Raw genomic sequence first — 57,671 nt, forward strand, 5'->3', positions numbered from 1 at the left:
GCACCCGCAAAGCATCGTGCATTCGCTGGTCGAATATGCCGACGGCTCCCAGATCGCGCAGCTCGGCTCGCCCGACATGCGCACGCCGATCGCGAACGCGCTGGCCTGGCCGGCACGCATCGACGCCGGCGTCACCCGGCTCGATCTTGCCGCGGCCGCCTCGCTCGAATTCGAAGCCCCGGACCTCGTCGCCTTTCCCTGCCTGGCGCAGGCTTTCGGCGCGTTGCGCGCCGGCGGTGCCGCCCCGATCGTGCTGAATGCGGCCAACGAGGTGGCGGTGGCCGCCTTTCTTGCCGGTCGCATCGGTTTCCTCGACATCGAGCGCGTGATCGACTCTGGACTGCAGCGATCTGTTAACGCATCGGTCGATACACTGGAGGCCATTGTCGCCATCGACCGCGACGCCCGCCGCGAAGCGGAGCGCGCCTTGCAAGGATGTTCTGCATGACCGGATTTATCGGGCCGCTGTTCTGGTACGTGATCACCATCGGCCTGCTGGTGACCTTCCACGAGTTCGGCCATTTCTGGGTAGCGAGACGCTGCGGCGTCAAGGTGCACCGCTTCTCGGTCGGATTCGGCAAGCCGCTGTGGACGCGCATCGGCCGCGACGGCACCGAGTACGTGCTCGCGGCGATTCCGCTGGGCGGGTATGTCTCGATGCTCGACGAACGTGCCGAGGACGTGGCCCCGGAACAGGCGCACGCCGCGCTGAACCGCAAGCCGGTGTGGCAGAAAATTGCCGTGGCCGCGGCCGGACCAGTGGCCAACGTCCTGTTCGCGCTGCTGGTCTACTGGGCCATGTTCATCGTCGGCAAGCCCGACTTTCAACCGATCCTTGGCCAGGTCAGCGGCCTCAGTGCCGAAGCCGGGCTGCGCCCCGGCATGCGCGTCACGGCCGTCGACGGCACCCCGGTCGATGCCTGGTCGGAAGTCGGCATGGCGCTGTTCGAAGGCGCCCTGTATCGCCGCGACGTCGTCGTCGCGGTGACCGCGGCCGGCGCGGAAGACAGCCTGCACACGATCCGCCTCAGCAGCATTGACAAGAGTGTGCCGGACGAGCAGTTGGGCAATCGGCTCGGCTTGCAACGCGTTCAGCCTGCGCTGGTGGGCCAGGTGATCGCCGGTGCCGCAGGCGCGGACGCCGGGTTGCGCAGTGGCGATCTCATTCTCAGCGTGGACGGCGAGTCCGTGAGCGATTTCGACGCCCTGCGCGACACCTTGCAGCGCCAGGCACAGGATGGCGAAGTCGTGCTGCTGGTCGAACGCGATGGCGAACGCCTGCGCCTGCTCGCCCGTCCCGATCCGATCGTCGAGGATGGCAAGCCGGCCTTCCGACTCGGCATCGGCGCCGGATTCCGGCATGACCACGTGCGCCGCTTCGGCCCTCTGGCCGCGATGCCGGCGGCCATGAGCGAAGCCTGGACCGTGACGACCAAATCCCTGCAGTTCCTGAAGGACATGCTGCTCGGTGCGCTGTCGACCAAGCACCTCTCGGGCCCGATCACCATCGCCCAGGTCGCCAATCTCAGCGCCAACGAAGGCCTGCCATGGTTTCTCGGCTTCCTGGGCGCGGTATCGCTGGGTCTGGCGATCCTGAACCTGCTGCCCATCCCGATCTTGGACGGGGGTCATATCCTGTATTACCTTATCGAACTGATCAAAGGCAGTCCGATCAGCGATCGAATGCTGGTCGCCGGTCAATACGTGGGATTGGCGATGCTCTCCGGTCTGATCGGACTCGCCTTCTTCAACGATATTTCCGGCCTGTTCCGCTGAACCAAACCTATTCGGCACGGCGCGCACCAAGCATGTGCGCCGGCCTGCGCCCAACCCGCCCGAGCCAAACAAGGCCCGGGCAACGCTGCTGCGCCATTGCGCCGCAGTGGTCATTGACGGAGTGATGATGAAACGTATTGCTGCGCTGGTCCTGGTTGCTTCGCTGTGCGCGCAGAATGCCGCCGCCTTCGATGCCTTCGTGGTGTCGGACATCCGGCTGGAAGGCCTCACCCGCATTCCGGCCGGCACCGTGTTCAGCGCACTGCCCATTGAAAAAGGCGATCGCATCGACAGCAATCGGGCCTCGGCGGCCGTGCGTGCGCTGTTCAAGACCGGATTTTTCAACGATATCGAACTGACGCGACAGGGCGACATCCTGATCGTGAAATTGAGCGAGCGCCCGGCGATCTCGAAGATCGAAATCACCGGCAACAAGGACCTCAAGACCGAAGACCTGATGAAGGGCCTGAAGGAAATCGGCCTGACCGAAGGCGAGACCTTCAATCGTCTCGAACTCGATCGCCTGACCCAGGAACTGACCCGTCAGTACAACAATCGCGGCAAGTACAACGTCAGCATCAAGCCGGAAGTCGAGAATCTCGACCGCAACCGCGTGTCGATCAAGATCACGGTGAGCGAAGGCAAGGCGGCCAAGATCCGCCACCTCAACATCGTCGGCAACCGGGCTTTCAGCGATGACGAAATCGTCGAGGATTTCGAATCCGGTTCGTCCAACTGGCTGAGCTGGTACAAGCGCGACGACCAGTATTCGCGCGAGAAGCTCTCCGGCGACATGGAGAAACTGGCTTCCTACTATCAGGACCGCGGCTACGTCGATTTCGCGGTCGAATCGACCCAGGTCTCGATCAGTCCGGATCGCAAGGAACTGTTCGTCACCGCCAACGTGCGCGAGGGCGAGGTCTACACCCTCACCGACATCAAGCTCGCCGGCGACCTGGTGGTGAAGGAAGACGTGCTGCGCAAGTTCATCTCGGCCAAGCCCGGTGAGACCTATTCGCGCGGCAAGCTCGAACGGGCCGCGGAATCGATGACCCGGGTGCTGTCGAACATCGGTTACGCCTTCGCGGAAGTGACGCCGTCACCCACGGTCGACCGCGAGAAACGCGAGGTCGCGGTCACCCTGTACGTGAACCCGGGCAAGCGCGCCTACGTGCGTCGCATCAATTTCATCGGCAATCAGCGCACCCAGGATGAAGTCCTGCGTCGCGAGATGCGCCAGCTCGAGGGCGCGTGGTTCTCGCAAGCGGCCATCGATCGCTCCAAGGGTCGTCTGCAGCGCCTAGGCTATTTCAAGGAAGTCACGGTCGAGACGCCGAAGGTGCCGGGCAGCGACGACCAGATCGACGTGAACTTCACGGTCGAAGAACAGAGTGCCGGCAGTTTCCAGTTCGGCGTCGGCTACTCGGAGCTCCAGGGCATCATCACCTCGGTGTCGCTGACCCAGCGCAACTTCCTCGGCTCCGGCAACACCGTCGGCACGACGATCCAGAACAACGACTACGTCAAGCGCTTCGACTTCAACTTCTTCGATCCGTATTTCACCGATGATGGCCTCAGCGTCGGCTACAACTTCAGTCTGCGCGAACTCGATCAAGGTCAGGCCAACCTGGCCGCCTATACCTCGGACACCATCGCCGGCGACGTTCTGCTCGGCATTCCGCTGACCGAGGTCGATACCTTGTCGCTGTCGCTCGGTCTCGACAAGAACGACATCACCACGGTTGACGGCTCGACGCCGACATCGCTGATCAACAACCTCGTCGAGGAACTCGGCGACCGCGAGCGCAGCACCTTTGCCTGCAATGGCCCGGATACCGATACCGATGGCACCGGCCCGGACACCGATACCGACACCACCACCGGCATCTGCACCGGTCCGTTCCGGCAATGGACGATCAACACTTGGTCGCTGCAGGCGGGCTGGCAGCGCGACTCGCGCAACAAGTACTTCGCGCCGACCCGCGGCACCTACCAGCGCATCGGTGCAGAGGTCGCCCTGCCCGGCTCGGATCTCGAGTACTACAAGGTCGCCTACGAATTCGGCCGTTATTTCCCTCTGTGGGGCGAATACGCCCTGCTGACCAAGGCCGAACTCGGCTACGGCGACGGCTACGGCAATACCAGCACCCTGCCCTTCTATCAGAACTTCTACGCCGGTGGCGTCCGTTCGGTGCGCGGTTTCGAGGACAACACCCTCGGCCCGACGGAAACCGCAAGCACGGCCAGTAGCTACCGCCAACCGCTCGGCGGCGCGTTCAAGACCGTAGGCGGACTGGAACTGATCATTCCGACGCCGATGACCAAGGGTGACTCGGATACCGCGCAGTTGTCCGCCTTCGTCGACGTCGGTAACGTGTTCCGGAATTTCGACGCCTTCGATTCCGGCGAGTTGCGTGCATCGGCGGGCCTGTCGCTGAAATGGCAGGCGCCGATCGGCCCGATCATCATCAACCTCGTGCGCCCGATCAAGAAGCAGGATGGCGACCGTACCGAGAGCATCCAGTTCTCGTTCGGGCAGCAGTTCTGACGACGGAGCCGGAACGATGGCCGACTGCACCGCGCCAAAGTTCCGCCGCTGCGCCGGCCTGATTCTTGCCGGCGCATTCTTGCTGTTGTCTGCCGCGACCGCGGTCGCGCAATCGGCGCGCATCGGCTATGTCGACATGAAGCGCCTGATCGACAACGCGCCCCAGGTCCTCGACACGCGACGCAAGCTGGAAAGCGAATTCAGCCCGCGCAACAAGGCCCTCGAATCCGAGCAGACGCGACTGGTCGAGCTCGAGGCACGCGATCGTCGCGATTCCGCGATCCTGCCGAAGGCCGCGGCCGATTCGCTGAAACGCGAGATCGATGCCTTGCGCAAGTCGATCGAACGCACACGCAAGCGTCTTGCCGAGGAATTCAAGGCGCGCGGCGACGAAGAATTCAATCGCCAATGGCCGCGCATCGAAGCAGCGGTGATCGCCCATGCACGCGAAAACCAGCTGGATCTGGTGGTGCAGGCGCCGGTGATGTACGCCAGCGCACAAATCGACATCACCGATGCGGTGCTCGCGCGACTGAAACGCGACGCCGCGGCCACGCCCGAGCGTTGATGTACGCGCTCGCCGACATCGCGAACCGGTTCGGTCTCGAACTTCGCGGCGACGCGACGGCCGGCATCGTCGGCGTGAACACGCTCGCCGAAGCCGGCCCGGACCAGATCGGTTTCCTCGCCAATCCGGCCTACCGCGCGCAACTGGCGACCACCCGCGCGGCTGCCGTGGTCCTGTCCGACAAGGACGCGCACGCCGCCACCGGCAGCGTGCTCGTGAGTCGCAATCCCTATGCCGATTTCGCCCGGATTACCGCGCTGTTCGAGCGCCGCGAGCCAGTGACGCCGGGTATCCACCCGAGCGCCGTGGTCGCCGGCGACGCCGTGATCGACCCGAACGCGCAGGTCGCTGCGCATTGCGTCATCGGTGCGCGCAGCCGCATCGCGGCGGGCGCGGTCCTCGGTCCGGCATGCGTGATCGGGGAAGACTGCGTCATCGGGCCGGAGGCCCGGCTGGTGGCGCGCGTGACCCTGGTCGTGCGCGTCCGCATCGGTGCCCGCGTGCTGATCCATCCCGGTGCCGTGCTCGGCGCCGACGGCTTCGGCCTTGCCTTTGATCAAGGCGCCTGGCTCAAGGTGCCACAACTCGGCGGCGTCGTCGTCGGCGACGACTGCGAGATCGGCGCGAACACCACCATCGACCGCGGCGCGCTCGGCGACACCGTGCTCGAGGAGGACGTGCGCCTCGACAACCAGATCCAGATCGGCCACAACGTCCGTATCGGCGCGCACACGGCCATTGCCGGCTGTGCCGCGATCGCAGGCAGCACCCGAGTCGGCCGCCACTGCCTGATCGCCGGCGGTGCCGGTATCATCGGCCATCTGGACATCGCCGACCGCGTGACGGTCGGCGCCATGAGTCTGGTCACGCACGACCTGCGCGAACCCGGCGAATATGTCTCCGGCACACCGATCCAGCCGAAACGCGAATGGCGCAGGAATGCAGCGCGTTTCGGCCAACTCGATCAACTCGCACGCCGCGTGCGCAAACTCCTTGGGGAAGGGAACGATGAATGACCTGTCCGGCGGCGTGAAGCTGCCGATCGAAGTCACCGAGATCATGGCGATGCTGCCGCACCGCTATCCGTTCCTGCTGGTCGACCGCGTGATCGAGTTCGAGCCGAACAAGCGCGTGCTCGCGATCAAGAACGTCACCGTGAACGAACCCTGTTTCACCGGACATTTCCCCGGGCATCCGGTCATGCCCGGCGTCCTCGTGATCGAGGCCATGGCGCAGGCCTCCGGCATCCTGACCCAGCTCTCGAACGGCTTCGAGCGCAGGGAGAACCAGCTCTACTATTTGGTGCGCGTCGACAAGGCACGGTTCACCCGCACCGTGGTGCCGGGCGACCAGTTGAAACTCGAAGTGATGCAGAAGCGCCTGATCCGCCGCATGGGTCTTTATGAATGCCGCGCTCTGGTCGGCGACCAGGAAGTCGCCAGCGCCGAGATCCTGTGCGCGGCACCGGAATCAAGCGCATGATCCACCCCAGCGCCCTCATCGATCCCGGCGCGAGAATCGGCGCGAATGTGTCGATCGGCGCGTTTTCGATCATCGGCGCTGGCGTCGAGATCGGCGATGACTGCGAGATCGGTCCGCATGTCGTGATCGAGGGACCGACCCGCATCGGCCCGCGCAACCGCTTCTTCCAGTTCAGCTCGATCGGCGCGGCGCCGCAGGACAAGAAGTTTCGTGGCGAGCAGGCGTCGCTTGAGATCGGCGCCGACAACATGATCCGCGAGTTCGTCACGCTGAATCGCGGCACTGAAGAGGGAGGTGGCGTCACCCGCATCGGCGACCGCAACTGGATCATGGCGTACGTGCATCTGGCGCACGACTGCATCGTCGGCAACGACTGCATCTTCGCGAATGCGTCCTCGCTGGCCGGCCATGTCCGTGTCGATGATTTCGTGATCCTCGGCGGCTTCTCGCTGGTGCACCAGTTCTGCCAGATCGGCGCACACGCCTTTACCGCGATGGGCTCGGTGATCAACCGCGACGTGCCGCCCTACACGGTGGTCGCGGGCAGTTATGCCGAACCCCGGGGCATCAATTCGGAAGGCCTGAAACGCCGCGGCTTTTCGCCCGAATCGATCATGTCGATCAAGCGCGCCTACCGCACGCTGTATCTCTCGGGCATGCCACTGGCGGACGCACGCGCCGAGATCGCCCAGGCAGCCGAAGCCACCGATGAATTGCGGATCCTGTCCGAGTTCATCGATCGCTCCGAACGTTCGCTGATCCGCTGAAGCCGTGAACCCGCGCCCGTTCCGCATCGCACTGATCGCCGGTGAAACCTCCGGGGACCAGATCGGTGCCGACTTGATGGTCGCGCTCAAGCAGTTGTACCCACGCGCGCAATTCGCGGGCATCGGCGGCCATCGCATGCGCCGCGCCGGCTGCGACACCTGGCACGACGCATCCGAACTCGCGGTCATGGGCCTCGTCGAAGTGCTTCGCCACCTGCCACGTCTGCTCAAGCTGCGCAGCGGCGTGGTGCAGCGCCTGCGCGACTGGAAGCCGGACGTGTTCATCGGCATCGATGCACCGGACTTCAATCTCGGCGTCGAGCGCAAACTGAAGAAGTCCGGCATCCGCACCGTGCACTATGTCAGTCCGTCGATCTGGGCGTGGCGCCCGGGTCGCGCGAAGAAGATCGGCGCGTCGGCCGACCGCGTGCTCTGCCTGTTTCCGATGGAGCCCCCGATCTACGCACGTTATGACGTCGATGCGCGCTTCGTCGGACATCCGCTTGCCGAGCGCTTCGAGAATCGACCTTCGCAGGCCGATGTCCGTGCTGCGCTTGAATTGCCGCTCAAGGGTCGGATATTGGCCATACTGCCGGGCAGCCGCTTCGGCGAAATCGAGCGTCTGGGCGACACCTTCGTGCAGGCAGCCCTGCAATGTGCGAACGCGATCTCGGGTCTCAAGCTGGTTGCACCGATGGCCGACAGCGACTGCGCCAAGGCCTTCGATGCCGTGCTGGGCAGGCATCGCGCGCGCAGCCTGATCCAGGTCGTCGAGGGCCGCGCCCATGAAGTGTTGTGGGCGGCCGATGTCGTGCTCACGGCATCGGGTACCGCCGCGCTCGAAGCCGGCCTCGCGGAGACGCCGATGGTGGTGGCGCATCGCATCCATCCGCTGAGCTACCGGATCGTGCGCCTGTTCGGCCTGCTGAAATCGAAGCACGTGTCGCTGCCGAACATCCTGTTGAATGGCGCAGTCGTCCCGGAGCTGCTGCAGAACGATTGCACGCCGGAAAAGATCACCGACGTCCTGCTCGCGCTGTTCCGCGACGAGTCGCGCATGGAAGCGATGCAGACGCAGCTGTCGACGCTGCTGCCCTTGCTCGCGGGTGGCGGTTCCGAAGCGGCCGCCGAGGCCATCGGCGAACTGATCGAAGCCGCATGAAGCGCATTGCCGGCGTCGACGAGGCCGGACGCGGACCGCTGGCCGGACCGGTCGTGGTCGCCGCCGTGATCCTCGATCCGGCGCGCCCGATCGACGGCTTGAACGACTCGAAGCAGTTGAGCGAAGTGCGTCGGAATGCGCTCGATCGCGAGATCCGCGAACGTGCGCTCGCCTTCCACGTGGTTGAGGTCGACACGGCCCTGATCGACCGCCACAACATCCTGCAGGCCACCCTGATCGGCATGCGTGCCGCGCTGCTCGGCCTGCACATCGCGGCGGACGAGGCCCTGATCGACGGCAACACGTTGCCGTCCGACCTGCCCTGCCGGGCACGCGCGATCGTCGACGGCGATGCCCTGATCGCCGAAATCAGCGCCGCCTCGATCCTCGCGAAAGTGCATCGTGATCGACTGCTGGTCGAACTCGATGCCGTGCACCCGGGCTACGGCTTCGCGATCCACAAGGGCTATCCGACTCCCGAGCATCTCGCTGCACTGAAACGTCTCGGCCCCTGCCCCGCGCACCGGCGCAGTTTCGCGCCGGTGAAGCGACTCATCGCGGTCGACCTGTTCGATTGAGCGGTCTGCCATGTCAAGCCTTGAGCGCTGGTCGGGCCAGGGCTAAGGTGCAGGAATGACTTCAACCTTCGTCCACCTGCACCTGCACACCGAGTATTCGCTGGTCGACTCGACCATCCGCATCGACCGACTGGTGAACGCCTGCGTCGCGGCCGGCATGCCGGCAGTGGCGATGACCGATGATTCGAACCTGTTCGCCCTGGTCAAGTTCTACGCGGCAGTCGAGAAGGCAGGACTGAAGCCGATCATCGGCTGCGACCTCTGGGTCGGCGAAACCGGCAACGATCTGTCGCGTACCACGGTGCTGTGCCAGAACCGCGACGGCTACCTGCGGCTGTCGCGCCTGTTGTCGGCAGCCTATCTCCAGCGCGGCAAGTCGGAGCGTGTCTTCGTGCCGCGATCGCGCCTGCTCGCCGACAACGCCGGCCTCGTCGCCCTGCTCGGGCGTCCCTCGGAATTGATCGCCGCAGCGGATGTCGACAGTGCCGACCGGCTGCTCGAAGACTGGCGTCGCGGCTTCGGCGATCGTGTCTATCTCGAACTCACGCGCTGCGGCCGCGTCGACGAATCGGCGCAACAGACGCGTTTGCTGCATCTGGCCAGTCGCCGTGATGTGCCTGTCGTGGCCAGCAACGACACACGCTTCCTCGCCCGCGAGGACGCCGAGGCGCACGAGGCACGCGTCTGCATCGCCACCGGGCGCGTGCTGAACGACCCGAAACGGCCACGTGACTACACCGACCAGCAATATCTGAAGACGCCGGGCGAAATGCGCGAGGCCTTCGCCGACTGTCCGGAGGCCATCGAGAACGCGGTCGAACTGGCGAAGCGCCTCAACATCGAGATGAGCTTCGGCAAGTACTACCTGCCGGCGTTCCCGGTGCCGACCGAACACACGCTCGACAGCTACATCCGCGCCCAGGCGCAGGCTGGCCTGGAAGAACGCCTTGCGCACTATCGCGGCGCACCGCCGTTCCCACGCGAGCATTATGTCGAGCGGCTCGGCATCGAACTCGACGTGATCGTGAAGATGGGGTTTCCCGGCTACTTCCTGATCGTCGCCGATTTCATCAACTGGTCGAAGGAGAACGGCATTCCGGTTGGTCCTGGGCGCGGTTCCGGCGCCGGCTCGCTGGTCGCGTACGCGCTCAAGATCACCGATCTCGATCCGCTGCCGCAGGACCTGCTGTTCGAACGCTTCCTCAACCCGGAACGCGTGTCGATGCCTGACTTCGACGTCGACTTCTGCATGGAGGGCCGCGACCGCGTCATCGACTACGTCAGTCGCAAGTACGGCGCCGACAAGGTCAGCCAGATCATCACCTACGGCACCATGGCTGCGAAGGCGGTGGTGCGCGACACCGGGCGCGTGCTCGGCATGGGCTACGGCCATGTCGATTCGATCGCCAAACTCATTCCGCTGACGCTCGGCATCACCCTCGACGATGCCATCGCCGAATCCGCCGAACTGCGCGAGCGCATGGCCAACGAGGACGACGTCGCGACCCTGATCGAACTCGCGCGCAAGCTCGAAGACCTGACCCGCAATGCCGGCAAGCATGCCGGCGGCGTGGTCATTGCGCCGACGCCCCTGCCCGACTTCGCGCCGCTGTACTGCGAAGAGGGTGGCGAGAGCGTCGTGACGCAGTTCGACAAGGACGACGTCGAGAAGGCCGGACTGGTGAAGTTCGACTTCCTCGGCCTGCGCACCCTGACCATCATCGACTGGGCGGTGAAAGCGATCAACGCGCGACGCGCGGTCACCGGCGAGTCGCCGCTCGACATAACGCAGCTGCCGATGGACGACGCGCCGACCTATGCGCTGCTCTCGCGCGGCGACACCACGGCGGTGTTCCAGTTCGAATCGCGCGGCATGAAGGACTACATCCGCAAGCTGCAGCCACAGGGCTTCGACGACATCGTCGCATTGGCCGCATTGTTCCGCCCCGGTCCGCTTGGCGCCGGCATGGTCGACAACTTCATCGACCGCCGTCATGGCCGCGCCGAAGTCAGCTATCCGCACCCGAGCCTGGAACCAATCCTGAAGCCGACCTACGGCGTGATCGTCTATCAGGAACAGGTGATGCAGATCGCCCAGGTGCTGGCCGGCTACACGCTCGGTGGCGCCGATCTGCTGCGGCGCGCGATGGGCAAGAAGATCGCGTCCGAGATGGCGCAGCAACGCTCGATCTTCGAGGAAGGCGCGGCGAAGAACGGCGTCGACCCGAATGTCGCGCGCGGCATCTTCGATCTGATGGAAAAATTCGCCGACTACGGCTTCAACAAGTCGCACTCGGCCGCGTATGCGCTCGTCGCGTATCAGACCGCATGGCTCAAGACCCACTACCCGGCCGAGTTCATGGCCGCGACCCTGTCCTCGGACATGGACAACACCGACAAGCTGGTCGGCTTCCTCGACGACGCCAAGGAGGCCTGCGGCCTGAGCATCCTGCCGCCGGAAATCAATTCCTCGACTTACATGTTCGAGGCGCTCGACGCGAAACGCATCCGCTACGGACTCGGCGCGATCAAGGGCGTTGGTCGCGCCGCCTGCGAAGCGATCGCCGACCAGCGCGTCGCGCGCGGACCTTATCAATCGCTCGATGATCTGGCGCAACGCGTCGACAGCAATCGCCTGAACAAGCGCGTGCTCGAAGCGCTGGTGCATTCCGGTGCGCTGGATGGCTTCGGTCACCATCGCGCCACGCTGATGAACCATCTGCCGGAAGCGATGAAGGGTGCCGAACAACAGGCGCGCAACCGGGATGCCGGGCAGATCGACATCTTCGGTCAGGCTGCAGTGTCTGCCGCACCGGAGGTCGTCATGCGCAAGCTGCCGGAATGGCCGCTGCTGCAGCGGCTCCACGGCGAGCGCGAAACACTCGGCCATTACCTGTCCGGGCATCCGGCCGATGCCTACAAGTCCGAACTCAAGCAGCTCACCTCGGGACCGATCGGCAAGGCCGAGGAGCTCTACCGCACCCTGCAGGCCACGGCCGAGAAGCGTCGTGGCCAGATCGAGATCCCGATCGTGTTCGGCGGCATCGTTCCGTCTGGTTTGCGTCGTCGCGGCGACGCGATGGGCTTCGCGGCCATCGAGGACGCCAGCGGCCGCATCGAGGTCGGGCTGTTTCGCGAGGCGCTGACTGAATACGCTGCGGTGTTCGCGAAGGATCAAATGGTCGTGGTCGCGGGCGGACTGGCGATCGACGAATATTCCGGCGGCTACCAGCTCAAGCTGCGTCAGGCCTGGACGCTGACGCAGGCTTGCGAACGCTTCGGGCGCGGCCTGCGCATCCATGTCACGGATGCGTCGCCGAAGTGGCTGGACCGGCTGGCGACGACCCTGAAGCCGGCGCGACCCGGCGCTGCGGCGGTACGCCTGCTGTACCAGAACCGGACGGCACGCACCGAACTGCAGCTCGGCGATCCCTGGCGGGTGCGCATCCTGCCCGAGGTGGTCGAGGAACTGCGCCGGCTGGACGGGGTCAGCGAGGTGCAGCTGTCGCTGGCACGGGCCACCGGCAACTGACGCTATCATTCGCCCTTCACCGGACTGGAACCTTGCGATGAATCCGAACATCCTCGAATTCGAGAAGCCCATTGCCGAGCTCGAAAACAAGCTGCGCGAACTGCGCGCCAGTTCGCAGGGTCAGTCGCTCGATTTCGAATCGGAGATTCGCAAGCTCGACGGCAAGCTGCGCGAGAAAACCGTCGAGATCTTCCAGAACCTGAGCGCCTGGCAGATCGCGCAACTGGCGCGGCATCCGTCACGGCCTTACACGCTCGACTACATCGGTCATATCTGCGAGGAATTCCATGAGCTCGCCGGCGACCGCGCGTTCGCGGACGATGCCGCCATCGTCGGTGGCCTCGGCCGGATCGAGGGCAAGTCGGTCGTGATCATCGGCCACCAGAAGGGCCGCGACACCAAGCAGAAGATTCGCCGCAATTTCGGCATGCCGCGCCCCGAGGGTTACCGCAAGGCACTGCGCCTGATGCAGATGGCCGAACGCTTTCACCTGCCCCTGCTGACCCTGATCGATACACCCGGCGCCTATCCCGGCGTCGGTGCCGAGGAACGCGGCCAGTCCGAAGCCATCGCCCGCAACCTGCTGGAAATGGCCAAGCTGCGCGTGCCGATTGTCTGCACCGTGATCGGCGAAGGCGGCTCCGGCGGCGCGCTCGCGATCGGTGTCGGCGACCGCGTCAACATGCTGCAGTTCAGCACCTACTCGGTGATCACGCCCGAAGGCTGCGCCTCGATCCTGTGGCGCAGCGCCGAACGCGCCAAGGATGCCGCCGAAGCCATGGGCATGACGGCCGCACGCATCCACGAACACGGCCTGATCGACCAGATCATCCCCGAACCGCTCGGCGGCGCGCACCGCGATCCCAAGACCACCGCCGACAATCTCAAAGCGGTCGTGCTCAGTCAGATCGCCGAACTCGAAAAGCTCGACCGCGACGTCCTGCTCACCCGCCGCTACGAAAAACTCCGCGGGATGGGGCAATACCAGGCGGCGTGATTCAACGTCGTTCGGACAAAAAGAAACCCCGCCGAAGCGGGGTTTCTCGTTTCCGGAACTTGCGTTCCGATTACTGCTGCTTGACGAGTTCGGTGCGGCGGTTGCGAGCACGGCCTTCCGAGGTGTCGTTGGTGTCGATCGGCTTGCCTTCGCCGTAGCCATTCGGACCCGAGAGACGATCAGCGGCGATGCCCTTGCCGGTGAGGTAGTCGTACACGGTCTTGGCGCGGCGTTCCGACAGACCCTGGTTGTAGGCGTCGGTACCGACCGAGTCGGTGTGGCCGGCGACTTCGACCTTGAGGGCCGGGTAGCGGTTCAGCACGTCGACGGCCTGGTCGAGGATCGCGGTCGATTCGGCGGTCAGTTCCGCACGGTCGAACGCGAAGTTGACGCCACGCAGGTCGATCACGATGGCCTGGGCGCAACCATCTGCACCCACGGCTTCGCCGGCGGCCGAAGTCGGGCACTTGTCATCGCAGTTGTTCACGCCATCCTTGTCATCATCCAGCGTGCTGCAGTCGGCCGGGGCCGGGGTCGGTGCCGGCGTCGGCGTTTCGGTGGCTGCGTCCGGTGCAGCGGCAGCGGCCGGTGCGGCCATGTTGCCGAGCTTGAACGTGCCGCCGAGGGAGACGATCCAGTCACCGAAATGATCGACGCCCGGGATGGTGCGGTCGTCCATGTCGTAGCGGTAGGTCAGTTCGGTACGCATCGCGACGTTGTCGTTGAACTCGTGACCGAGACCGGCGCCGACATCGAAGATCGGGTTCAGGTCGTCGTTGTTGCCGTAACCGTGCGCCTGATCGGTCGAATGCGCCTGCGACAGGCCCATGCCCACCTTCAGGAACGGACGCCACGACCAATCGGTGAAGTAGTGACGCAGCGACGCGGTCAGCCCGTAGCTGTCGTTGTTGCCGACGTAGTGATACTGGCTGCCGAGGTCACGCGGGGTGTAGTCCAGCGTCAGGTCGAGCGACGTGTTCTCGGCCACGAAGCGACCGAACCCCAGCGAAAGGAATTCCGTGTCGTCGGTATCGACATAACGTTCGTTGTCGTTGTGCGACACGCCGAGAGCCGGCGCGATATACCAGCGGCTGTCGTATTCTTGCGCCGAAACGGCGCCGGCGCCCAGTGCGAGCGCAATGAGGGCACACAAATGCTTACGGTTCATCGGAGTCTCCTTGTAGGTATGGCGTTGCCCCGGGGCCCTAGGACAACAGTCGAGGAGTATAGGCCAAGCATTGGGTCAAAAGGCTAAATTCCAGCCAAATCAATCAGCAAGCGCGGGTCACGGTAATGGCGCGGGTTCAGCGAGGCGCGGATCGTTATGCAGGCGCTCGGTCAGGAATTCCATGAAGGTCTTGATGCGGGCGACGTGGCGCAAGTCGGGATGCGTCAACAGCCACAATTCTCCGGTGAAACGCGGTTCGACCGGGAACAGGCGCTGCAGATCGGGCAAGTGCTGGTCGCTCGGCAAGAGCGCCAGACCGACGCCCTCGCGGGCCAGGGCCGCCATCGTCTCCAAATCGGCGGCGCGCGCGACGATGGCGTCGTCCGGCACATGCTTGGCCAACCAGGCGAATACCGGCAAACGCTGGAAGTTCTGGGTCGCGCCGATCAAGCGGTGCGTCGCGACATCGTCCATGCCGACCGGGCAGCCCATGCGCTCGCGGTAACTGTTGGAACCGTAGACCCACCAGCACAGCGACGCCACGCGGCGACCGACCAGATGCTCGGGCGGCGCACTGGTGGCGCGCAGCGCAATATCGGCCTCGCGGCGACCGAGGTCGAGTTCCGAATCCGATGCGTCGATATCGACGCGAATGCCCGGATAGCGGGCAATGAAATCCGGCAGGTACTGCGCCAGAAACCCGGTCGCGAGCCCGTGCGGGGCGGTGATCCGGATGTCGCCGCGCAGCGCGAAATCGCGTCCCGCGATCTTGCGTTCCAGCGCATGCACATTGGTCTCGACGGCCTCGGCCTCGGCACGGATCGATTCGCCCTCGGGCGTCAGCGCATAACCGCTGGCCATGCGCTCGAACAGGCGCACCCCGAGCACGTCCTCGAACGCGTTGAGGCGACGGAACACGGTCGAGTGATTGACCTTGAGGGTCCGCGAGGCCGCGGCCAGCGAGCCGCCGCGCGCGATCGCGAGGTACACCTGCACGTCATTCCAGTCGAACATGCGGCGTACCTCGCGTCGAGTTTCAGCCGATCTTGGCCCGGGCGAACTCTACGACACCCGCCAGCGCCGGAATCAGCGCCGGGATGTCGTCACCGCCGCCCTGGGCCATGTCCGGGCGACCGCCGCCTTTGCCGTTGACCTGGCTCGCGACATGGGAAATCAGTTCTCCCGCCTTGAGCTTGGCCAGTCCCGCACCGTTCACGCCAGCGACCAGCGAGGCCTTGCCGTCCGCTGCAGCGGCCAGCACGACCGCGCAGTCGCCGAGTTTGTTGCGCAGGGCCTCGACCGCCTCGCGCAGCGTCTTCCCGTCCATGCCCTCGACGCGCCCGGTGACGATGCGGATGCCACCGATGCTCGGCGCCGCGTCGGCCAGTTCGTTCAACAGCGCGTTCGCGTTCTTCGCCTTCAGCGCGTCGAGTTCCTTTTCCAGCTTCTTCTGACGATCCAGCAGCTGCTTGAGCTTGGCGACGACGTCTTCCTCGCTGGCACCGACCAGTTCGGACACTTCGTCCAGGCGTGACTCGCGGGTATCGACCAGCGCCATCGCACCGGCACCGGTCACCGCTTCGATACGGCGCACGCCGGACGCGATACCGCCTTCCGAGGTGATCTTCATCAGGCCGATGTCGCCCGTGCGCGCCACGTGTGTGCCGCCACAGAGTTCGGTCGAGAACTCGCCCATCTTCAGCACCCGCACGTGTTCGCCGTATTTTTCGCCGAACAGGGCCATGGCGCCGAAATCGAGCGCTTCCTGCATGCCCATGTGGTGCACTTCGGCGGCTTCGTTGCGGCGCACTTCGGTGTTGACGATGGTCTCGATCTGCTTTAGTTCGGCATCGGTCACCGGCTGGAAATGCGAGAAGTCGAAGCGCAGGCGGTCGGGCGCGACCATCGAGCCCTTCTGCTGCACGTGTTCACCGAGCACCTGGCGCAGCGCCGCGTGCAGCAGATGCGTCGCCGAGTGGTTCAGCACGATCGCACCGCGACGATCGGCATCCACCTCGGCCACGACCTGATCGCCGAGCGTCAACGACCCGCTGGTCAAGGCACCGACATGGCCGTGATAGACGCCCGCCAGCTTGATCGTGTCCTCGACCACGAACTCGGCATTGCCGAGACGCAGCACGCCGGTGTCGCCAACCTGTCCGCCCGACTCGGCGTAGAACGGGGTGCGATCGAGGATCACCACGGCACGTTCGCCGCTGGCGATCGATGACCGCGTCTGGTTCGCGACCAGCAGGCGCTCGATCTTCAACGCCTTCGCGCTCAGCTCGGCATAGCCAAGGAACTGTGTCGCCGCGAGGCCCGCCGACTGTTCCGCCGAAATGGCGAAGCCCTGATCGAACTTGCTGGCGGCGCGCGCACGCTCGCGCTGCATCTCCATCGCTTTCTCGAATCCGGCCAGGTCGACCGCCAGCCCACGCTCACGCGCGACATCGGCGGTCAGGTCAAGCGGGAAGCCGTAGGTATCGTAGAGCTTGAATGCATCGTCGCCGGCAATCTGCTTCGCACCCTTCGCAGTGATCTCCTCGAACACCTTCATGCCCTGGTCCAGGGTTTCGGCGAAGCGTTCTTCCTCGTTCTTGAGGATGCGCTCGACCTGGGCCTGCTTCTGTGCAAGTTCCGGGTAGGCGCCGCCCATCTCCGCGACCAGGGTTTTCACCAGCGTCGAGAAGAACAGCGACTTGCAGCCGAGCTTGTGGCCGTGGCGCAGCGCGCGGCGGATGATGCGGCGGAGCACGTAGCCGCGGCCTTCGTTCGAGGGCAGCACGCCGTCGACGATCATGAAACTGGTCGCGCGGATATGGTCGGCGATGACGCGCAGCGACGGATTCGACAGGTCGCTGGTCGCGGTCGCCTTGGCCGCGGCCTCGACCAGGTGCTTCATCAGGTCGATGTCGTAGTTCGAGTTGACGTGCTGCAGCACCGCTGTCAGGCGCTCCAGACCCATGCCGGTATCGACGCAGGGCTTCGGCAACGGCGTCAGCGTGCCGTCGGCCGAACGCTCGAACTGCATGAACACGAGGTTCCAGATCTCGATGTAACGATCGCCGTCCTGCTCCTCCGAACCGGGCGGACCGCCGGCCACGGACGGACCGTGGTCATAGAAGATTTCCGAGCACGGCCCGCAGGGACCGGTGTCGGCCATCTGCCAGAAATTGTCGGACGCATAAGGCGCGCCCTTGTTGTCGCCGATACGCACGATGCGCTCCGCCGGCACACCGACTTCCTCGTTCCAGATCGCATAGGCCTCGTCGTCGGTCTGATAGACCGTGACCCAGAGCTTGTCGGCGGGCAGCGCGTAGACGTTCGTCAGCAGCTGCCAGGCGTAGTGGATGGCGTCGCGCTTGAAATAGTCGCCGAAGCTGAAGTTGCCGAGCATCTCGAAGAAGGTGTGATGGCGCGCGGTATAGCCAACGTTTTCGAGGTCGTTGTGCTTGCCGCCGGCGCGCACGCAGCGCTGCGCGGTCACGGCACGGCTGTAGCTGCGCTTCTCGGCGCCGAGGAACATGTCCTTGAACTGGACCATGCCCGAGTTCGTGAACAACAGGGTCGGGTCGTTGCCCGGCACCAGCGGACTCGATGGCACATGCTCGTGCCCCTTCGACTTGAAGAACTCGATGAACGCGGTGCGGATGTCGGCGCTGGACTTCATGGGAATACCAAGGGGTCGGAAGACCGCCGATTCTAGCGGAGCGGAGGCCGAGTCCAAGCTCGGATCAGCGAAACCGGGAACGGCAGCGCCGACGCTGCGCTTGTCCTAACATCGCCCCATGCTGCTGCGCATCACCCTCATGCTGTTGCTCCTGTCTTGGCATCCGCCGACGCGGGCGGACGCCGCGGCGGTCGCGAGCAGCGAACCGGCGGAGGTTGCGGCCCTGCGCAGCGATCGCTCGCAGTCGGCGGAGACCTTGCTGGCGAAACTGGAAACCTGGGGCAAGGCGGCACCAACGCCACTCGCTGGGGGTTGGGCCAAGCTGGCCATGGGCGAGTTCTACGATGAATTGGAACAGCCCGATCGCGCCTACGAGCTGCTGAACGCCGCGGTGTCTGTGGCGGACAGCGAAGGCGCCCGTGACTTGTCCATGGCCGCGAACAGTCGACTCGCGTCGATGTATGCGAATCGTGGCGACTCGACCCGCGCCGCCGGCGTGCTCGAGGTAATGGAAGGCCTCGCGCGTCAGTCCGGACGTCGCGACTGGCAGGCGCTCTGGGCTTACAACCGCGGGGTCATGGAACGCAAATTGGGCCAGTTCCCGGAAGCGATGCAGTTCTTCGCGCAATCGGCCGAGGATGCGCGCGCCGGCGGCGACACGGCGCAGCAGGCGCGCGCCCTCAATGCGCTGGGCCTGGTGCTGGCGCGAACCGGCAAATTCGCGGATGCGCTGAGCAAACACAACGAAGCCCTCGATCTCGCCCGCCGCACCGGCGACCAGGCCGAAATCGCGCGCACCTACCGCATGCTGGGCTTCCTGCACCGCAACCTCGATGACGAGGAACTCGCGGCGCAGAACATCCGCGAAGCCTTGACCCACCTCGGCCCGCGCGATGTGCGTGAAGGCATCGCGCTGCGCGGGGAACTGTCCCGGTCGCTGCTGAAGATGGGCCAGATCGACGAAGCCGCGCGTTACGGCGAAGAGGCGTCGGAAGCCGCGATGTCGCTCGGCAGCCCGCCGAACAAGGTCAACTCGTTCACCGCCTTGTCGGATGTACGGCTCGCGCAGGGACGCGTCGATGACGCCGACCTGTGGTCACGCCGTGCCGCCGAGCAGTTCAATTCCGTGGCGATCCGAGACCAGGTACAGATCCACGCCAACCGGACCCGCGTGGCCGGTGCCCGGGGTGATTTCAAGACGGCCTTGAGCGAAGCCCGCGCTACCGTCGACGGGGCGCGCAAGCTCGGCGACAAGGTGCTGGAACGCGGCGCGCTGGACGAGTTGTCCGACATCGAACTCGCCACCGGCGACGCAATGGCGGCGATGGCCACGCGCAAGGCGTTCCAGCAACTCGACAAGAACCTCGCCATCGACGTGGCCGGCCGCCGTGTCGCAATCCTTGAAGGCAATCTCGCGGCGCAACGGGCCGAATCGCAACGCGCCCTGCTCGTTCGCGACAACCAGATCCAGACGCTGCGACTGGCCCGCCAGCGCCTGCTCGGCATCGCGCTGATCGTCGGCTTTTGCGCATTGGCGGTCTTCGTGGTGATCCTGTTCCGCCGTGTCCGCGAGACCCAGCGCCTGCATGCGGCACTCGTCGCCAGCGCCGCGGAACTGGAACGGGTCGCCAGCACCGACGCGCTCACCGGCGTCGCCAATCGCGGCGCGGTGACCGCCCAGTTCGAGCAACTGCTGGCGCAATCACAATCCGGTTCGCACGCGCTCGCAGTCCTGTTGATCGACATCGACCACTTCAAGAAGGTCAACGATTACCATGGTCATCTGGCCGGCGATGCGGTCCTGCGCGAGGCGGCGCAACGCATGCGCGCTGCCCTGCCCGATTCGGCACGCTTCGGGCGCTGGGGCGGTGAGGAATTCATCGCGATCCTGCCCGGCATCGAACCCGCGGAAGTGAACGCCATCGCCGAACGCGTGCGCGTCGTGGTCGCCGCCACGCCGTTCCGGTACGACACGCATGAAATGACGGTGAGCATCAGCATCGGCGTGGCCACCGCGCCACGCCCTGAACGCCGCGGCATCGATCGCCTGATCGCAACCGCCGACGCCGCGCTCTATCGCGCCAAGCACGGCGGGCGCAATCGCGTCGAGACGGGCTAGCCGCTCGCTACAGCGGTTCTGCGCGCTGGAACAGTACCCACGACGTGGCGATGTATTTGTCGCCGCCCTTCGGCATGTTGCCGCGGTGGGTATGAGTGAAGGCGGCCGGTGCGATCAACAGGGCGCCGGCCTTGGGCGCGAACTTGCGTCGCTGATGGTAGAACTCGGTCTCGCCCTCGGCGAAGCCATCGTTGAGATAGAGCGTCCACAGCAGCGTGCGGTGCAACGACTCGCCACGGTCCGCTTTCGGGCCGAGCTCGCAATGCCAGCGCGGATAGCCGCCTTCGTCGGCCAGGTATTTCTGCAAATTCACGACGCCGGGACGGAACGCCTTGGTCACGACGGACCGCAAGGTCGCGTCGGGCAAGTTCGCCAGCGTTTCCGCATCGAGCGACTTCTTTTGCCCGGTTGCGGGATCGACGATGTTCAGCCAGTGCGGACCGAGGATGGCAAACGGATACTTGCGCACGTATTGCAGCAGGCAGGCCAGCATCGCGTCGTTCAACATCTGCTCGGCGTCGGCCCAGCGCGGCTTGCCGGTGAGACTGATGTCCCAACTGTTCTTGTGCGCCACGTCCAGGCCACCCGCGGTGAGCCCGCGCGTCGCTCCGCCATCGGCCTCGAAGTCCTGGAGCAGTGCCGCGCAAATGTCGTGCGGCAGCACGTCGTCATAGACCTCGATGAAATCGTCGCTGCTCATGGAACGGGCTCCTTCATTCTAGCCGCGTAGTCTAGCCGAGTGCCGACAATTGCCAGAGCACGCGCGCGATCAGCCCGAGCACCGCAACGAGGAACACGCGCCGGATGAAGGCATCGCCCTTGCGGATGGCGAGCTTGCTGCCGACGAAACTGCCAAGCATGTTGCCGATGACCAGGGGCAATGCCACCGGCCAGACCACAAAGCCGCTGAGCATCAGGCTGAGCCAGGACGAGACATCGGCAGCGACATTGGCCAGCTTTGCCAGTGCCGATGCAGCGAGGAAATCGAAACCGACCAGACCGACGAAGGCAAAGACCATCAAGGTGCCGGTGCCGGGACCGATCAAGCCGTTGTAGTAGCCCGTCACCGCGCCGACGAGTCCGGCACGCCGGCGCATCGACACGGCATCGGCCGGCAAGTGCTCGCGCTGGCCGAAATCCTTGCGGAACGCGGTGTACACGGCGAGCAGCACGCAAATGGCAAGCACGACGTACTTGAGGACATCGCCATCGATGCGCTTGGCGAACTGCACGCCGAGCGCCGAACACAGGGTCGCCGCAAGGCAGGTCCACAGCACCAGCCGCCGATCAAGCTTCACCACCTTGAGATAGTTCCAGGCGGCAACGGACGTGCCGAAAATCGAACTGGTGCGCTGGGTCGCGATGACCTGCAGGATCGAGAATTCCGGAAACAGATTGACCATGGCCGGGGTCATGATCAGGCCGCCACCGCCGACGATGCTGTCGAGCAGTCCCGCACAGAATGCCGCCATCCCGGCGAGCAACAAGGTCTCGGCTGCCATCGCTCAATCATCGACCTCGGCGCGGGTGACGGCACGCACCGTTGCACCGTCGAAGCCGCGCGCGGCCAGCCATGCCGCACGCTTCTGGCGCTCCTTGTGATCGGCTGCCTCGGTGTCGCGGAACTTGGCCGAAAACACCCGTCTGGCGATGACCGTCCATGCCACTTCCGCAGTCGCGATCGCCGCGGTCGCAGCTTCTCGGACGATGCCATGCGACGCCAGTTCGGCGCGGATGCGCAGCGGCCCGTAGCCATCCAGCGCACGCCTGCGCACCAGCGATTCGGCGAAGCGGGCATCGCTCTGATAGTTGCGGTCGCCCATCTCGCCGACGACATCGCCGGCTTCCTCGGCGGCCACGCCCTTCTGCTGCAACTTGCGCTTCAGTTCACGCGCGGAGTGCTCGCGCCGCGACAACAGACCGAGCGCGCGTTCGCGGGGCGGGAGCGGCGGTTTTTCCTTGCGCATGGCTCACCTGATCAGCGCGCCCCGGCCATCCGCCGGGGCGATCTCGGGACACCCGGACTCAGGCTTCTTCGGTTTCTTCGGCATCGGCACCGCGGCCGACCGGCACCGCGACCGTGATCATCTTGGCGCGCAACTTGGCCTCGATGTCGTCGGTCATGGCCGGATGTTCCTTCAGGAACAGGCGGACATTGTCCTTGCCCTGGCCGATGCGCTCGCCGCTGTACGAATACCAGGCGCCGGACTTGTCGATCAGGTTGTTGGCGACGCCCATCTCGATGATTTCGCCCTCGCGCGAGGTGCCTTCGCCGTAGAGGATCTCGAACTCGGCCTGCCGGAACGGCGGCGCCACCTTGTTCTTGACGACCTTGACGCGGGTTTCCGAACCGATCACTTCCTCGCCGCGCTTGACTGCACCGATGCGGCGGATGTCGAGGCGCACCGAGGCGTAGAACTTCAGCGCGTTGCCGCCGGTGGTGGTTTCCGGGCTGCCGAACATCACGCCGATCTTCATGCGGATCTGGTTGATGAAGATCACCAGGCAGTTCGACTTCTTGATGTTCGCGGTCAGCTTGCGCAGGGCCTGGCTCATCAGGCGCGCCTGCAGGCCGACATGCGAATCACCCATCTCGCCTTCGATTTCGGCTTTCGGCGTGAGGGCGGCCACCGAGTCGATGACCACGATGTCGACCGCGTTCGAACGCACCAGCATGTCGACGATCTCCAGCGCCTGTTCACCGGTATCCGGCTGCGACACCAGCAGGTCGTCGACATTGACGCCCAGCTTCGCGGCATAGCTCGGATCGAGCGCGTGTTCGGCGTCGACAAAGGCCGCGGTGCCGCCGGCACGCTGCGCGCTGGCGATGACCTGCAGAGTCAAGGTGGTCTTACCGGACGATTCCGGGCCATAGATTTCGACGATGCGGCCGCGCGGCAGGCCGCCGATGCCGAGCGCGATGTCGAGGCCGAGCGAGCCGGTCGAGACCGCCTCGATCACGTCGGCCTGACGGTCACCCATGCGCATGACCGTGCCCCGGCCGAACTGCTTGTCGATCTGCGCCAAAGCGGAAGTCAGGGCGCGCTTCTTGTTGTCATCCATGGGGATGTCCTCGGATCAGTGATGAAGGGATGGACGCAGCCTGACAGCGCGCATTCTCAGAACGCGAGACGTCGTCCGGTGACCGGCAAAGTATCCCACAGGCCGATGTGCCGCTTCGGTGACGAGCGGGCCCGAGCCTGCGAGATTTCGGAATCGTCAACGCGGACGCAGCAACTGCAGTCCGGGCAGTCCGGCGAAGTCCTGCTCGTTGAGCGTGAACAGGGCGTAGCCGTGCTCGATGGCCTGGGCGGCGATCCAGAGATCGTTGTAGCGCGGGCGTGGCGAGCGGCCGGCTCGGCGAACCGTGGCCGCGAGTACGCCAAAGGCCGATGCAGTGTGCCGCGTCACCGCGACCACCGGTCGCCGTTCGACCTGGCGCAGGTAGGCACCGCGCCGCGCACGCTCACCCGGATCGACGCAGGACTCGACACCGAATCGCAGCTCACCCAGCGACACCGCCGACGCGTACACCGGCGCGTCGCCGCACGTCGAGATCACCGTCTCGTGCGATAACTCGCCAGCGCCGAGCGCAATCCAGATGCAACTGTCGAAGATCACGCCCACGGATCACGCACATCGTTGCCGAATTCGTCGCGGCTGTCGTCGAGCCAGCGCTTTGCATCGTCCACTGACACCATTGACTGCAGACCGGCCAGCGCCTGACGCGCCGTCATCCGACGTGGCGCAGGTACCAGTTCGGCGATCGGGCGTGCATTCCGCTCGACCACGATGGTCTCGCCCTCGCTCAACACCTGATCGAGGATTTCACGGGTACGTCGTGCGAGTTCGGTGGCGGTCACGGTGGTCATGGTCGCATCATGCGATCAATACGCACTTTACGCAATATGTGCACCCGTTTCAGACCGCCTATCTTCCCGCCAGCAACCGCTCCAGCCCGGCGAAGACTTCGGCAACGGTGGCGCGGCGAATGGCGTCGCGGTCGCCGGCGAAGTGGAAGATCTCGGCGACCGGACGATGGTGGCCGAAGCCCCAGGCGATCCAGACCGTGCCGACGGGTTTGTCTTTCGTTCCACCGGTCGGGCCGGCGATGCCGGTGATCGCGACCGCCATGTCGGCACGCGAGCGCGAGAGCGCACCGCGCACCATTTCGATCACCGTTTCACGACTGACTGCGCCGTGCTGCTCCAGCGTCTGCCGCGGCACGCCGAGCATGGCTTCCTTGGCATCGTAGCTGTAGGCCACGAATGCGCAGTCGAACCAGGCCGAACTGCCAGGCACTTCGGTGACCACCTTGGCCACCCAGCCGCCGGTGCAGGACTCGGCGGTGGCGAGTTTCAGTCGGGCTTCGAGCAGGCGCGTGCCAAAACGGGCAGCCTGCGCGTGCAGTTCGGAATCGGCAAGATTGGCGGTCGTGTTCATCCGCGCAGTATGCCAGCCGTGCTCGCGGCGATCACGGCCGCGATGGCGCTTCCTGCACCGCGGCCAGACGCTGCGACAGCTGCGCCGGTTCCAGATAGCCGCCCAGCACCGAACCGTCGCTGGCGATGATGGTCGGCGTGCCGAGCTTGGCGACCCGTTGCCCGAGTTGCATCGTTTCCGCGACCGGATGCGCGCAGGTCTTGCGCTGGTCCGCCGTGAGTTCGCCGTTCAGCATGCTCGCCGTCAGTGCGTCCTGCTGGTCGACTGCACACCAGACGAAGGCGGCCTTGTCGAAGGAGGCCGAAGGTTGCCCGGCACGCGGAAACATCAGGTAATCGACGGTGATGCCGGCGGCATTGATCGCGGACATTTGCTGATGCAGCTTGCGGCAGTAGCCACAGTCGACGTCGGTGAAGATGGTGATGCGATGCTTTTCATCGGCCGCGGCGAAACGGATCCGCCGATCGTCGCCGACCTTCGCCAGCAGCTCGCGGCGCAGGCCGTTCTCGGTCGCGGCGGTCAGGTCGGCACGCAGCTTCGCGTCGTACAAGCGCCCCTGCAGCAGATGCGCGCCATCGGCGCTGGCGTACAGCACGTCGCCGTTCACGACCACTTCGAACACGTCCTTCATCGCGGCGGGCCGGACCGATTCGATCGTCGCACCGGCAACGAGTTGCTGCACGGCCGCGCGCACCGCCGCCTCGTCGGCCTGCGCGGCGCTTGCCGCGAACACCGCTGCCATCACCATCCACTGCTTCATGGCCCGCTCCATCCATCGCCTGCCGATCGAGGCGAGCGTGCGACCGGGGATCTCGCCGCGAGTTCCCGTTCAGCCCGGGTCAGCCGCCGCCAACTGCTCCAGCAACGCGCGCGATGACTCGTCGGCCGGAAAGAAGGCTTCGACCGCGAGTTCCGACAAGGTCACATCGACCGGCGTGCCGAACACCGTGATCGTGCTGAACACCGACAGCACGCCATAGGGGGTCTGAATCCGCATCGGCACGACGACATCGGGATCGGGCGTGGTCAGGTGCGCGCCCGTCGCATCGCCCGCGGGCAGTTGCAGCAATTCGTCGTAAAGCGCCTGCAGCTGCAGGTCGCCGGTGGTGCGTGCCTGCCGCAACAATCGCGACAACAAGTGTTCCCGCAATTGCGCCAGATTCAGGATCAGCGGCGCAAGGCCCTGCGGGTGCAAGGTCATCCGAAGGACGTTCGCCGGCGGCGCCAGCAGCGAAGGTGCGACGCGATGCATCAGCCGCCGTGCGGCCGAATTCGCGCGCAGCAGGTTCCAGTGGCGATCCACGGCAATCGCCGGAAACGCACCGTGGGCGTTCAACACCAGTTCCACCGCCGCCATCGCCGACGCCAGCGCGCCCGCGTCCAGCGCATGCGCGGGAAAGGCCGGCGAAAACCCCGCCGCGAGCAACAAGGCATTGCGCTCGCGCAAGGGCACGTCAAGCAATTCCGCCAGGTGCAGCAGCATGCCGCGGCTCGGCCGCGAACGCCCGGTCTCGATGAAACTCAGATGCCGGGTCGAAATGCGCGCATCGCCCGCGAGTTCGAGTTGACTCAAGCGCCGACGCTGACGCCAGTCGCGGATTTGATCGCCGAAAGCAGAGGCGCGTGCAGTCATCGGAAGCTCCATGGCAAGAATCGATGCTAATCCCAGCGCCGCATGGACGGCAGCACCATTACCCGCCAGGTAATCGATTCGCCGCCGCAGCTCCGGCATCGTGGCCTGGAACCCCAACCCGGAGCACCGCGATGTCCACGATCCAACCCTCGTCCCTGCTGCGCCTTGCCCTGCGTCTCGATGCCGGCATCAGCCTCGCTTCCGGCCTGCTGCTGTGCGCGGCGCCCGGCTTCCTCGGCGAACGTTTCGCGTTGTCGCCGAACCTGCTGCTCGTCGTCGGCCTGATCTGCCTGCCTTACGCGGCGTTGCTGTGGTCACTCGCCGGACGCACGCAACTCGCGAGCGCTGGCGTGATCGCCATTGTCGTCGGAAATCTGCTCTGGGCCGACGCCGCCCTGCTGCTGATCTTCGGCTACGGCGCTGCACCGAATGCCCTCGGCCAGGCCTATCTCACCACGCATGTCGTCGCGACGGCGACCTTCGCGGTACTTCAGTGGTTCGGCCTGCGCCGCTCCGCCAGCCGTTCTGCCCATCCCGTTGCAGCCTGACGCCATGATCGCCGAACGCTGCGTCCAACTCGTGCTGCTGGTTGCAGCCATCATCCACCTCGCGCCGATCAGCGGACTGGCCGGCGCCGAGGCCTTGCAACGCCTCTACGGCGTCGACCTGACCGATCCATCCACGTTGATGCTGATGCGCCATCGCGCCGTGCTGTTCGCACTGGTCGGACTGCCGCTGGTGATCGGCCTGTTCCTGCCGGCCTGGCGCGTTCCAGCGCTTTGCGGCGCAGTGATCAGCCTGAGCGCCTTCCTCGGACTGGCGACCACCCTACCCGCACTGAACCCGGCGCTGTTGCGCGCCGTCCAGATCGACATCGGCCTGATCCTGCTCATCCTCCCCGCCCTCGGGTGGTGCCTGCGCATGGGACAAGCACCCGGCTGATCACACGCACCGGGGCCGCTACACTGCGCGGCCCCGTTGCCAGCGCTGCATTCCACGTGTCCGACGACTATTCCCAGCACACCCCGCTGATGCGCCAGTTCTTCCGCGCCAAGGCGGAGTTTCCGGACACGCTGGTGTTCTTCCGGATGGGCGACTTTTATGAGTTGTTCTACGACGATGCCCGCAAGGCGGCGCGCCTGCTCGACGTGACGCTGACGCAACGCGGCCAGTCCGCCGGCCAGCCGATCCCGATGGCCGGCGTGCCCTATCACGCGGTGGAAGGCTATCTCGCCAAGCTGGTCAAACTCGGCGAATCGGCGGCGATCTGCGAACAGATCGGTGACCCGGCCGCGAGCAAGGGCCTGGTCGAACGCAAGGTCGTGCGCGTGATCACCCCGGGCACGCTGACCGACGAAGCCCTGCTCGAGGAGCGCCGCGACAACCTGCTGGTGTCGATCACGCGTGGCGGCGACCGTTTCGGCTTGGCCTGCGTCGATGTCGCCGGCGGTCGTTTCACCTTGTGCGAGATCGACGGCGACGCCGCGTTGTTGGCGGAGCTGGCGCGCTTGAATCCGGCCGAGACGCTGTTGGACGAAAACGCGCGCTGGCCCGAAGCCGTGGTCGCGATGACCGGCACGCGTCGGCGTCCGCCCTGGCATTACGAACACGCATCGGCGGAACGCGCACTCTGCGAATTCTTCGGCACCCGCGACCTGCGCGGCTTCGGCTGCGCCGACCTGAAGCTCGCGGTCGGCGCGGCCGGTGCGCTGCTCGCTTACCTGAAGGACACGCAACGGGCCGCGTTGCCGCACCTCACTCGCCTCGCGGTCGAATCCAGCGACGACACCATCGCGATGGATGCCGCGACGCGCCGCAATCTCGAACTCGATGCGCAGACCAGCGGGCGCGGCGGTGCCACCCTGTTCTCGGTCATCGATACCAGCGTCACGCCGATGGGCGGACGCCTGCTGCGACGCTGGCTGCATCGCCCGCTGCGCACCGCAACCGTCTTGAAGTTGCGCCATCAGGCGATCGCGGCCCTGATCGATGCCGGCGCGCCGGGTGCGTTGCGCGAGCTCTTGCGCGGCATCGGCGACATCGAACGCATCCTCACCCGCGTCGCGCTGCGTTCGGCACGACCGCGCGACCTGTCGACACTGCGCGATGCGTTGCGGCTCGCACCCGATCTGCAGCAGCGGCTCACGGCGATCGATAGTCCGCGCCTGCACGAACTCGCTGCGCAACTCGGTCGTCACGATGACAGCGCCAACTTGCTGGCCCGCGCGATCCTGGAGCAGCCACCGGTGCTGCTGCGCGACGGCGGCGTGCTGCGCGACGGCTTCGACGCCGAACTCGACGAGTTGCGGATGCTGTCGACGAATGCCGACCAGTTCCTGATCGACCTCGAAGCGCGCGAACGCGCGGCCAGCGGCATCGCGACGCTGAAAGTCGGCTACAACCGCGTGCATGGCTATTACATCGAGATCAGCCACGCCCACGCCGACCGCGCGCCGACGCACTACACACGCCGTCAGACCATCAAGGGCGCCGAGCGCTACATCACCGAAGAGCTGAAGACCTTCGAGGACAAGGTGCTGTCGGCGAAAGAACGCGCGCTGATGCGCGAAAAGGCGCTGTACGAACAGCTGCTCGATGCCTTGAACGCGTGCCTTGAAGCACTGCGCGATGCCGCCGCCGCATTCAGCGAGATCGACGTGCTGAGCGCACTCGCCGAGCGCGCCGAAGCGCTGAACTGGACGATGCCGGAACTGGTCGATGAATCCGGCATCACCATCGAACGCGGCCGTCATCCGGTGGTCGAAGCGGTGCGCAGCGATCCGTTCGAACCGAACGGCCTGCAGCTCGATCCATCACGGCGCATGCTGGTCATCACCGGCCCGAACATGGGCGGCAAGAGCACCTACATGCGCCAGGCCGCGCTGATCGTCCTGCTCGCGCACATCGGCAGTTTCGTCCCGGCCGATGCCGCCCGGATCGGGCCGATCGACCGCATCTTCACCCGCATCGGCGCCGGCGACGACCTCGCGGCCGGGCAATCGACCTTCATGGTCGAAATGAGCGAGACCGCGAACATCCTGCACAACGCGACCGAGCACAGCCTGGTGCTGATGGACGAGGTCGGACGCGGCACCAGCACCTACGACGGCCTCGCGCTGGCCTATGCCTGTGCGGTGCATCTCGCAGCGACGAACCGCGCCTACACCTTGTTCGCGACGCATTACTTCGAGCTGACCGCGCTCGCGAGCGAGATCGACGGCGTCGCGAATGTTCATCTGGATGCCGTCGAGCACGGCGACTCGCTGGTGTTCCTGCATGCGGTCAAGGACGGCCCGGCGAATCGCAGCTTTGGCCTTCAGGTCGCGGCCTTGGCCGGCGTGCCGAAGCCGGTCATTGCCGCCGCGCGTGCACGCCTGCTGGCGCTGGAATCGCGTCCGCTCGAATCGGCGGCAACGCCCACAGCGGCGAATGGCGCCGACATGCCGCGGCAATTCGGCCTGTTCGACGCCACGCCGCCCGCGCTCGACGCACTGCGCGCCCTCGACCCGGATGCGTTGAGCCCGCGCGAGGCGCTGGAAGCACTGTATCGATTGAAGTCCCTGCTGGGAGCACGCGCATGAGCATCGACGACCTCCGCCAGCAGATCGACACGCTGGACCGGCAACTGGTCGACTTGCTGGTCGAGCGCAGCCGCGTCACCGCCGCGATCGGCGCCTTCAAGCGCGAACGCGGGCTGGCGCTGTACGTGCCGGAACGCGAATCGGAATTGCTGAACGCGCGCCGCGAACAGGCGCAAGCCGCAGGTGCCGATCCGGACATGGTCGAAGACGTGTTGCGCCGGGTCATGCGCGGCTCCTATGCCTCGCAGGAAACCGCTCTGCCCGCGGTCGGCGACATCAGGCAACCCGTCGTCATTCTCGGCGGTCGCGGCGCCATGGGCCGATTGATGGCGGGCCTGTTCGAACGCTCGGGTTATCCCGTGCGCGTGATCGATGTCGACAACCTCGACGATCTTCCGGATGCGGTCGTCGATGCCGGCTTGGTGATGGTGTCGGTACCGATCGACCGCACCGCGCAAGTCATTGCCGCATTGCCGAAGCTGCCCGAACACTGCCTGCTCTGCGACATCACTTCGGTCAAGCAGATGCCGCTGGACGCGATGCTGTCGGCGCATGCTGGGCCCGTGGTCGGCCTGCATCCGATGTTCGGCCCGGACGTGAAGAGTCTGGTCAAGCAGGTCATCGTCGTCTGCCACGGTCGCGAGTCTTCACGCTACGACTGGCTGCTGCGCCAGCTTGAAGCCTGGGGTGGCCTGCTGCGCGAGGAATCGCCGGCCGCGCACGATCAGTCGATGCAGATGATCCAGGCGATGCGTCACTTCACGACGATTGCCTACGGCGTGTTCCTGTCACGCCAGCCCGCCGACCTGGAACGCCTGCTGCGCCTCAGTTCGCCGATCTATCGCCTTGAACTCGCGATGGTCGGCCGACTGTTCGCGCAAAGCCCGATGCTCTACGCCGACATCATGCTGCAGGCCGATCACCTGCCCGACCTGATCTCGGACTACCGGCATGCGCTCGATGAACTGCTCGCACTGGTGCGCGGCGACGATCGCGAAGGCCTGGTCGCGCGCTTCCGCGCCGTGCAGGCCTACTTCGGCGACCTCGCCCCGAAACTGCTCACCGAAAGTGCCGACCTGCTGCGCAAGATGCATGACGCCCAGGGGGGCAAAGCCGGTTGACTGATTACCCCAACCCGGCCAACCACTCGTCGTCCGAACCGTCGTTGACGCCCTCGAACAGGATCGTCGACAGATAACGTTCACCAGTGTCCGGCAACATCGCCAGGATGGTCGCGCCCGGCGTCGCGCTCTCTGCGACTTTCAAGGCCGCGGCCAGCGTGCCGCCTGACGACAGACCCACGAAGATGCCTTCCTCGACCGCCAGCCGGCGTGCGGTATCGCGCGCCAGCAGATCGTCGACCGGCACGATCTCATCGGCGATCGTGCGATTGAGCACGGCCGGCACGAAGTCGGGCGTCCAGCCCTGGATCTTGTGCGGCGCCCAGGCGTTGCCTGACAACAACGATGCACCGGCCGGTTCGGTCGCAGTGATGCGCGTCTCCGGACGGGCGAGCTTCAGCACTTCGCCGACCCCGGTGAGGGTGCCGCCGGTGCCCCAGCCGCTGACGAAATGGTCGAGCCGGCGTCCGGCGAAATCGCGCAGGATCTCGGCCGCGGTGGTGCTGCGGTGCCAGGCCGGATTGGCCGGATTCTCGAATTGGCGCGCGAGGAACCAGCCATGCTTCTTCGCGAGTTCTTCGGCACGACGAACCATGCCGCTGCCGCGTTCGGCCGCCGGCGTGAGGATCACCTTGCCGCCATAGGCGCGAATCAGTTTGCGGCGCTCGATCGAGAAGGTTTCCGTCATCACCGCAACGAACTTGTAGCCACGCGCAGCAGCCACCGCCGCGAGTGCGACGCCGGTATTGCCCGAGGTCGCTTCGACGATGGTATCGCCGGGCTTCAACTGGCCACGCTGCTCGGCGTCGAGCACGATCGCGAGCGCCAGCCGGTCCTTGACCGAGCCGGCCGGATTGAAGGCCTCGACCTTGACGTAGAGATCGACGTGCTTCGGCGCGATCCGGTGCAATTTCACGACCGGGGTGTTGCCGATGGTGTCGAGGATGGAATGGAAGATGGCCATGTGGATGCTCCTGCGAGGCGGAAAGACGTGGATTCAAGCGGCGAGAGGCAGCGACGCGGCGGCACCATCGCGGCGTGGACCGCAGCCATCGACCGGTGCCGCACCGAACCAGTGCAATCGGGTCGCGAGCGCGGCCACTTCCCCCAGGATCAGCAGCGCCGGGGTCCGCACGCCGTGGTCGCGGGCGATTTCGGGCAGTGCATCGAGTGTGCCGGTGATCACGCGTTGTTCCGGACGACTGCCGTTTTCGATGATGGCGAATGGCGTCGATGCCGCCCGACCGTGCGCGATCAAGCGGTCGCGAATCCGTTCGAGCCCGGCCACACCCATGTAGAACGCCAGGGTCTGACGGTCCTGGGCCAGGCCGGCCCAGTCCAGTCGATCCGCGGACTGTTCGCAGTGCGCCGTCACCAGTCGTACCGACTGGGCGCGGTCGCGATGCGTCAACGGGATCCCGGCGTAAGCGGCACAGGCATTGGCCGCAGTGATGCCGGGCACCACCTCGAAGCGGATGCCGGCCGCCTGCAGCGCTTCCAGTTCTTCACCCCCGCGACCGAACACGAACGGGTCGCCGCCCTTGAGGCGCACGACACGCGCTCCGCGGTGCGCATGCGCGATCATCAATTCATGGATGCCGTCCTGCGCGACGCGATGATGTCCGGCCTGCTTGCCGACATCGATGAATGTCGCATCGCGTCGCGCCAGCGCCAGCACGTCGGCGCTGACCAGCTGGTCGTGCAAGATCACGTCGGCCTCGTTCAGGGCCCTCAGTGCACGCAGGGTCAGCAATCCGGCATCGCCCGGCCCGGCACCGACCAGCACGACCGAACCCTGCGCATCGACGGCATCAACCTCTCCGATTGCATCGCGCAACGCGATGTCCGCAGCGCGGACCTGCTGCGCCCGCACCAGTCGCGGCACGACGCCGGCCAGCACGCGCTCGAACCAGCGCCGGCGCTGCGGCAGATCGGGCCAGCGCGCACGGATCGTGTCGCGATGGCGCTCGAACAGTTCGACCAGGGTGCCGAGCGAATCGTCCAACGCCATCTCGACCTGCGCCCGCACGTGCCGGGCCAGCATCGGCGCCGCACCCGCCGAGGAAATCGCCACCTGCAATCGCCCGCGCTGCACCACCGCCGGCAACTGCACGGCGGATAGCGCGACGTCATCGACGACATTCGCGAAGATCCGGCGCGCTTCCGCCGCTGCGGCAATGCGCGCGTTGGTGGCCGCATCATTGGTCGCGGCGACGACCAGCCAAGCGCCGTCGAGCTGCGCGTCGTCAAACGCGCCGACCTGCAACGACACATCGCCCTGGTCGGCCAGCGCTGCCACCTCGGCGGCGACGACTTTCGCGACCACGACGATCTCGGCACCGGTATCGCGCAAGGCCGCGATCTTGCGCGCCGCGACACTGCCGGCCCCGATCACGAGCACACGCCGTCCCCGCAGGTCCGCGAACAGCGGATACAGGCGATGCGCGACAGGCAGTTCGGAACGGTTCGGAAGCATGCCCTCAACCTAGGCGTCCGCGTCGAAAACCGGAAATGGCGCAAAGGACTGGACTTATATCGTGGGAGCATAAGCCGCACTGGCTTTACAACTCCAGCCATCACCGCTAGCTTAAATTCATCCCTTTATCGCGATAGCGAGATATTTTATGACGCTTACGCAACTGCGCTTCATCGTCGCCATCGCCGACGCCAATCTCAACATCACCCAGGCCGCCACCAAGGTCCACGCGACCCAGCCGGGGCTGTCGAAGCAGCTCAAGCTGCTGGAGGACGAACTCGGCTTTCAGCTGTTCACGCGGCGTGCCCGCAGCGTCGAGGCGATCACGCCGGCCGGCGAGAAAGTGCTGAAACACGCTCGCATCATCCTGGCCGAGGCCGCCAACATCCGTGCGGTGGCCGCCAATCTGCGTCGCGATGCCGATGGCGAATTGCTGATCGCCACGACGCACACCCAGGCGCGCTACGTCTTGCCGCGACCGCTCGCGGCCTTGAAGCAGCGCTTCCCGCAAGTCGCCTTGCATGTGGCGCCGGGCGGCGACGCCGAGACCGTGGCACGGCACGAGAAGGGCGAGGCCGACATCGCCATCGTCAGCAGTTCGGGAACGCCGCCGCAGGCCGACCTGACCCTGCCGATCTACCGCTGGGATCGCGTCGTGCTGGTGCCTCGCGGCCACCCACTGACCACCCTCGAACGCGAACTCACCCTCGCCGACATCGCCGCGCATCCGCTGATCAGCTACGAATCGAGCCGCGCCGCCGATTCGTCGCTGCGCCGCGCTTTCCAGGACGCCGGGCTCGCGCCCGACATCAGCGTCACCGCACGTGACGCCGACCTGATCAAGACTTACGTACGCACCGGCCTTGGCGTCGGCATCCTTGCCGAGATGGCGGTCGATGGCAGCGACGGCGACCTCGTCGCCCTGCCCGCCCGCGGACTGTTCCCGACCTGCACGACCTGGCTGCTGATCCGCAAGGACCGCGTGCTGCGCGACTACACCGAAGCCCTGATCCGCACCCTGATTCCCGAGATCGACCTGCGCGACCTGCGCCGCGCCCTGACCGACGGCGAGCCCTTGCACCTCGCGCCGCGAACCTGGACGCAACGCGAGGATCTGTCGAAACCGGCACCGGTCGGCGAGTTCCAGATCTGAACCTTCGGTCGTATCGTTCATGCTCGGATATCCGCGAACGGATATGCTTCCGATCAAGATCGATGGAGCGCCCCATGGCCACCGCAAAACTGTTCGTGCTCGGCAACTCGCAGGCAGTGCGCATTCCCGCGCGTTATCGCATCGACGCGACCGAGGTAGAAATCTTCCAGCGTGGCGACGAACTCGTGCTTCGCCCGAAGTTCCGTTCTGCGGCTGACATGTTCGCTGCGGCACGGGCCAAAGGGGGTGATTTTCAGGATTGGGTACGTCCCGACCAAGGGAAGCTTGAGCCAACACCGAAGTGGGACTGAATCATGGCGGCGGAGTATCTGCTCGACAGCAATATTCTCATTGCCATCATCAACCAGACGTCCCGGCCATTACTGAACAAGCTGGCTGGCCTCGCACCTCAGCGCATGCATCTGTCGGCGATCGTCCTCTCCGAATTGTTGACTGGTGTCGCGAAAGGCGGCCCCAATGCGTTGTCGCGGCAGGCAACGCTGAAGGAACTGATCGCCAGCATGACCCCTCTGTACTTCGATCATGATGCCGCCGATGCCTACGCTCGTATTCGAGCAAAGCTGGAGGCCGCGGGTCAGACCATCGGGCCGATGGACTTGCTGATCTCCGCCCAGGCCATCAGTCGCAATCTGATACTGGTCACCGACAACCTGCGTGAATTCCGCCGTGTGCCAGGGCTGGCCTGCGAAAACTGGCTGCGCTGAATCCATGATGATCTACGCATACGCAACCAAACGCCCGCGTAAGGCGGGCGTTCGGGTGATGCCTGGGGATGTCCCGATCACTTCGCGGCGACGGTCATCTGGTCGCGGTTCTTTTCGACCGTTTTCGGGCCGACGCCCTTGACGTTGGCGAGTTCGTCGACCGACTTGAAGGCGCCGTGTTCCTTGCGATAGTCGACGATGGCTTCGGCCTTGGCGGCGCCGATGCCGTTCAGCGTTTCCAGTTGCGCCGCACTGGCGGTGTTGAGGTTGATCTGGGCGGCGAAGGCGGCGAGCGAAGCCAGCGACAGCGTGAGACCGAGGACAAGCGACTTGATGAAGTTCATGGCGTAGGTTCCTTTGCGGGTTGGGAATGGGCGCCGGTGTGCTCACCGGACAGGAACCATTCTCGGCATCGGAGCACCACGCCGCCTCGGCGCGCTTCGGAAGCGGCGCTGCGCAAGTGACGCGCGCGAGCCTGCGAATTTTCCGAAGCCCGCGTGCTGTCTCGTCAGAGGTGCAACAGGCCGTCCATCATCACCACGGCACCGCCACCGACATGCACGCGGGTGACCTCGCCCGCTTCTCGCATGGTGCGACCGAACAATCGGCTCGGGCGACCCATGTCTTCGCCCTGATGGATGCGCCACGTGCATTCGCCCTCGCCTGCACCCGGCAACGCGGTGCGCAAGGCGATCATCGCCGCGGTGGCGCTGCCGGTGGCGGGGTCTTCGGGCATGTCGTCGAGCGGCGCGAACATGCGTACATGCCAGTCGCCTTCGTGCTCGCCGCGAACATAAGCGTAGACACCATCGATGCCGATCGGACGAAGCACGCGGGCATGTACCGATCGATCGCCACGCGCGCGGCGCAGCGCCTCGCGCGACGCGAGTTCGACGATCAGGAACGGCAAGCCGACCGATGCGATGCACGGTGCGTGATCGTCGACGCGTAGGTCGCTGGGCGAGAGCCCGAGACATTCCGCGGCATCCTGCATCGCCACCATCGCACCAACGGCCAGTCGCTCCGGTGCACGCAACTCGGCCGCAACGACCACGCCGTCGCGCTGCTGCAAAGCCACGGGCACCAGGCCCGCGCCTTCCTCGAACAGGAACTGATCCGGCAGTGCCCGACCCAATCGTGCCCATTCGCGCGCCAGCACCACCGCCGTGCCGACATTCGGATGTCCCGCGAACGGCACCTCGCGCGTCGGCGTGAAGATGCGCACGCGCGCCGTGTTGGCCGGATCACGCGGCGGCAACACGAAGGTCGATTCCGAATAACCGAACTCGCGCGTGATTGCCTGCATCTGCGCGTCGGTCAATCCCTCCGCATCCAGCACGACGGCCAGCGGATTGCCGCCGAACGGCATGTCGGTGAACACATCGGCAGTGACATAACGACGCGGCATGGCGGACTCCGGATTCAGGTCGGTCGGCATGCTCGCGTGTTTCCACATCGAAGCTCAAGCGGCGGATGAACCGGGTCACAGTCTCGGCCACCACATGAGCAGCATCGCCGCAATGGCGCCGGCCAGCGTCGCGATCGCCGCGAGCCCGATCACGGCCGTCGCGACATGCCGGACGAACGGCCGAGTCGATCGTTCGGCCGACAGATACGCCTCGTACACGGCCAACGGCGCCAGCCAACTGAGAAAACTGACCGCGATGAACACCCCACCGTCGTAGTCGACGCGGATGCCGAGCGGCATCAGCAACACGCCCGCGAGCAGGATGCCGACACGCAGGAACAGCACGCCATTGACCAGCAGGAAGGCACGGGTGGCGTGCCGCCGATGCGCGACGAAATCGCGCCGCCACGCAGTGCGCCATGCCATCGCGGCAAAGACCAGAATCAACATGCCGTTCAGCGAGATAGACAGCGTGCTCGCGGCATTGATCTGTGCGCCCCGCACCCAGGTCAGATAGAAACCGCCGAGCGTCGCGATGAGGGACGCCCCAAGGAACACGCGCCCGATCCAGCGGTGGACGACGGGATAGCGACGGCGGACGGCCGCCACGAACTGCATGGAACCGAGCAGCGTGACCAGCGCCCCGAGATAGACGTGCACCAGCAGTTGCGCATTGCCGAAGGTATCGCCCGGCACATAACCGACGAGATGCGGCTTGGCGTTCCACGCGGCGTAGTCGCCGGACAGCAATGGCGGGGTGAAGAAGGCGATGATGAAGAAGGCGAACCCGAGCTGCGCCAGCAGGAAAGTCAGAAACCACAGGCGTGCGGCGCGGGCGAGCGCAGGATGGGCGGGACGAGCGGGATGCGACATGAGGCCTCCGTGACGGGGAGGCGGGACGTTGCCGATCCGCGCGGAGGCCGTCTCGCCGAATCGCGAATCGGCGAGTCGAATCCCGTCCAGGAAGATCGGTGGTCAAGCGCGATTCACGGATGACCATCGCCGCTTGCCTGAAATCTCGTCCGCACCCAAGATCGCGCCGTCCTTCCCGCCACTCCAGCCCATGATCCTGCTGACCTCCGTGTTGTCCTGGACCGTCGTCGCCGCCGTGCTCGTCGGCTTGTTCGATCTGCTGCGTCGTCGAACCAAGACCGTGGCCGAGATGGTGTTCGCCGTCTTCTCCGGCTCGCTGGCGATGGCGGTGCTGCAGCCTGAACTGGCCGAATCGCCGGACTGGGTGCTGGCGGGTCTGATCGTCGGCGGTTGCGCCACCTGCAACGGCTACTGGTTGTTCGCGCGCGCCCTGTTCCGCGGTGACGAGGGCGTGCGCTGGCCGCAGGTGGCCGTCGCGGTCGGCATCGCGTCGCTGATCCTGCTGAATCGCGCCACCGCCGCGCCCGCGGGTTCGCCCTGGCACACGGCCGTCGGTGCGCTGCTGACACTGACGAGTTCGACGGTGCTGGTGCTGGCGTTCGTCGAGGCCGTCCGGGGCTGGGCCGAACATCGCGATGCCGCGGAGCGACGGATGCGCATCGTGTTCATGGCGGTCTACGGCGCCTGCGTGCTGTCTGCCACGCTTATCGGCGCATTGGCTGCGACGGACGCGGTCTGGCAACCCGAACGGCGCCTGGTCGTGGTGCTGTGCGCGCTGTCGATCCTCGTCTTCTCGCAATGGGCACTGCGGCTGCGGCGCCGACAGGCTTCAACCAACGTGCGACCGGAACGAATCGCCGACGCGACATCGGACGCCGACGATGCCACGAGTGCGCTCGGCATCGATTCCGCCGTCAATCACACGCAGGCATCCGCCGCCGATGCAGCGGTCCTGGCCGAACTCCGATCCGTGGCTGCCGCCATCGATCGCGCGATGACCGTGGACAGGCTCTACCGCAATCCCGAACTGCGCACCGCCGATCTGGCCGAACACGTCCGCAGCACCGAGCACAAGGTCAGTCGCGCCATCTCGGTCGTGCTCGGCGAGCGCAACGTCAACCAGCTGATCAACCGCCACCGCATCGCCTGCGCCTGCGCCCTGCTCGCGGACTCCGCGTCCCGCACCCCGATCATCGACATCGCCCACACCAGCGGCTTCGCCTCCCTCGGCCCCTTCAACCGCGCTTTCAAAGCCACGATGGGCTGCACGCCGTCGGCGTATCGCGCGTCAAGACTGCGTAGCGCAAATAGCGAAGACGTTGTCTCAGCAAGCCCAGCACAATAGGCACTTCATTCGATCAATGATGCCTGTGCACTTCACTTCAAAAATGGAGAACGCCAGTGGGTGAACCGTATCTCACGTCTATTGATGTTGAAGGGTGGTCGATTGACGACGGAGAAGCTGCACATCTAGAAAGCCCGGAGACATACTGGATTCCGCCACTCTCCAAACGCCAATCGCTAGAACCAGGGGCACTCGCAAAGTTGCGCTTCTATATCCGCGCCCCAGATGAATCTGGAAAATCGGTCGACCATGGCGAACGCATGTGGGTACAGGTTGTCGAAAAGAAGGGCAACTGGTACTTCGGAAAACTCGACAACGATCCTTACTGCACCGACGAAATATGTGCTGGGCTCGAACTATGGTTTCAGCCGCGGCATGTCATCGACATTTACGACACCGAATAAATCACGCATGCAACCCGCACTCCCTGACCAGTCCTGAGAAGCGCGTGTCTTCTTCGCGCATGCCTTCGTGCCAGCGCGAGGTGCTGTGGGTGTCGCCGATGCTGACGTAGCCCTGGTGCCACAGCGGGTGGTACGGCAGGTCATGGGCTTGCAGGTAGGTCCAGATGTCGCGGTCGCGCCAGTCGGCGAGCGGATGCAGCTTGAAGCAGCCGTCGCGCAGGGTGACGAAATCGATGTCGGCGCGGCTTTCGGACTGGCTGCGGCGGATGCCAGTGATCCAGGTGCCGGCGTTCAGATCCAGCAACGCGCGCTGCATCGGCTCGACCTTGCGCATGCGGTTGTACAGGCGGATCGCGTCCTTGCCCTGTGTCCAGAGTTCGCCGTACTGCGCTTCCATGTCCGAGGGCGACAGCGCCGCGCGATAGGTGTGCAGGTTCAGGTGCAGGCGCGCACTCAGTTCGTGTACGAAGTCCCAGGTTTCGCGGAACAGATAGCCGGTGTCGATCAGTACGACCGGGATGTCCGTACGCCGCACTGCCGCCATGTGCAAGGACACCGCGGCCTGCGCGCCGAAACTCGATGACAGCACGTGCTCGCCGGGAAGATGCGCCAGCGCCCAGTCGACGCGTTCACTGGCGCTCAGCGACGCGAGTTGCGTGTTGAGCTCGGCCAGTCGATCCGGCGCCAGCGCATAGTGATCAAAGTCGAGCGGCTTCATGCGCTGACCTCGGCCGCGATGACCTGTGGCGCACGCACGATGCCGACACGCACGACGAAATCGCCGAAGTGTTCGTCGCCCTCACGATCCGCGGCGAAGCGCGCGAACAGTGCATCGAGTTCCGACAGGATCGCGGCCTCGTCGATGTTCTCGCGATGCAGACGATTGAGCCGTCGTCCTTCGAAGTCGGCGCCAAGCATCAGGTTGTAGCGACCCGGCGCCTTGCCGATGAGGGCGATCTCGCCGAGATACGGCCGCGAGCACCCATTCGGGCAGCCGGACACGCGCAGCAGGATCGGTTCGTCGCGCAGACCGTGCTTGGTCAGCAACGCCTCGACGCGATCCATCAAGGTCGGCAGATAACGCTCGGCCTCGGCCATCGCCAGCGTGCAGGTCGGCAGCGACACGCAGGCCAGCGCAAAGCGGCGGAAGGTGGCGCCGCGCAGTTGCTCATGCAGGCCATGTTCGACCAGCAGCGCATCGATGCGCGCGCGATCGTCGGCCGCGACATTCGCGATGATCAGGTTCTGGTTCGGGGTCAGCCGGAAATCGCCGCGATGCTCGGTCGCGATCGCGCGCAGGCCGCTCAATCCGCGCACGCTGTCGGTATCGCGCAGGCGGCCGCTTTCGATGCGCAGCGTGTGATGCCAGCGACCATCGACACCCTCGATCCAGCCGAAGCGGTCGCCGTTGTGCTGGAAACGGAACGGACGCGCGGGCTGCAAGGTTTCGCCGATGCGCGACTCGACCTCGCGATTGAACACGTCGACACCCAGTCGGTCGATCGTGTATTTCAGTCGTGACAGCTTGCGGTCGGAACGATTGCCATGATCGCGCTGGGCGGTCAGCACCGCGGTCGCGGCGGCGATCACCCGATCCCTGCGGATGAAACCGAGCACGTCGGCGAGACGCGGATAGGTGCGCACATCGCCATGCGTGGTGCCCATGCCGCCACCGGCGAGCAGGTTGTAGCCGACCAGTTCGCCCTGCTCGATGATCGCGATGAAACCGAGATCCTGGCTGAAGACATCGACGTCATTGATGGGCGGGATCGCGAAGCCGATCTTGAACTTGCGCGGCAGATAGGTCGGGCCATAGATCGGCTCCGATTCATCGGTGCCCACGACTTGCTGCTCGTCCAGCCAGATCTCGTGATAGGCGCGCGTGTGCGGCAGCAGGTGTTCGGACAGGGCGACGGCATCCGCCTGCACCTCGGCATGCGCGCGCGACTCGACCGGATTGGCGCTGACCATGACGTTGCGATTCACGTCGCCGCAGGCCGCGATGGTGTCGATCAGGGTCTGGTTGATCGCGGCAATGGTCGGCTTCAGGTCGTGCTTGAGAATGCCGTGGATCTGGAAGGCCTGGCGCGTGGTCAGGCGCAGCGTGTGATTGCCATAGCGGGTGGCGAGCGCATCCAGCGCCAGCCACTGCGCCGACGTGGCCACACCGCCCGGCAAGCGCGTGCGGATCATGAAGCTGTACGCCGGCTCGAGCTTCTGCAGACGGCGCTCCTCGCGCAGATCGCGATCGTCCTGCTGATAACTGCCGTGGAATTTCAGCAACTGCGCATCGGATTCGCGCAACGCGCCGGTGACCGCGTCGTCAAGACTGTCGCGCAAGGTGCCGCGCAAGCCACGACTGTCGCGCTTCAGGGTTTCGACCGGAGACAGGGGTTCGCTCATCAGTACACATCCCGCGCATAGCGACCGCTGCGCTGCAGGTCGCTCAGGTATTCGTCGGCGGCTTCGGCATCATGGCCACCGTGTTCGATGACGATCTCGCGCAAGGCGGCATGCACCGACTTGCCCATCGCGATGGCGCCGCAGACATAGAGATGCGCACCGCCATCGAGCCACGCATAGACGTCGCGGCCCTGATCGCGCAGGCGCTGCTGCACGTACACGCGTTCGGCCGTATCGCGCGAGAACGCGAGATCGAGGCGATGCAGCGTGCCCGCCTTCAGTGCCGCCTGCCATTCCAGTTGATACAGGAACTGCGAACGCGCGTGGCGTGCACCGAAGAACAACCAGTTCCGCCCCGAAGCCCCGACCGCGCTGCGTTCCTGGACGAAACCGCGGAACGGTGCGACACCGGTGCCTGGGCCGATCATGATCACGTCGCGCGATGCGTCCTGCGGCAAGCGGAAGCGTTCATTCGCCTCGATATACACCGGCAGCGACGCACCCGCCGCCGCGTCGGCCAGGAAGCCGGACGCGACGCCGCGCTGCGCACCGAAGGGACCAGCCTCGTCGAGCACGGCGACGGCGAGATGCGCTTCGTCGCCGACCACCTTGCGGCTCGACGCGATCGAGTACAGCCGCGGTGCCAGCGGCCGCAGCGCGGCGACGAATTCGCCGGCGCTCCATTCGCCGGGGAACTCGTTCAGCACGTCATCGACCTGACGCGCACTCAGCCAACCGTTGAACGCGGACGCGTCGGCGACCAGCAGTGCATCGAGCACGCTCGACTTCGCACGCAGCGCCTGCGCCTGCACGAAGCCACGATGCAGGCGAGTCAATTCGCGATGGCCGCCGAGCCAGTCCTGCAACGATCGGATTTCGTCGCCGATGCGCACGCTTTCGTGGCCGGACAAGCCGAGCCGGGTGATGACGCGGTCGACCACGGTGGCAGCGTTCCGTGGCCGGATACCCACGGCATCACCCGGCTCGTAGGTCAGACCGGAATCCGCCAGGTTGATTTCAAGATGGCGCACGTCCTGGGCGCTGTCGCGTGCGGTGATGCGCTGGTTGACCAGCAATTCGGCGGCATAAGGTTGCTCCTTGCTCCAGGTCGAATGCGACGCGACGGCGACGATCGGATGCGCATGCGTCGGCGTGGCCGGCTTGAGTGCGCGCACCTGTTCGCGGGCCTGGGCGAGCCAGGGCACGGCCACCGTCGCGACATCGACATCGGCTTCACCGTGCGCGAACAGGCGCCGCGCGCCGAGCGCTTCCAGGCGCGCGTCGAGCAGCCGGCCCATTGCGTTGAACTGCGGGTAGCTGGAGTCGCCGAGTCCCAGTACTGCGAACTGCAGTTGCGGCAGCTTGGGGGCACGCCGACCGCTGACGAATTCGACGAAGCCGCGGGCATCGTCCGGCGGTTCGCCCTCGCCCTGGGTGCTGATGACGACGAACAACACGCGTTCCTCGGCCAGTTCGCGCGACGGATAGGCGTCGGCGCGCACGAGGCGCACGTCGACGCCTTCGCCACGCAGCGCTTCCGCCAGGCGCTCGGCCTCGCGCTTGGCATTGCCGGTCTGGCTGCCGTAGAGCACGGTGATGCGCGTGGGAGCGACGTCCACGTCGCGATCTCTTGCCGACACCACCGCCAGCGCCGGCGCACCCCGTGCGGCGAGCCCGGCGGCATAACCGGAGATCCAGTTCAGCGCGGCCGCGTCGAGTCCGTCGGTGAGCCGTGCCAGCAGCGCGCTACGCGCTTCGTCGAGGGCCGGGACCGGCGGAATGATCAGCTGTGCGGACATGGCGCGACTCATCGTGATTGACGGCCAGACTAGGCCGCGTGCCCGAGACGCGGAAACAATGGCTGGCGATGACCTTATGCCGGTGCGTCATTTCCGGCGCTGCGGAGCGGACTCGACACTGCCGTGGCATCGTCACGGGCTGCCCATGTTCTCCACCGCCTTGATCCCCTTCATCGGCATCGGCCTGATCGCGCAATCGATCGACGGCGCGCTCGGCATGGCCTACGGCGTGACCAGTTCGACCCTGCTGCTCGGGCTCGGCATGGCGCCGGCACTGGCCTCGGCCAGCGTGCACATGGCCGAGCTCGCGACCACGGGCGTGTCGGGCCTGAGCCATGGCTTCTTCGGCAATGTCGACAAGCACCTGTTGCTGCGACTTGCCTTGCCCGGCGCGATCGGCGGCATGGTCGGCGCCTTCGTGCTGAGTCATCTGCAAACGCCCTGGCTCGGCGCCGTGGTCGCGGCCTATCTGCTGGTGCTGGGCGTGTCGCTGGTGTTGCGCGCGTGGCGCAATCGCACGCCGGATGCCGCGCTGAAGCCGCGCCGGACCAAGCGCCTCGCACTCGCCGCGGGCTTCCTCGATGCGGTCGGTGGCGGTGGCTGGGGACCGATGACCAGCACCAGCCTGATCGCGCAGAACCTGCCGCCGCGCATCGCGATCGGCACCGCGAACGCCGCCGAATTCTTCGTCAGCCTCGCGATCAGCGCGGTCTTCCTCGGCACCATCGGCCACGTCTACGGCCGTGCCGTACTCGGACTCCTGCTCGGCGGCCTCATCGCCGCCCCCTTCGCCGCCTGGCTCACCCGCCACCTGCCCGCACGCATCACCACCGCCGCGGTGGGTGGACTGGTCAGCCTGTTGAGCGTGATTACGTTGGGGCGGCATCTGCTGGCCTAGATCGCAATCAAGATTTCATCCCGTCGCCTTGCGTGGCCACACCGGCGACAAGTGCTGCGTAATGCCGCTGCAGACCTCATGCAGATTCTGCATTCGCATCGGGAATTCTTGAGATTTCATCGGAGTATCGGACCAGCCTGAGAAGCCGTCTCAGGTTCTGAGATGACGCCGGCGGACACTTTGGCCGTTGCCGAACGCCTCCGGATACTGTAAATATTTACAGCATGAACGAACCCCTCAGCCCCCGCCAGAAAGACGTGCTCGACCTGATCGAACGCTCGATCGCCGAGCGCGGCTATCCGCCGACCCGACCGGAGATCTCGGCCGCACTCGGCGCGAGCAGCCCGAACGCCGCCGAGCAGCACCTGCGTGCGCTGGAGCGGAAGGGCTACATCGCGATCCTGCCGGTGGCGCGGGGGATCAAGGTGCTGGTGAAGCCGGCCCCTCATCTGCCCTCCGGGCATCTTCTCCCCGCTACGCGGGGCGAAGAAAAGACACGTTCCGCAACCCGCATTCGGAGAGCGGATGTAGGAGCGCGGTTCATCGCGCGACGCACGCCGGGTGAGGGGCAAATGCTGCGCCTGCCCCTGATCGGTCGCGTCGCCGCCGGCCAGCCGATCCTGGCCGAGCAATCGATCGAGGACGAACTCGCGCTCGACCCGCAGCTGTTCACGCCGACGCCCGACTTCCTGCTGCGCGTGCGCGGCGACAGCATGCGCGATGCCGGCATCCACGACGGCGATTTCGTCGCGGTGGCACGCAGCAACGGCGATCCGCAGAACGGTCAGATCGTGGTCGCGCGCATCGACGACGAAGCCACCGTCAAAACCTTCGAGCGCAGGAACGGGCGGATCCGCCTGTTGCCCGCGAATCCCGATTACACCCCCATCGACGTCGACGCCGACCTGGTCATCGAAGGCCGCGTCGTCGGTGTCATCCGCCGGAGTCTCTGACATGGCCGCCACGATCGAATCCCTGCTGCACCGTCCCGATGTCTGGCGCGGCGGCGACCGCCATGCCACGACGCCAACGCTGGCCAGCGGCCATCGCGAACTCGATGCCGTGCTGCCCGGCGGCGGCTGGCCGCTGCAGGCCCTGACCGAGATCTGCCACGCCCGCCCCGGCCTCGGCGAACTGAGCCTGATGCTGCCGGCGTTCGCCCGCGCGATGGACGACAGCCGCTGGCTGCTGTTCGTGTCGGCGCCGCATCAACCCTATGCGCCGGCACTGGCCGCCGCCGGCATCGACCTCGAACGCTTCGCGCACCTGCGTTGCGCGACCACCGAACAGGCGCTGTGGGCAGCCGAACAGGCCTTGCGCAGCGGCGTCTGCGGCGCAGTCGCGCTATGGCTCGGGTCAAGCGATGCGAATGCGCTGCGCCGCCTGCAACTCGCGGCCGAAGCCGGACGCAGCCTCGCAGTCCTGTATCGCCCGCTGGCGCATGCCGGACAGGCCTCGCCGGCCGCGTTGCGGCTCGCGATCGAGGGCGAACAACTGCGCATCGTCAAATGCCGCGGCGCCCTGGGCGACATCGGCCGCTTCGTGTTGCGTCGTTCGCTTGCGGGCGTGTCCGTGCATGCCGAAGCCGCATCGGCACGCGTGCTGCCCTTCGTGCGTGCACGCTGAGGTCACGACCATGCTCTGGCTCGCCCTGCAATTTCCACGCCTCGCGCTCGACACCCGCCCTGGTGCCGAAGCGCAATCCGAACCACTGGCGATCATCGAAGCACAGGGACCCCGCCGCATCATTGTCGCCGCGAATGCGGTGGCGCGCGCGGCGGGCGTACGCGCCGGACAGGTGCTCGGCGCGGCGCAGGCGTTGTGCGCGGGCCTGAAGACCGAAACGCGTCGGCCCAAGGACGAAGACGCCCTGATGCAGAACCTGGCGCTGTGGGCGCTCGGTTACAGCGCCCAGGTGGCGCGCCATGGCACGCACACGCTGCTGGTCGAGATCGGCGCCTCGTGCCGGCTGTTCGGCAACGAACGCAAGTTGCTGCAGACCATCGCCACCGACCTCGAACGCGAGGCCCATACCTGCGCCGCCGGCGTCGCCGCCACGCCCGCCGCCGCGCGCCTGTTCGCGCAGGCCGGCATCGGCCGCATCGTGCGTGCAGTCGAATCGTTGCGCGACATCATCGCGCCGCTTGCACTCACTCATGGCGATCTGCCGAGCGAGACCTGCGACGCGCTGGCCGCCGTCGGCGTGCGCAGCTACGGCGCGCTGCTGCGTCTGCCGCGGGCCGAAGTGGCGCGGCGTTTCGGCCAGGTCGTGCCGGAGCATCTCGACACCCTGCTCGGTCGCCGCGCCGACGTGGTCGTGCCGATGCGCCTCGCCGAACGCTTCCGTCAACATCTCGAATGGCCCTACGCGATCGCGAGCAGCACCGCCCTGTTGTTCCCGGCGCGGCGCCTGCTCATGGCCGCGGCGCATTGGCTGGTCGCCTGCCAGCGTTCGACCACGCGTCTGCGCCTGAGCTTCGCGCATGAAGATCATCCGGACACGGTCATCGATCTCGGGCTAGGCCAGGCTTCGGCCGATCGCGAGCACCTGATCGCTGTCGTGCGTGCGCGCCTGGAACGGCTGGCACTGCCGCAAGGCTGCACCGCGTTGACGCTGGAACTGACCGAGACACAGGCGCTGGATGCGCCCTCGCGCGACCTGTTCGTGCGCCACGGCGAAGCGCCCGAAGACGCGCAGCAACTGCTCGACCGCCTGCAGGGCCGGCTTGGCGATACCGCAGTCGAACGCTTTGCCGTGCAGGCAGATCATCGACCCGAACTCTGCGTAGGAGCGACCCACGGGTCGCGATTCTTTTCTCGTGATGCCGCGACTGGACGAAAAAGACATCGCGACCCGTGGGTCGCTCCTACAAAACCCCGCCCGATGTTCCTGCTGCCGCACGCCACGCCGATCGAACAATGGCCGAGCTTCGACTGGCGCCGCGCAAGGCTCAGCTTGCCGGAGCGCATCGAAAGCGGCTGGTGGGACGAAGCCGATGCCACCCGCGACTACTACCGCATCGACCAGAGCGATGGCGCGCGCCTGTGGGTCTTCCGCAATCGCCAGGCACCGCACGACTGGTTCGTGCAGGGGATCTACGCGTGATGCGTGATGCTTGCGTATCGCCCAACGCTTTTTCCCTCGCCCCGCACAGCGGGGAGAGGGTGGCGCGCAGCGCCGGGTGAGGGGTAAGTGAGAGGCAAGCAAGATCACCAATACGAACGACAATTGCGCTCCGGTCAAACGGAAGCCGAAACGCGCCTCTGGCACCGATTGCGCTCAGGGCGACTGTCCGGGTGGAAATTCCGCAGGCAACACCGCATCGGCCCATACATCGTCGATTTCGTCTGCCTCGCACACGCACTCGTCGTTGAACTCGACGGAAGTCAGCATCTGGAGGCAGCTGACTACGACACTGCACGAACCCTCTACCTCGAATCGGCCGGTTACCGCGTACTGCGATTCTGGAATGACGATGCTTTGGCGCGAATGGATGTGGTTCTTGAAGCCATTGCGCATACTTCACTTACCCCCCGTCCGCCTTCGGCACCTTCTCCCCGTTAGCACGGGGAGAAGGAAGAGATCAGAGCATGCGTCGTGTCCAGTGCTGCGTCCTACGCCGAACTGCATTGCCTGTCGAACTTCACGTTCCTGCGTGGGGCGTCGAGTGCGCTCGAACTGTTCCAGCGCGCGAAGCAACTCGGTTACGCCGCACTCGCGATCACCGATGAGTGTTCGCTCGCCGGCATCGTGCGGGCGCATGAAGCCGCGGAGAAGACCGGCCTAAAGCTGATCGTCGGCGCCGAATTCACGCTGGTCGACGGCACGCGCCTGGTGCTGCTCTGCATCGACCATGGCGGCTACACGAATCTCTGCCGCATCATCACCCAGGGTCGGCGCGCATCCGAAAAAGGCACGTATCGACTGACGCGCGAGGATGTCGCCGGGCGTGGCGACGGGTTGGCCGCGTTGTGGTTGCCGCATCTGACGACAGCCGATGACGACGCTATCCGCTGGGCCCGTTCCGTCTTCCCCGAGCGCGTCCATCTCGCCGTCGAACTGCATCGCGGCGCGCAGGACGCGGAACGGCTGGCGGCCCTGCTCGCGCTCGCCGACACCCATCACCTGATGCCGGTGGCCTGCGGCGACGTGCACATGCACGTGCGCGCGCGACGCGCACTGCAGGACACGCTGACCGCAATCCGCCTGAACACCACGGTCGCCGACGCCGGACATGCGCTGCATCCGAACGGCGAACGCCATCTGCGTCGCATCGAGGACCTGGCCGAGATTTATCCACGCGCCCTGCTCGAGGCCAGCCTGCGTATCGCCGGGCAGTGCCCGTTCACGCTGAAGGATCTGAACTACCAGTACCCGCGCGAACTGGTGCCGGAAGGCCTGACACCGGCACAGCATCTGCGCGCCCTGACCGAAGCCGGCGCGCGTCGTCGCTGGGAAGAAGGCGTACCGCCGCACGTGCGCGAACTGATCGAGAAGGAACTGGCGTTGATCGCCGACCGGGAATACGAGTCCTTCTTCCTGACTGTTGAAGACATCGTGCGTTTCGCGCGCAGCCGCAACATTCTCTGCCAGGGCCGCGGTTCGTCGGCGAATTCGGTGGTGTGTTTCTGCCTCGGCATCACCGCGGTCGATCCGGCGCGCATGAACGTGCTGTTCGAACGCTTCCTCTCCAGCGCGCGTGGCCAACCGCCGGACATCGATGTCGACTTCGAACACGAACGCCGCGAAGAGGTCATCCAGTACATCTATGGCAAGTATGGCCGCGACCGCACCGCGCTCGCCGCCACCGTGATCCGCTACCGCACCCGCAGCGCGATCCGCGATGTCGGGCGCGCACTCGGCCTGCCGCTCGATACCGTCGACCACTTCAGCAACATCATCGGCGGCTGGGATTCACACAGGGTGCTGGAACAACGCCTGCGCGAACATGGCTACGACCCGGAAGCCCCGATCCTGCGCAAGACCCTGCACCTGGTGCGGCAACTGCGAGGCTTTCCGCGGCATCTGTCGCAGCACGTCGGCGGTTTCGTGATCTCCGAACATCCGCTGGCGGCGCTGGTACCGATCGAGAACGCGGCCATGCCCGAGCGCACCATCATCCAGTGGGACAAGGACGATCTCGAGGCGATGCGCCTGCTCAAGGTCGACGTGCTCGCACTCGGCATGCTCAGCTGCATCCGCCGCTGCCTCGACCTGCTGCGCGTGCATCGCGGCCGCAACTACACGCTGGCGACGATTCCGGCCGAGGATCCGGAAACCTACGCGATGATCCAGCGCGCCGACACCCTCGGCGTGTTCCAGATCGAATCGCGGGCGCAGATGAGCATGCTGCCGCGTTTGAAGCCCCGGAACTTCTACGATCTCGTCATCGAAGTCGCGATCGTGCGTCCGGGTCCGATCCAGGGCGGCATGGTCCATCCCTACCTGCGCCGTCGCACCGGCGAAGAACCCGTCACCTACGAACTCGATGAACTCAAGCCCGTGCTCGAACGCACGCTCGGTATTCCGTTGTTCCAGGAACAGGTGATGCAGTTGTCGATGGTTGCAGCGAAGTTCACCGCCACCGAGGCAGACGAACTGCGCCGCTCGATGGCGGCCTGGAAACGTCATGGCGGCCTCGAACACTTGCGCGAGAAACTGCTTGGCCGCATGCGCGCGCGGGGCTACAGCGAAGACTTCTGCAATCGCATCTTCGAACAGATCAAGGGCTTCGGCGACTACGGCTTTCCGGAATCACACGCGGCCAGTTTCGCCATCCTCGCGTACGCGTCGAGCTGGCTGAAATGCCACGAACCCGCGGCCTTCGCCTGCGCCCTGCTGAACTCGCTGCCGATGGGTTTCTACGCACCGGCGCAGATCGTGCAGGACGTGCAACGCCACGGCGTCGAGGTGCGGGCGGTCGACGTGATGCATAGCGATTGGGACTGCACGCTGGAGGCCGAGGCGCTACGTCTCGGCCTGCGCCAGATCGATGGCCTGCCCAGGGATTGCGCCGAGCGCCTCATGGCCGCGCGTCGTGAGCAGCCGTTCGCGGACGTGCGCGACCTGGTCGAACGCGCTGCGCTCAATCGTTTCGAACAGGCGCGCCTGGCCGATGCCGACGCGTTGCGCAGCCTGTCCGGCGACCGCCATCGCGCGCGCTGGGATGTCGAAGCATTGGCCGCACCAACCGCGGTGTTCGGTCAGGCGCGCATTGCCGAAGAAGCGGTGCGCCTGACCCAGCCCAGCCTGTTCGACGACGTCGCCGCCGACTACGCCCGCGTCGGGTTGTCGCTGAAGGCGCATCCGCTGTCGCTGGTGCGCCAGCCCTTGCGCGCACGTCGCGTGTTGTCCGCGGCCGATGTCGCGCAACGCCCGCACGATGCGCGCGTGCGTGTTGCCGGCCTCGTCACCGTGCGGCAACGCCCGGGCACGGCGAGCGGCGTCACCTTCGTCACCCTCGAAGATGAAACCGGCATCGTCAATCTGGTGATCTGGCTGCGCCTCGCCGAGGCACAGCGCCGCGTGCTGCTCGAATCACGCCTGCTCGCCGTCGACGGCCGCGTTCAGCGCGCGAACGGCGTGCAACACGTCATCGCCGAACGCCTGCACAACTACACCGCCCTGCTCGGCGATCTCGCCACGCGTTCGCGGGATTTCCACTGATCAGCCGCGCCGGTAATGCAGCAGGCGGCCGCGAAAGGGCGGGCGGTCATCGGCATCGAAGCGCGACCGGGTTTCTTCCACGCCGAACCCCTGCAGGGCGAGGGCACGGGTCAGGCTGCCGCTGTTGCCGCGACCGGGATCGGTGATGACGATTTCGGACTTGCGCTGGGCGTGGCGTTCGCACAGCGCGGCCAGCAGCGCGGCATGGTCGCGCTCGTACAACACGTCACTGGCGATGATCAGTTCGAAGCGGCCAAGTCCGTCATCCGGCACTGCCCATTCCAGGTCATGGAAATGCGGAATGCCCAGGTCATTGAGGCCGGCGTTGTGCCACAGGAACAGTTCGGCCAGCGGATGATGATCGGAGGCGGTCACATCGGCACCACGACGCATCAGCACGAGGCTGGCCAGACCGAGACCACAGCCAAGTTCGAGAATGCGCTTGCCGGTGATATCGAATTCCGCCATCGCTTCGGCCAACAACCGACCCGATGGCCAGATCTCGCCGAACAGACTCCAGTTCGCCGACGAGATGCCTGCCTTTGCAGCGCGCCCGAACGGGTCGGCGAACTGCTGGCGGTCGCTGAGCGAACGGATGCGGTAATCATGGCCACCCACGGGCACGGTGGTCACGCGGGTGCTGTAGCCCGACATGATCGATCCTTGACGAAAACAGGTCACGACACCGACGTGACGGACGCACTGCGCAACAACGACTCCGTGCAGCGCAGGAAGATCCTTGGCGCGGGTTGATCATAGCGTGGAAGCGGCCGGCCGCCGGGACGCCCGTCGATCGTCGCCACGCGTTCGCGACGACTCGGTCAGAATGCGCACTTCCGAAAACGACGAGACCGATCCGTGACTTCGACGCAACGCGCCCGCACCGGCTTCTGGCTCGCGCTGATCGCTGCTGTGCTGTTTTCCGGCAAGGCCATCGTCGCGAAGTTGATCTATCGGCACGGCGTCGATGCGACCACCGTATTGGCCTTGCGCATGCTGTTCTCGCTGCCGGTGTTTGCGGCTGTAGCGACCATCGAAACGCTGAAGGCGAACCGCAACCAGCCCGCGCTCGATGGCCGTACACGGGGCCGCATCGTGCTGCTCGGACTGCTCGGCTACTACCTGTCGAGCTTCCTGGATTTCTGGGGCCTCGAATTCATCAGCGCCTCGCTGGAGCGATTGATCCTGTTCCTGAATCCGACCCTGGTGCTGCTGATCGGCCTGCTGTTCCTGGGGAAGCCGGTGGCCCGTGCGCAATGGTTCGCGATGGGCGTGAGTTACGCGGGCATCGTGCTGGTGTTCGCCGAGAACCTGCGCGTCGACGGCACGCATGTCGCCTTCGGCGCGGCGCTGGTGTTCGGGGCGGCGCTGAGTTATGCGTTCTATCTGCTGCTGTCGGGGGAATTGCTGAAGCGCATCGGCAGCTTGCGCCTGGTGGCGTATGCGATGTGCGTGTCGACCGTGGCCTGCCTCGTGCATTTCGCGATCACCCGCGACGCCAGCGACCTGGTGCAGCCGCGCGCGGTCTATCTGCTGTCGGTGATCAATGCGCTGTTCTGCACCGTGGTGCCGGTCTACTTCACGATGTTCGCGATCGACCGCATCGGCCCGGCCGCGACCTCGCAGACCGCCATGGTCGGCCCGGTGTCGCTGCTGTTCCTCGGCTGGTGGATCCTCGGCGAAGCGATCACGCCGATCCAGATTGCCGGCACCGCAGTGGTGATCGCCGGCATCTGGATGCTCGCGCGTCACAACGCCGCGGCCGCGAAGCGCGTCGATCCGGTCGAATGACACGAAACGGGAGCGGCATGCACCGCTCCTAGGGGCACCTCAACGCATCGACTTCTGCACCATGCCGAGAATGTCGTCGAAAGGATTGCCGTCACCATCGAGGTCGAGCATCGACCCCAAGCCTCCGGCACCGCCACTGGGTGTGCCTTGAGCCGGCTGGCCGCCGCCGAGAAGACCGCCCAGCAATCCGCCCAGCCCCCCTAGCCCACCACCGGAAGGCGCCGCACCGCCCGAATGCTGCTTGGCCATCACGCCAGTGACCAACATCGCCAGCATCGGCAGCATCTTCTTCAGCAACTCAGGGCTCAGGCCGGATTGCTCCGACGCACGCTGTGCCACGTTCCGACTCACGTCCTTGGAACCGAAAATCTGGCCAAGCACGTCATTGCCACGGTTCACCTGGGTCGGCTCGGGCGACAGCAGGTTGTCGAGCAATCCGCCGCCACCCAATTGGCCGAGCAGTCCACCCAGCGCGTCCATGCCCGAAGGCTGCGCGCCGGCCTGCCGCTTGAAGCCGCCGACGATGGCCGGCAACAAGGCCTGCGTCCCGGCTTTCACCTGGGCGTCGCTGATGCCCAGTTCCTTGGCGATCGAAGCGAGGCCGCCGCTGGAAGCGAGCAAGTCCTGAATGTTCATCGTGCATCCCTCCGCGTCATGCCAGTCAATCGAGCAAATCGGTCGGCACATTGCCGCCATTCGCGGCGAGGCGCGCCAGCACAGTCTTGTGCAGCCACACGTTCATTTTCGCGGAATCAGACATCAATTCGTCCGCGCACCCCAGCTCCTTGGCGAGTTCCTTGCGTGCGCCCAGGCTGCTGTCGATGTCGAGCAGCTTCAGCAGGTCGACGATCGAGGTGCGCCAGTTCAGTTTTTGTGCGCTTTTCGCCGCGCGCGCTTCGAGTTGCGCGACCACGTCCACAACCGCGATCGGCTTTGGCACCTCGACCTTCACTGTCGGCGCATCGGCCGCCTTCGCTGGTGCCGTCGCCTTTGGCGGTTCGACGAAGATCGGCTCCAGATCGACCTTCCTGGGCTCGGGTGCGGCGGCCTTGGCACTGCCGAAGCCGAGCGTGTCGAGAATCTTGTCGAAAAATCCCATGGCAACCTCCTGGACGAATCAACCGCCGTCGGCGCGATGCGCCGGGCGTCCCGCGCGGTGCGGAGTCCTGCTTATAGCACCAGCACTTCGATGCGAGATACTGCGACTGCTGACCCTATGGCAATCGCAAGCGCAAACGCACATGGCGCAGGTTGCGCCGCTCGCTCGGCACATCGTCGAGTACGGCGATGTCGGCGAACATGGTCGTGTTCAGGTGCAGGCGCTTGAGGATCATCTCGGTGGATTCGCCGCCGAGCACGTCCAGCGTCGCGACATAGGCGCCATCGTCTTGTTCGACCCTGGCGACGCTGACCATCGGATGCTGCATGCGCTCGATTTCCTGCTGCACGCGCATCACGCTGGGGCGCCAGGTCGGCTTCGATCCATCGTCCGCGGTGCCGAACAGGAACTGCATGCTGTAGCCGTTGTTCGACCAGATCGGCGCACGCTTCACGTCATAGGCGATGCCGGCGTCGCGCAAGCGATCTTCGAAGGCGCGCACGTCGTCGGAGTTCGATGCATTCAAGCTGGCCAGTACGCGATCGCCGCTGTCCTTGAGTCCACCGAGATTGACGCCGCCGAGCACCGATGGCGTGAGTATCCGGCGCATCGCCTGCACCGGTTCGGATTCGGGAACCGGCACGTATTCGACCGGCTTCGGTTCGCTGATGTGCGGCCAGCGAATGCCGCCGCCCAGGGTCTGCGCGGTGCCGAACTTGGGAATGCTGATGCGCGCCGAGTCATAGCTGTAGATCGTCGTGCGCTCGCGGCCATGGAACGACGTGGCCAGCCCGAGCCCCAGTCCCGATCGGGACAAGGACAGGGTCGACTGCCCCTCCAACCAGCCCTGTTCCGTCTGACGACTCGCGCTGGCCTTGCCCTTCAGCACGATGGCAGCGCCTGCGCATTCATAGTCGGCACCGCGCGTCAGCGTGCGCGTCGGCTGGGTCGACATCGGACTGCTCTTGCCGCTCTTGATCCAGAACTGCAGCGCCATGTCGGTGCGCCCGGTGATCTTCACTTCGCTGTCCTGGAAGCCCGCCATCTGCAACCCGAGCACCTGCAGCGCATCGCCGAGCACCGGCCCGAAGCCGTCGACGCGGTAATGGCCGACCAGGTCGGGACAGTCCTGCGCCGCAGTCGCCATCGCGCTTGAACTCAGCGCCATCGCGACCGCTACGACCGCCACGCGCCACCCATTCACCGACCGCTTGCGCATTCCGTTGCTCCCACCGATTCGACGTCGCCGGAAGCCTAGGATGCGCCACGGTCACCGACAAGCCGCGCTGCGTGCACGGGGCACGTCGGCTCAGGGCCTGCGACTCCAAGTATCACGCAGGATGGCCTGCGCGATGATGAACCGTCGCCTCGATCAGTGCTTGTGCACCGCCGATTTCGGGCAGTGGCACGGAGCGCTGGGGCCGTATTCGATGCCGAAGCTGCGGCCGTCGCGGTGGCGTTGCCAGTAGAACTCGGGGGCCGGGGCAGCGTGGTTGCCGATCTCGGCCATGTCGGCGTCGATGTCGAACAGGCGGCCGTTGACCATCACGTAGCGGGTGTCGGCGGTGGCGCGGATGTTCTCCAGCGGATTGCTGTTCAACACGACCAGATCAGCACGCTTGCCGGGTTCGAGCGAGCCGATCTGCTTCGACAGGCCGAGCATGTCGGCACCGTCGATGGTGGCCGCTCGCAGCGCCCCCCAATTGCTCATGCCGCCCTGCGTCAGGCTCCAGATTTCCCAGTTCGGCGACAGGCCCTGCAACTGACCGTGACCGCCGATCTGGACCTTGATGCCGGCATCGCGCATCGCCTTCACCGACTTCGCCACGGTGATGTGGTGATAGTCCCAATCCGGCGCCGTCTCGCGACGAATCGCGCGTGCCGCCAGCGTCTCTTTCGGAAAGTAGCGATTGAGCTTCGGGTCTTCCCAGACGTTGTCGCGCGCGTACCACCAGTACTCGCCGCTCAAACCGCCATAACTCACCACCAGCGTCGGGGTGTTGCGCACGTCGGTCTGCGACCACAGCTTGATCACGTCCTGATACAGCGGCGCCACCGGGAGGTTGTGTTCGATGCTGGTCGCGCCGTCGAGGATCATCGGCAAGTTGTGGTTCAAGGTCGAACCGCCCTCTTCCACCACCAGCATGCCGAGTTCGCGCGCAGCCTGGTTGATCTGCTGGTGCTGCTCGCGGCGCGGCTGGTTGTAACTCTTCACGCTGAACGCGCCGTTCGCCTTCATGCGCCGCAGGTGGGCGCGGGCATCGTCGAGCGAATCCACCACCGCCTTGAAGTCGCCGTCGGCGCCATACAGGATGGTGCCGGTCGAAAACACGCGCGGCCCGACCAAGCTGCCGGCCTTCAGCAATTCGGCCTGCGAGAACACCGTTTCCGTCGTCGCCGACGGGTCATGCATGGTGGTGATACCGAAGGCGAGGTTGGCGTAGTAAGCCCAGTTCTGCTGCGCGATCACGCCGCCGTTGAAATGATTGGCATGGGCATGCACGTCCACATAGCCCGGCACGATGGTCTTGCCGCTGGCGTCGATCACGCGCGCATTGGCCGGCACCGCCACATCGGCACCCACCGCCTGGATCGTGTCGCCGTCGACCAGCACCGTGCCCTTCGCGATGACATCGTCGCCCTTCATCGACACGATGCGCGCATTCGTGAACGCCACGATCTGCGTCGGCGTATCGACCGGCACGCTCAGTCCGACCGGCACGCCCTTCAGGGCCTTCGCGTCCGGCAATGTCGCGGGCGCCCCGGGCACGAAGGCAAAGGCATCCTTGAGGCTGCGCGTGTAGTAATGGTCGCCGACCATCCAGTGCACCGCACCGCTGTCCTGTGACCAGTGCAGGTAGGAACCGACATCGGCGGAAATCTTCGCGACCGGAATGGCCGTGGTGTCCTTGCCGAGCTCGACCACGCCGCCGGTCTTCGGCATTGGCGCAATGTAGGCGTTGAACAACTCGGTGAACGCGACCCATTGGCCATCCGGACTGACCGACACGAAATCGGTGTACTTCAGCGCGAACACATCGCGTGGCGCTTCACCATGCAAGCCGACACTCTGCAGTTTCTTGCTCAGACCGCCACCGGTGAGGAAGGTGACGCGTGCACCATCGGCGGTGAACTGCGGCTCGAATCCCTCCTTTGCGATGCGCTGCGCCGAACCGCCCGCGGCCGGCATCCACCAGATGCCCTGCTCGCCACTGTTCAACGATCCCGTCAGCGAGGAACCGCTCTGCTTGGACCAGACGATCTTCGAACCGTCGCGTGAATACCGAGGCGAGTAGTAGAAGCCCGGCTGCGTCGTCAGCACGCGTTCGCTGCCGCTGGTCAGATCGCGTTCGACGATCGCCCCCTGGGCAGCATCACTCCAGGTCGTGTACAGCAGCTTCCTGCCATCGGCACTGAAATTCGGCTGATACTCGAAATGGTCCGAGGCCGAGGTGAGACGCTGTGGTTTGCCGTCTGGCAGGCGC

Annotated in this window: 53 protein-coding genes (2 of these 53 cut by a window edge); 28 read left to right on the top strand and 25 right to left on the bottom strand. The window is 65.6% G+C overall.

All coding sequences use genetic code 11. The features are described 5' to 3' along the window. The 11 genes from IPP28_12820 to IPP28_12870 all read left to right on the top strand — a co-directional run. A protein-coding gene (locus IPP28_12820; GenBank protein MBL0041896.1) for a 1-deoxy-D-xylulose-5-phosphate reductoisomerase crosses the window boundary here: on the top strand, nt 1-448 show its final stretch. 734 nt of this gene lie to the left of the window's left edge; the window shows 448 of its 1,182 coding nt (coding positions 735-1,182); its start codon lies beyond the left edge, outside the window; the stop codon is at nt 446-448. Continuing rightward, nucleotides 445-1,776, top strand: coding sequence for an RIP metalloprotease RseP (gene rseP, locus IPP28_12825; protein MBL0041897.1), 1,332 nt, complete (start codon nt 445-447; stop codon nt 1,774-1,776). Before IPP28_12820 ends, rseP begins: the two co-directional genes overlap by 4 nt. Nucleotides 1,777-1,903: 127 nt before the next feature. Then, entirely contained in the window at nt 1,904-4,324 is a 2,421-nt protein-coding gene (gene bamA / locus IPP28_12830) for an outer membrane protein assembly factor BamA (protein ID MBL0041898.1), read from the top strand. A gap of 16 nt (nt 4,325-4,340) precedes the next feature. Then, nucleotides 4,341-4,892, top strand: a complete 552-nt coding sequence (locus IPP28_12835; GenBank protein ID MBL0041899.1) for an OmpH family outer membrane protein — start codon at nt 4,341-4,343, stop codon at nt 4,890-4,892. Continuing rightward, complete coding sequence (lpxD, locus tag IPP28_12840; protein ID MBL0041900.1) at nt 4,892-5,908, top strand: UDP-3-O-(3-hydroxymyristoyl)glucosamine N-acyltransferase; 1,017 nt, start codon at nt 4,892-4,894, stop codon at nt 5,906-5,908. Before IPP28_12835 ends, lpxD begins: the two co-directional genes overlap by 1 nt. After that, entirely contained in the window at nt 5,901-6,374 is a 474-nt protein-coding gene (gene fabZ, locus IPP28_12845; protein ID MBL0041901.1) for a 3-hydroxyacyl-ACP dehydratase FabZ, read from the top strand. Before lpxD ends, fabZ begins: the two co-directional genes overlap by 8 nt. Then, nucleotides 6,371-7,141: an acyl-ACP--UDP-N-acetylglucosamine O-acyltransferase gene (lpxA, locus tag IPP28_12850; GenBank protein ID MBL0041902.1), complete on the top strand. Its 771-nt coding sequence runs from the start codon at nt 6,371-6,373 to the stop codon at nt 7,139-7,141. Before fabZ ends, lpxA begins: the two co-directional genes overlap by 4 nt. 4 nt (nt 7,142-7,145) lie before the next feature. Next, nucleotides 7,146-8,303, top strand: coding sequence for a lipid-A-disaccharide synthase (lpxB, locus tag IPP28_12855; protein MBL0041903.1), 1,158 nt, complete (start codon nt 7,146-7,148; stop codon nt 8,301-8,303). After that, on the top strand, nt 8,300-8,881 hold the full coding sequence (rnhB, locus tag IPP28_12860; protein ID MBL0041904.1) for a ribonuclease HII: 582 nt from the start codon (nt 8,300-8,302) through the stop codon (nt 8,879-8,881). The genes lpxB and rnhB overlap by 4 nt, the downstream gene beginning before the upstream one ends. Before the next feature lie 55 nt (nt 8,882-8,936). Continuing rightward, nucleotides 8,937-12,413: a DNA polymerase III subunit alpha gene (gene dnaE / locus IPP28_12865; protein ID MBL0041905.1), complete on the top strand. Its 3,477-nt coding sequence runs from the start codon at nt 8,937-8,939 to the stop codon at nt 12,411-12,413. 37 nt (nt 12,414-12,450) lie between these two features. Next, nucleotides 12,451-13,410: an acetyl-CoA carboxylase carboxyltransferase subunit alpha gene (locus tag IPP28_12870; protein MBL0041906.1), complete on the top strand. Its 960-nt coding sequence runs from the start codon at nt 12,451-12,453 to the stop codon at nt 13,408-13,410. Between the two features lie 70 nt (nt 13,411-13,480). Here the strand turns inward: IPP28_12870 and IPP28_12875 are convergent, their stop codons facing one another. The 3 genes from IPP28_12875 to alaS form a co-directional block, all read right to left on the bottom strand. Further along, nucleotides 13,481-14,578, bottom strand: coding sequence for an OmpA family protein (locus IPP28_12875; protein ID MBL0041907.1), 1,098 nt, complete (start codon nt 14,576-14,578; stop codon nt 13,481-13,483). A 117-nt stretch (nt 14,579-14,695) separates the two neighbouring features. Beyond that, nucleotides 14,696-15,592, bottom strand: coding sequence for a LysR family transcriptional regulator (locus IPP28_12880; GenBank protein MBL0041908.1), 897 nt, complete (start codon nt 15,590-15,592; stop codon nt 14,696-14,698). Nucleotides 15,593-15,614: 22 nt separating this feature from the next. Beyond that, the gene (gene alaS / locus IPP28_12885; GenBank protein MBL0041909.1) at nt 15,615-18,248 is read right to left on the bottom strand and encodes an alanine--tRNA ligase; all 2,634 of its coding nucleotides are present in this window, start codon (nt 18,246-18,248) and stop codon (nt 15,615-15,617) included. Nucleotides 18,249-18,366: 118 nt separating this feature from the next. Between alaS and IPP28_12890 the strand changes: the two genes are divergently transcribed. Continuing rightward, nucleotides 18,367-20,367, top strand: coding sequence for a diguanylate cyclase (locus tag IPP28_12890; GenBank protein MBL0041910.1), 2,001 nt, complete (start codon nt 18,367-18,369; stop codon nt 20,365-20,367). Between the two features lie 7 nt (nt 20,368-20,374). Here the strand turns inward: IPP28_12890 and IPP28_12895 are convergent, their stop codons facing one another. The 9 genes from IPP28_12895 to IPP28_12935 all read right to left on the bottom strand — a co-directional run bounded on the left by IPP28_12895 (nt 20,375) and on the right by IPP28_12935 (nt 26,443). Next, nucleotides 20,375-21,067 (bottom strand): 2OG-Fe(II) oxygenase, encoded by a 693-nt coding sequence (locus IPP28_12895; protein MBL0041911.1) that lies wholly within the window; start codon nt 21,065-21,067, stop codon nt 20,375-20,377. 31 nt (nt 21,068-21,098) lie between these two features. Then, nucleotides 21,099-21,869, bottom strand: coding sequence for a sulfite exporter TauE/SafE family protein (locus tag IPP28_12900; GenBank protein MBL0041912.1), 771 nt, complete (start codon nt 21,867-21,869; stop codon nt 21,099-21,101). Between the two features lie 3 nt (nt 21,870-21,872). Next, nucleotides 21,873-22,334 carry a regulatory protein RecX gene (locus IPP28_12905; GenBank protein ID MBL0041913.1) on the bottom strand — a complete coding sequence of 154 codons (462 nt, stop codon included), beginning with the start codon at nt 22,332-22,334 and terminating at the stop codon, nt 21,873-21,875. 58 nt (nt 22,335-22,392) lie between these two features. Next, entirely contained in the window at nt 22,393-23,430 is a 1,038-nt protein-coding gene (gene recA / locus IPP28_12910) for a recombinase RecA (GenBank protein ID MBL0041914.1), read from the bottom strand. Nucleotides 23,431-23,586: 156 nt separating this feature from the next. Continuing rightward, a complete protein-coding gene (locus tag IPP28_12915) occupies nt 23,587-23,994 on the bottom strand; it encodes a type II toxin-antitoxin system VapC family toxin (GenBank protein MBL0041915.1) in 408 nt (135 codons plus the stop codon). Then, a complete protein-coding gene (locus tag IPP28_12920; GenBank protein MBL0041916.1) occupies nt 23,985-24,239 on the bottom strand; it encodes a type II toxin-antitoxin system Phd/YefM family antitoxin in 255 nt (84 codons plus the stop codon). The genes IPP28_12915 and IPP28_12920 overlap by 10 nt, the downstream gene beginning before the upstream one ends. A 58-nt stretch (nt 24,240-24,297) precedes the next feature. Continuing rightward, complete coding sequence (locus tag IPP28_12925) at nt 24,298-24,810, bottom strand: CinA family protein (GenBank protein ID MBL0041917.1); 513 nt, start codon at nt 24,808-24,810, stop codon at nt 24,298-24,300. Between the two features lie 31 nt (nt 24,811-24,841). Then, a complete protein-coding gene (locus IPP28_12930; protein MBL0041918.1) occupies nt 24,842-25,570 on the bottom strand; it encodes a DsbC family protein in 729 nt (242 codons plus the stop codon). A 69-nt stretch (nt 25,571-25,639) separates the two neighbouring features. After that, the gene (locus IPP28_12935; GenBank protein MBL0041919.1) at nt 25,640-26,443 is read right to left on the bottom strand and encodes a helix-turn-helix transcriptional regulator; all 804 of its coding nucleotides are present in this window, start codon (nt 26,441-26,443) and stop codon (nt 25,640-25,642) included. 131 nt (nt 26,444-26,574) lie between these two features. On the opposite strand from IPP28_12935, the gene IPP28_12940 reads away from it, so the two are divergent. The 4 genes from IPP28_12940 (at nt 26,575) to tyrA (ending at nt 31,145) form a co-directional block, all read left to right on the top strand. Beyond that, nucleotides 26,575-26,991, top strand: a complete 417-nt coding sequence (locus IPP28_12940; protein ID MBL0041920.1) for a hypothetical protein — start codon at nt 26,575-26,577, stop codon at nt 26,989-26,991. A gap of 4 nt (nt 26,992-26,995) precedes the next feature. Then, the gene (locus IPP28_12945) at nt 26,996-27,385 is read left to right on the top strand and encodes a phosphopantetheine adenylyltransferase (protein ID MBL0041921.1); all 390 of its coding nucleotides are present in this window, start codon (nt 26,996-26,998) and stop codon (nt 27,383-27,385) included. Between the two features lie 89 nt (nt 27,386-27,474). Continuing rightward, complete coding sequence (mutS, locus tag IPP28_12950) at nt 27,475-30,024, top strand: DNA mismatch repair protein MutS (GenBank protein MBL0041922.1); 2,550 nt, start codon at nt 27,475-27,477, stop codon at nt 30,022-30,024. After that, the gene (gene tyrA / locus IPP28_12955) at nt 30,021-31,145 is read left to right on the top strand and encodes a bifunctional chorismate mutase/prephenate dehydrogenase (protein MBL0041923.1); all 1,125 of its coding nucleotides are present in this window, start codon (nt 30,021-30,023) and stop codon (nt 31,143-31,145) included. Before mutS ends, tyrA begins: the two co-directional genes overlap by 4 nt. 4 nt (nt 31,146-31,149) lie before the next feature. On the opposite strand, the gene cysK is transcribed toward tyrA, so the two are convergent. Both cysK and cobA read right to left on the bottom strand, forming a co-directional pair. Then, nucleotides 31,150-32,109: a cysteine synthase A gene (cysK, locus tag IPP28_12960; protein MBL0041924.1), complete on the bottom strand. Its 960-nt coding sequence runs from the start codon at nt 32,107-32,109 to the stop codon at nt 31,150-31,152. Nucleotides 32,110-32,142: 33 nt separating this feature from the next. Continuing rightward, complete coding sequence (gene cobA, locus IPP28_12965; protein MBL0041925.1) at nt 32,143-33,621, bottom strand: uroporphyrinogen-III C-methyltransferase; 1,479 nt, start codon at nt 33,619-33,621, stop codon at nt 32,143-32,145. A 148-nt stretch (nt 33,622-33,769) separates the two neighbouring features. Between cobA and IPP28_12970 the strand changes: the two genes are divergently transcribed. From IPP28_12970 to IPP28_12980, 3 genes are all read left to right on the top strand, one after another. Further along, nucleotides 33,770-34,774 carry a LysR family transcriptional regulator gene (locus tag IPP28_12970; GenBank protein ID MBL0041926.1) on the top strand — a complete coding sequence of 335 codons (1,005 nt, stop codon included), beginning with the start codon at nt 33,770-33,772 and terminating at the stop codon, nt 34,772-34,774. A 74-nt stretch (nt 34,775-34,848) separates the two neighbouring features. After that, complete coding sequence (locus IPP28_12975; GenBank protein ID MBL0041927.1) at nt 34,849-35,085, top strand: AbrB/MazE/SpoVT family DNA-binding domain-containing protein; 237 nt, start codon at nt 34,849-34,851, stop codon at nt 35,083-35,085. Between the two features lie 3 nt (nt 35,086-35,088). Next, complete coding sequence (locus tag IPP28_12980; protein ID MBL0041928.1) at nt 35,089-35,499, top strand: type II toxin-antitoxin system VapC family toxin; 411 nt, start codon at nt 35,089-35,091, stop codon at nt 35,497-35,499. Between the two features lie 77 nt (nt 35,500-35,576). Here the strand turns inward: IPP28_12980 and IPP28_12985 are convergent, their stop codons facing one another. The 3 genes from IPP28_12985 to IPP28_12995 all read right to left on the bottom strand — a co-directional run bounded on the left by IPP28_12985 (nt 35,577) and on the right by IPP28_12995 (nt 37,780). Beyond that, the gene (locus IPP28_12985; GenBank protein ID MBL0041929.1) at nt 35,577-35,843 is read right to left on the bottom strand and encodes a helix-hairpin-helix domain-containing protein; all 267 of its coding nucleotides are present in this window, start codon (nt 35,841-35,843) and stop codon (nt 35,577-35,579) included. Between the two features lie 164 nt (nt 35,844-36,007). Then, nucleotides 36,008-36,907, bottom strand: a complete 900-nt coding sequence (locus IPP28_12990; GenBank protein ID MBL0041930.1) for a PhzF family phenazine biosynthesis protein — start codon at nt 36,905-36,907, stop codon at nt 36,008-36,010. Between the two features lie 75 nt (nt 36,908-36,982). Next, nucleotides 36,983-37,780, bottom strand: coding sequence for a DUF2306 domain-containing protein (locus IPP28_12995; protein ID MBL0041931.1), 798 nt, complete (start codon nt 37,778-37,780; stop codon nt 36,983-36,985). Between the two features lie 190 nt (nt 37,781-37,970). Between IPP28_12995 and IPP28_13000 the strand changes: the two genes are divergently transcribed. After that, nucleotides 37,971-39,125: a helix-turn-helix transcriptional regulator gene (locus IPP28_13000; protein MBL0041932.1), complete on the top strand. Its 1,155-nt coding sequence runs from the start codon at nt 37,971-37,973 to the stop codon at nt 39,123-39,125. Nucleotides 39,126-39,181: 56 nt separating this feature from the next. Next, complete coding sequence (locus IPP28_13005) at nt 39,182-39,529, top strand: DUF2314 domain-containing protein (protein MBL0041933.1); 348 nt, start codon at nt 39,182-39,184, stop codon at nt 39,527-39,529. A gap of 1 nt (nt 39,530) precedes the next feature. On the opposite strand, the gene IPP28_13010 is transcribed toward IPP28_13005, so the two are convergent. Genes IPP28_13010 through IPP28_13020 form a run of 3 tightly spaced genes read right to left on the bottom strand, consistent with a single transcriptional unit; the run spans nt 39,531 to nt 43,743 of the window. Next, nucleotides 39,531-40,247 (bottom strand): phosphoadenylyl-sulfate reductase, encoded by a 717-nt coding sequence (locus IPP28_13010; GenBank protein MBL0041934.1) that lies wholly within the window; start codon nt 40,245-40,247, stop codon nt 39,531-39,533. Then, nucleotides 40,244-41,932: an assimilatory sulfite reductase (NADPH) hemoprotein subunit gene (cysI, locus tag IPP28_13015; GenBank protein ID MBL0041935.1), complete on the bottom strand. Its 1,689-nt coding sequence runs from the start codon at nt 41,930-41,932 to the stop codon at nt 40,244-40,246. Before cysI ends, IPP28_13010 begins: the two co-directional genes overlap by 4 nt. After that, nucleotides 41,932-43,743 carry an assimilatory sulfite reductase (NADPH) flavoprotein subunit gene (locus tag IPP28_13020; protein ID MBL0041936.1) on the bottom strand — a complete coding sequence of 604 codons (1,812 nt, stop codon included), beginning with the start codon at nt 43,741-43,743 and terminating at the stop codon, nt 41,932-41,934. The genes cysI and IPP28_13020 overlap by 1 nt, the downstream gene beginning before the upstream one ends. A gap of 133 nt (nt 43,744-43,876) precedes the next feature. Here IPP28_13020 and IPP28_13025 point away from each other — a divergent pair, with 133 nt between their 5' ends. The 6 genes from IPP28_13025 (at nt 43,877) to IPP28_13050 (ending at nt 51,296) form a co-directional block, all read left to right on the top strand. After that, nucleotides 43,877-44,629, top strand: coding sequence for a sulfite exporter TauE/SafE family protein (locus IPP28_13025; protein MBL0041937.1), 753 nt, complete (start codon nt 43,877-43,879; stop codon nt 44,627-44,629). A gap of 224 nt (nt 44,630-44,853) precedes the next feature. Continuing rightward, complete coding sequence (gene lexA, locus IPP28_13030) at nt 44,854-45,582, top strand: transcriptional repressor LexA (GenBank protein ID MBL0041938.1); 729 nt, start codon at nt 44,854-44,856, stop codon at nt 45,580-45,582. A 1-nt stretch (nt 45,583) separates the two neighbouring features. Then, nucleotides 45,584-46,255 (top strand): translesion DNA synthesis-associated protein ImuA, encoded by a 672-nt coding sequence (gene imuA / locus IPP28_13035; GenBank protein ID MBL0041939.1) that lies wholly within the window; start codon nt 45,584-45,586, stop codon nt 46,253-46,255. A gap of 10 nt (nt 46,256-46,265) precedes the next feature. Beyond that, nucleotides 46,266-47,735: a hypothetical protein gene (locus IPP28_13040; protein MBL0041940.1), complete on the top strand. Its 1,470-nt coding sequence runs from the start codon at nt 46,266-46,268 to the stop codon at nt 47,733-47,735. 87 nt (nt 47,736-47,822) lie between these two features. Further along, nucleotides 47,823-48,194, top strand: coding sequence for an endonuclease domain-containing protein (locus IPP28_13045; protein MBL0041941.1), 372 nt, complete (start codon nt 47,823-47,825; stop codon nt 48,192-48,194). 33 nt (nt 48,195-48,227) lie between these two features. After that, complete coding sequence (locus tag IPP28_13050; protein MBL0041942.1) at nt 48,228-51,296, top strand: error-prone DNA polymerase; 3,069 nt, start codon at nt 48,228-48,230, stop codon at nt 51,294-51,296. On the opposite strand, the gene IPP28_13055 is transcribed toward IPP28_13050, so the two are convergent. Further along, nucleotides 51,297-51,950: a methyltransferase domain-containing protein gene (locus IPP28_13055; GenBank protein MBL0041943.1), complete on the bottom strand. Its 654-nt coding sequence runs from the start codon at nt 51,948-51,950 to the stop codon at nt 51,297-51,299. It lies immediately after the preceding gene. Nucleotides 51,951-52,154: 204 nt separating this feature from the next. Here IPP28_13055 and IPP28_13060 point away from each other — a divergent pair, with 204 nt between their 5' ends. Continuing rightward, nucleotides 52,155-53,087, top strand: coding sequence for a DMT family transporter (locus IPP28_13060; protein MBL0041944.1), 933 nt, complete (start codon nt 52,155-52,157; stop codon nt 53,085-53,087). Nucleotides 53,088-53,126: 39 nt separating this feature from the next. Here IPP28_13060 and IPP28_13065 read toward each other — a convergent pair whose 3' ends face one another. From IPP28_13065 to IPP28_13080, 4 genes are all read right to left on the bottom strand, one after another. Further along, nucleotides 53,127-53,723 (bottom strand): DUF937 domain-containing protein, encoded by a 597-nt coding sequence (locus IPP28_13065; GenBank protein MBL0041945.1) that lies wholly within the window; start codon nt 53,721-53,723, stop codon nt 53,127-53,129. Nucleotides 53,724-53,748: 25 nt separating this feature from the next. Beyond that, complete coding sequence (locus tag IPP28_13070; GenBank protein ID MBL0041946.1) at nt 53,749-54,186, bottom strand: DUF3597 domain-containing protein; 438 nt, start codon at nt 54,184-54,186, stop codon at nt 53,749-53,751. A 115-nt stretch (nt 54,187-54,301) separates the two neighbouring features. Then, nucleotides 54,302-55,405, bottom strand: a complete 1,104-nt coding sequence (locus tag IPP28_13075) for a hypothetical protein (GenBank protein MBL0041947.1) — start codon at nt 55,403-55,405, stop codon at nt 54,302-54,304. Nucleotides 55,406-55,558: 153 nt separating this feature from the next. After that, nucleotides 55,559-57,671: the 3' portion of a PD40 domain-containing protein gene (locus IPP28_13080; GenBank protein ID MBL0041948.1), read on the bottom strand. Its footprint extends 1,154 nt past the window's final position; the window shows 2,113 of its 3,267 coding nt (coding positions 1,155-3,267); the start codon falls outside the window, past its right edge; its stop codon occupies nt 55,559-55,561.

This window comes from Lysobacterales bacterium, from assembly GCA_016721845.1.
Classification (GTDB): domain Bacteria; phylum Pseudomonadota; class Gammaproteobacteria; order Xanthomonadales; family Ahniellaceae; genus JADKHK01.

Bases quoted from the DNA above. Each gene is read 5' to 3' on its own strand.
- bamA (MBL0041898.1), top strand. From the start codon at position 1,904: ATGAAACGTATTGCTGCGCTGGTCCTGGTTGCTTCGCTGTGCGCGCAG.
- IPP28_13070 (MBL0041946.1), bottom strand. From the start codon at position 54,186: ATGGGATTTTTCGACAAGATTCTCGACACGCTCGGCTTCGGCAGTGCC.
- lpxD (MBL0041900.1), top strand. From the start codon at position 4,892: ATGTACGCGCTCGCCGACATCGCGAACCGGTTCGGTCTCGAACTTCGC.
- rnhB (MBL0041904.1), top strand. From the start codon at position 8,300: ATGAAGCGCATTGCCGGCGTCGACGAGGCCGGACGCGGACCGCTGGCC.
- IPP28_12835 (MBL0041899.1), top strand. From the start codon at position 4,341: ATGGCCGACTGCACCGCGCCAAAGTTCCGCCGCTGCGCCGGCCTGATT.
- IPP28_12900 (MBL0041912.1), bottom strand. From the start codon at position 21,869: ATGGCAGCCGAGACCTTGTTGCTCGCCGGGATGGCGGCATTCTGTGCG.
- IPP28_12895 (MBL0041911.1), bottom strand. From the start codon at position 21,067: ATGAGCAGCGACGATTTCATCGAGGTCTATGACGACGTGCTGCCGCAC.
- IPP28_13020 (MBL0041936.1), bottom strand. From the start codon at position 43,743: ATGAGTCGCGCCATGTCCGCACAGCTGATCATTCCGCCGGTCCCGGCC.
- IPP28_12905 (MBL0041913.1), bottom strand. From the start codon at position 22,334: ATGCGCAAGGAAAAACCGCCGCTCCCGCCCCGCGAACGCGCGCTCGGT.
- imuA (MBL0041939.1), top strand. From the start codon at position 45,584: ATGGCCGCCACGATCGAATCCCTGCTGCACCGTCCCGATGTCTGGCGC.
- IPP28_12980 (MBL0041928.1), top strand. From the start codon at position 35,089: ATGGCGGCGGAGTATCTGCTCGACAGCAATATTCTCATTGCCATCATC.
- IPP28_13040 (MBL0041940.1), top strand. From the start codon at position 46,266: ATGCTCTGGCTCGCCCTGCAATTTCCACGCCTCGCGCTCGACACCCGC.
- IPP28_13000 (MBL0041932.1), top strand. From the start codon at position 37,971: ATGATCCTGCTGACCTCCGTGTTGTCCTGGACCGTCGTCGCCGCCGTG.
- IPP28_12940 (MBL0041920.1), top strand. From the start codon at position 26,575: ATGTCCACGATCCAACCCTCGTCCCTGCTGCGCCTTGCCCTGCGTCTC.
- IPP28_13025 (MBL0041937.1), top strand. From the start codon at position 43,877: ATGTTCTCCACCGCCTTGATCCCCTTCATCGGCATCGGCCTGATCGCG.
- IPP28_13075 (MBL0041947.1), bottom strand. From the start codon at position 55,405: ATGCGCAAGCGGTCGGTGAATGGGTGGCGCGTGGCGGTCGTAGCGGTC.
- cysI (MBL0041935.1), bottom strand. From the start codon at position 41,932: ATGAGCGAACCCCTGTCTCCGGTCGAAACCCTGAAGCGCGACAGTCGT.
- lexA (MBL0041938.1), top strand. From the start codon at position 44,854: ATGAACGAACCCCTCAGCCCCCGCCAGAAAGACGTGCTCGACCTGATC.
- lpxA (MBL0041902.1), top strand. From the start codon at position 6,371: ATGATCCACCCCAGCGCCCTCATCGATCCCGGCGCGAGAATCGGCGCG.
- IPP28_12930 (MBL0041918.1), bottom strand. From the start codon at position 25,570: ATGAAGCAGTGGATGGTGATGGCAGCGGTGTTCGCGGCAAGCGCCGCG.
- IPP28_12920 (MBL0041916.1), bottom strand. From the start codon at position 24,239: ATGACCACCGTGACCGCCACCGAACTCGCACGACGTACCCGTGAAATC.
- IPP28_12970 (MBL0041926.1), top strand. From the start codon at position 33,770: ATGACGCTTACGCAACTGCGCTTCATCGTCGCCATCGCCGACGCCAAT.
- cobA (MBL0041925.1), bottom strand. From the start codon at position 33,621: ATGCTTCCGAACCGTTCCGAACTGCCTGTCGCGCATCGCCTGTATCCG.
- IPP28_12880 (MBL0041908.1), bottom strand. From the start codon at position 15,592: ATGTTCGACTGGAATGACGTGCAGGTGTACCTCGCGATCGCGCGCGGC.
- tyrA (MBL0041923.1), top strand. From the start codon at position 30,021: ATGAGCATCGACGACCTCCGCCAGCAGATCGACACGCTGGACCGGCAA.
- IPP28_12925 (MBL0041917.1), bottom strand. From the start codon at position 24,810: ATGAACACGACCGCCAATCTTGCCGATTCCGAACTGCACGCGCAGGCT.
- cysK (MBL0041924.1), bottom strand. From the start codon at position 32,109: ATGGCCATCTTCCATTCCATCCTCGACACCATCGGCAACACCCCGGTC.
- IPP28_12945 (MBL0041921.1), top strand. From the start codon at position 26,996: ATGATCGCCGAACGCTGCGTCCAACTCGTGCTGCTGGTTGCAGCCATC.
- IPP28_12995 (MBL0041931.1), bottom strand. From the start codon at position 37,780: ATGTCGCATCCCGCTCGTCCCGCCCATCCTGCGCTCGCCCGCGCCGCA.
- recA (MBL0041914.1), bottom strand. From the start codon at position 23,430: ATGGATGACAACAAGAAGCGCGCCCTGACTTCCGCTTTGGCGCAGATC.
- fabZ (MBL0041901.1), top strand. From the start codon at position 5,901: ATGAATGACCTGTCCGGCGGCGTGAAGCTGCCGATCGAAGTCACCGAG.
- IPP28_12975 (MBL0041927.1), top strand. From the start codon at position 34,849: ATGGCCACCGCAAAACTGTTCGTGCTCGGCAACTCGCAGGCAGTGCGC.
- IPP28_12935 (MBL0041919.1), bottom strand. From the start codon at position 26,443: ATGACTGCACGCGCCTCTGCTTTCGGCGATCAAATCCGCGACTGGCGT.
- IPP28_13010 (MBL0041934.1), bottom strand. From the start codon at position 40,247: ATGAAGCCGCTCGACTTTGATCACTATGCGCTGGCGCCGGATCGACTG.
- IPP28_12870 (MBL0041906.1), top strand. From the start codon at position 12,451: ATGAATCCGAACATCCTCGAATTCGAGAAGCCCATTGCCGAGCTCGAA.
- mutS (MBL0041922.1), top strand. From the start codon at position 27,475: ATGCGCCAGTTCTTCCGCGCCAAGGCGGAGTTTCCGGACACGCTGGTG.
- dnaE (MBL0041905.1), top strand. From the start codon at position 8,937: ATGACTTCAACCTTCGTCCACCTGCACCTGCACACCGAGTATTCGCTG.
- IPP28_13055 (MBL0041943.1), bottom strand. From the start codon at position 51,950: ATGTCGGGCTACAGCACCCGCGTGACCACCGTGCCCGTGGGTGGCCAT.
- IPP28_13065 (MBL0041945.1), bottom strand. From the start codon at position 53,723: ATGAACATTCAGGACTTGCTCGCTTCCAGCGGCGGCCTCGCTTCGATC.
- rseP (MBL0041897.1), top strand. From the start codon at position 445: ATGACCGGATTTATCGGGCCGCTGTTCTGGTACGTGATCACCATCGGC.
- IPP28_12875 (MBL0041907.1), bottom strand. From the start codon at position 14,578: ATGAACCGTAAGCATTTGTGTGCCCTCATTGCGCTCGCACTGGGCGCC.
- IPP28_12890 (MBL0041910.1), top strand. From the start codon at position 18,367: ATGCTGCTGCGCATCACCCTCATGCTGTTGCTCCTGTCTTGGCATCCG.
- IPP28_12990 (MBL0041930.1), bottom strand. From the start codon at position 36,907: ATGCCGCGTCGTTATGTCACTGCCGATGTGTTCACCGACATGCCGTTC.
- IPP28_12985 (MBL0041929.1), bottom strand. From the start codon at position 35,843: ATGAACTTCATCAAGTCGCTTGTCCTCGGTCTCACGCTGTCGCTGGCT.
- alaS (MBL0041909.1), bottom strand. From the start codon at position 18,248: ATGAAGTCCAGCGCCGACATCCGCACCGCGTTCATCGAGTTCTTCAAG.